Below are 57671 nucleotides of genomic sequence, written 5' to 3' on the forward strand. Positions count from 1 at the left end.
ACGGCGACTTTGCTGTTCCCAAAAAACTAAGCCTGTAACTCAAACAGGATGACTTGGCTTTTGAGCCGTTCGATGAGCATGTTCATCATGCGTTTGTTCAGTTTCGATGAATTCTGGATGTACTCATTGTACTCGGCGATGGTAAATAGGGCGATGACCATGCCTTTGAGCGAATTCCTGAATTTGATGTCTTTCTGCACCGCATTCTCGATGTACTGCATTTTCTTCTCGGTCGGGTAGGCGTAAAAATCATTCTTGTATTTGGCCACGTAGTTCCTGAACACATCCAAAAACAAATCGTTCTGGAGTTTCAAAATCGGGCGCATGACTTCATTTTGGAATCTTTCCTCGGCACAGGCGTGCTGGACGTTTCCTTCTGTGTTTCCGCGCAAGGCGACGATAAAAGTGTCCCGGGCTTCCATTTTTATTTTCAAGGTATAAAAAAAACCGCTGCGGGAACAGCGGTTTTTATATAGTTATCAATATTCTTAGTTGATGAGGAACGTCGCCCTGCGCACCAATTGGCGGGCACTTGCTGAATTTTTATCAACAGAGTTGTCTTCGCCTTCCGGTGTAATGGAAATCCTGCTGGCGTTGATGCCGGCCTTGATGAGCGTACTGCGTACTGCCTCGGCACGTTTCGCTGACAATTGGCTGTTGTATTCCGAAGCACCGATTTCGTCTGCATGGCCAGAAATCTGGATGGTCGCGTTCGGGTTGTTTTTCAGGTATGTCAACACGAAAGACATATTCTGGATAGACTGTGGTGTCGGTTTCGCGCTGTTGAAATCGAAGAACACAGATACGTAACCTTCGTTGATCAAGCGCTTGATGACTTCTGAATTGTTGTTTTTCTCGGTAGCGGTGGTAACCTGCGTATCGATGTATTTTTCGAGTTCATCGGCCACACCGTTTTTATTCAAGTCAACCATACGGCCTTTTGTATCTACGGCCACACCTGCAATCGAGTTGTTCTCTACGTCAAGATAATCCGGCACACCGTCTTTGTCGGTATCGTTCATCATGGTTTCGAGTTCACCTATGCGTTCGTCGAGCGCCTTGATGTCTTCGGCACGGGCATCAGGAATAACCGCCCAGTCGCCATGCAGGCCAACGCGCCCGAATGAATACGACAGACCGAGTGACATGGTGTACATGCTGCCCGAAAGGTTGTCTTCGGCCTTCGCATAAGAGCCATCCCAGTTAAAGTGTTGCCTTACGTTTGCGTTGTAGGTGAAGTCGGCCGTCACCGCCAAACTCCTTGTCAGCCTGAACTGCGGGGTGAAACCTACCAAGATGCCACCGTTATATTCTTCGACATCTTTATTCACGCCGATTTTAGGAGTCATTTGTGTCGCCTGAAAACCACCGTGGAAGAGCAAACCGAAACGGCCTGCTTGTTCCTCAAAACTGAAAAGACGCACGGCGTTCACGACACCTTGTACATTCACACCGAATACACGCATATCGAATTCTCCACTGTCTGAGCCGTCCTGGTTTCGCAAACGATCATAAGCAAGACCGAGTTTGATACCGAATTTTGGACTGATCATATAACGTGCGCCCAAATCGAAATGATTAAAATCGGGGTGAAGTGTCGTGTTCGGGTTGCTGTAGTAAAAACCGGGTGCATACGGTTTCACACCTTTACTTTGACCGACTGCGCCTTCAATCGTCCACCTATGATACGATTCCGGATCGCTGTCCATGACCCTGTCGCTCTTTATGGAGTCATTTTGCGCCGTGGCGGCGAAACATCCCAATAATAACGCAGGAATGTATAGTAAATGTTTTTTCATAAATGGTTAAGTTGCTTTAAAAGATGGAATAATCCTAAGTTAGTCAGCGCAAATATACGCCTTTATATTGATAAACCAATCCAGAAGCGTCAAATTAATGGTAATTTAGCATCGGAAAATGAGCCATTTAACCCAACGTCACCGCACTATGAGAACGTCCAACATATTTGTCACGGTAGATGCCGTGGTTTTCAAAAATACCACTCGTGCAAGAGAAATCTTATTGATCAAAAGAAGGAATGAACCGTTCAAGGACCGCTGGGCATTACCGGGCGGTTTCGTGGACGAAGGCGAAGACCTTGAGGCAGCGGCCATTCGGGAATTGGAAGAGGAAACTTCGGTGACAATCACACATGCCGACCAATTGAAAGCCTTCGGAAAGCCCGGACGCGACCCTCGGCACCATACGGTATCGGTGGCGTTTATGGCTTACGTACCCGAAAACACGGTTGCTGTTGCCGCCGACGATGCCAAGGAAATCGGGTGGTTTGCACTGGATGACTTGCCTGAACTTGCGTTCGATCACGCCGAAATCATTGCTTTCGCCCTGACGAAAGCATAGTCGAGTAAACAAGAGCTATTCGACGATTTAAGCGTTCCTGAAATATTTCCGGTCGATGTAAAACGTCCCGAATGGAATAACGGAAGCCGCACAGATTTCAATGAATTTGCGGTTGTCCCATTTTTCCTCGGATCGCAGCATAAAAGCCAAGATGATGTAGCCCATGAAAAGTACGCCGTGCGCCATGCCGATAGGGAAGAGCAACGTGTGATACAATTCGGGGTTATTGTGCTTGATAAACAACATGTTCGAAAACAACAACAAATAGGAAACGCCTTCGAGCAGGGCAACAATCTTGAATATTTTGGTCATGACGATTAATTTGCAGGCAAAAGTAGCAACAAAAGCGTGCAAAACATGTTAAACACGCACCGTAAATTTGTTATTTTTACGCATGAGTAAACGCGACCTGAAAAAATACCTCGATGGCCTTGACAAAGAACAGGTTGCCGAGCAATTACTGGAGTTGTACGACAAATTCCCGCCGGTAAAAACCTATTACGACTTCATCTTCAACCCAAAGGAAGACAAACTGGTAGGCGAGGCCAAAGCCAAAATCGCGAATGAATACTTTCCGGTAAAATCACGTCGGGCCAAACTCAGGCGTTCCACGGCGCAGAAATACATCAAACATTTTATGACACTCGGCGTCGATGCGCATGCACTGGCCGACCTCATGCTGTTCAACATTGAAACGGCACAGCGGTATGCTGCCAAGCGAAGCAACATTCCTGGAGCGTTCTATAAAAGCATGTTCAATTCCTTCGAGCAGGCCATACAGTTCATCGTTTTCAGCGGTTTCCTTCAAGATTTCGACAGTCGGCTGGGCGCTATTTCCTCGGAAGCGAACCGGCAGCGTTGGGAAAATTCACACGCGTTTTCAGACATCCTGGAAACCTTGCATTGGGCGTGATTACGGTAGTAAATGGAAACCTGCCGACACTTCGCCACGCCTGAATTCATTGACGAGATTGTGCGCATGCCGGGTCGGTTCTGGGATGCGGTATTTCCCGATGCAGTTTTTCATCACTTCCAACGCCTGATCGATGGTGATCAAATGCCCCGGCGAGACGTAAACAGGCTTGACTTGGTCTCGCGTCCTGAGTGCGTAGCCTAATTTTTCCCCTTTTGCGATGATGGGCGAGACGCTTCCTTTTTCGGGTGCCAGCGGCGCAAAATCGCCATACAGCATGGTCTTCGCACACCCAATGGCGGGTACATTCTCAACCAGACCGAAATGCGATGCGATGCCCATTTTCCGCGGGTGCGTGATGCCTTGCCCGTCCATGATGATCAAATCCGGTTTTTGCGGCAATTGTTCCCAAGCCATTTTTACCGCTGGAATTTCCCGAAACGCCAGATAACCGGAAACGTACGGGAATTTGACCTCGGTTTCCACGAGCGAATACGCAAACGGTTTCATGTCTTGGTACCGTATCAAAACAATTCCTGCGTAAACCGTCGTACTGAATTTGTTGTACGAAATGTCTGCGCCTGCAATGATTTCGATGGGTTTTTCCAGTGGTGTCAAACGGATTTGGGAAGCCAATTCCTTTTGTAATTGTGTGGCCTGGGTAATGGACAGATGGTCGTAGGTAAACATGGGTAGGTTTTGATACATCACAAAAGTAGGCTTTCGATACCAAAGAAATGTCCGGCGTATTCATAAACTTTTGGCTTCGGAAAAGTTAAATTTCGATGACCTACCGCCAAACAAGTGTTTTTTAAACGTACTTTTGCAAAATTGGCAAATTGGCATATGCGCGACAAGGATTTCGAACTCGAAATACAAGAAAAAAAGGAACTTTACGGTTACCAGCAGGGCGATATCGACGCGATATTCGAACGCCTTGACCACCAGCGCCCGAACTATCATTTGCTTTATCAATTGCCTACCGGCGGCGGCAAGACGGTTATTTTCTCGGAAATTGTCCGGCGTTACCTGGAAAAGCACGACAAGAAGGTGGTCGTGTTGACGCACCGCATCGAGCTTTGCAAACAGACTTCGCGCATGCTGGACGGTTTCGAGGTCAAGAATAAAATCATCAACAGCAAGGTCAAGGAATTGCCCGATCAGCACGAATACAGTTGTTTTGTGGCGATGGTGGAAACCCTGAAAAACCGCATCAACGACGCCAAGCTGCAGCTGGACAACATCGGGCTGGTCATCATCGACGAAGCGCATTACAATTCCTTCCGCAAGTTGCTCAATTCCTTCAAGAATTCTTTCATACTGGGCGTGACGGCCACGCCGCTTTCATCCAACATCAAGTTGCCGATGAACCACAATTACGACGAGTTGATCGTAGGCGACAACATCTCCACGCTCATCGAAAAAGGCTTTTTGGCGCGCGCCACGACCTACAGTTTCGATGTTGGGCTGCAGTCGCTTAAAGTAGGCATCAACGGCGATTACACGGTAAAGTCTTCGGAGGAATTGTACACACAACTCCTGATGCAGGAGAAATTGCTGCATGCCTATCAGGAAAAATCGGTAGGGAAGAAGACGCTGATTTTCAACAACGGCATCAACACGTCTTTGTATGTCTATGACACGTTTCGGGAAGCGGGCTATCCGATCAAACACCTCGACAACCGCACCGGCGCCGAAGAACGCAGGGAAATACTGGCCTGGTTCAAGAAAACGCCGGACGCGATATTGACTTCCGTGGGCATTTTGACCACCGGTTTCGACGAACCTACCGTGGAGAGCATCATCCTGAACCGCGCAACGAAATCCCTGACGCTGTATTTCCAGATGATTGGCCGCGGGTCGAGGAAATTGCCCGGAAAAGACGATTTCCTGATCATCGATTTGGGCAACAATGCCGCGCGTTTCGGGCTTTGGGACCAACCCGTGGATTGGCAGCACATCTTCAAGATGCCGGAATTATACCTGGAAAGCATCCGTGACGACGCCGAGATCGAACTCAACTTTAAATACGCGATGCCGCCTGAAGTGCGGGCCAAATTTGCCAAAACCGCAGATGTTTCGTTCGATGTCGAAGAACAGCACAAAATGGCCGTGGCGCAGAACCTGAAATCGAAGACCATATTCGACAAATCACTGGAACAACACGCCGCGATGTGTGTTGAAAACGCATCCGATCTTTTCAATGCGAAAATGCTCGCCCGGCTGCTGGAGGACGACATTTCCTGGCGGATGAAACGTTATGTGGCCTGCCTGAGCCATTGCAGCAAGAACTACCGCGAATGGCTGATTGAAGATTACAAGACGAAACTCACGTTACTCATCGGCAAAAAATTCCGCGAAGCCCACTTCTAATCTCGTGGAATTGTGCATTTTGTCGATAAAATTGTCAATAAAATCGGTTCAATAGCATTGTAATTTAAGAAATATGCATTTCATCGAGTTTATGGTGCGTTAAACTGAACTTTTTTTTCCTCATAAGGCAACTCTCTACATTTGCTTCGTAATCCGTCCAAACCCCAAATCGGCGGCTACAGGACAAATTTTCTGTGTATGAAGAAAAAGTACGAAGTTTTACTCATCCTCGAAGGAACGTATCCTTTCAACGGCGGCGGTGTTTCAACCTGGGCGCATATGTTGTGTAATAAAGTGAAGAATGTAGATTATTCGCTTTATTCGATCAACGCCGAGTTTGAACACAAGTCACGTTACGAGTTGAGCGAAAACGTCAAGAATGTCATTCAGGTGCCCATGTGGTCTCCGCTGGAGCCGCAGGAAATGATTGACTACGGAAAAAAGTTCTACAAAATCGTTGAAAGGAAACAGAAGGATGACAGCCAGGATGTTCTGGAGAAATTCCTCCCGATTTTCGAAAGGTTGCTTCGCAGTATTTATGCTGAATCAACCGATGTGGAAGACCTCGACGACACGGTTTATGAAATGTGGCGTTTCTTCCAAAAACACGACTACAAGAAAGTCATGACGAGTGAAGTGGTGTGGAAAGCCTTCTGCTACCACGTGACCGATATCATCTCGACCGAGAAACACAATACCGCAACCTTGCAAGACTTGACCGTTGGCATGCGTTGGCTGTACCGTTTCCTGTTGCCGATTTCAATCACGGCGCCAAAGGCCGACATTTGCCACCTGACCATTTCAGGTTTCCCGGTCATGCCGGCGCTGATCCAAAAATACAAATACGGCACACCGCTGATCGTGACCGAGCACGGCGTTTTCATCCGTGAAAGGCTGATTGCCATCAACACGTCGGAATTCTCGTTCTTCCTCAAGAAAATGCTGATCCGTTTGTCTGAAAGGATTACCGAATTGGTTTACTACAAAGCCGACAAAATCCTTTCGGTGAACAAGTTCAATATGACTTGGGAAAAAATGTACGGTGCCAATCCGAAGAAAATCGAAGTCATCTACAACGGCATCGACCACAACCAATTCATCCCGCAGCCGAAACCGGCGCATCTGGAAAATGTTCCAACCGTTGTAGCTGCCGCAAGGATTTTCGAATTGAAAGACATCTTGACGATGATCCGTTCTTGCGCCGTGGCCAAGAAGTCTATCCCGAATGTAAAATACCTCGTTTACGGTGACAACAATGCCGTGCCGGAATATACCGCGGAATGCCGTAAACTAATCACCGAACTGGGCTTGGAGGAAAACTTCATCCTGGCCGGTTACCATTCAAAGCCGGAAGCGTTGTTCTGCGAGGGCGACATTTCCATCCTGACGTCTATCTCCGAAGGTTTCCCTTACACGGTATTGGAGTCGATGAGTTGCGGAATTCCGGTTGTGGCTACCGACGTTGGCGGCGTAACCGAAGCGCTCGACGAGAATTGTGGCTTCATCTGCAAACCAAAAGATTACGTCGAAATCGGGAACCGCGTTGCCGAACTGCTCCAAAACAAAGAGCTGCGCCAGCAAATGGGCGTCAACGCACGCAAGAAAGTCGTCGATAACTTTACCATCGGGAAGTTCATCAGCGAATACGAAGACGTTTACGAAAGAGTGGCCAGAAAAGATACCAAAGAAATTGTCGAACCAATATTTATACAGCTTGACCAGCAAAGGCAAGCAGCCTCATAACGTTTGAACCAGAACAGCGACGCCCCAAAACCTACTGCAATGGAAATCCAAAACGAAAATATCAAAACCCTGATACTCGATATCAGGGACAGGATAGGACGGCCTGTCAGCAACCGAGTGGTCATGGCCACGATCGAGTCGCTGGGCATCCGCAACAAAGACACGGAGTCTGACTACGGCATTCCGTCGATCTACGAGTTGGCCGACCTGGTCTACTACGAACTCACTACCGCAGACGAACACGTCGGTGCCAAAAACCTCAAGGAAAAAGAGGCCGAAGCCAATGGCCCGAAAATGATCCAGTTGTCTGACTACATGTGGGTCAAAACCAAAATCTTTCTTGAATATTACCCGAAAGGCATCTTGCACCTGATCCCGATTTTGCTGCAGATTGCAGCCATTGTCGTGTTCGGATATTCACTCTGGACCTACGTTGGGTTCAACCAAGTGCAATCTACAGCGGTCGTTTTGGGCGTTATCGTCGGGCTCGTTTCCACGGGCGGATTCGTTCAGGTCATCGGCAAACAAGCCTCGTTCTATTGGAACCATCGCGACTATGTCATGGTGCGCGAGACGGTGAATTACCTATTGAAGGCAGGTTCGATTTCCATCGGGCTCGTGCTCGCGGCGATTTTTGTCTGCAATTTCTTTTTCCACATTTACCCGTACGAAGTATTGCTGATCGTGTTCGTGTACGCCTTTTTGATCGGGCTGCTGTTGTTGTTGCTCGCGCCGTTGCACACCATCCAACAGCGCTGGGTGATTTCACTCGCGATCATTTCCGGTACGGCAGTGGCCATCACACTCAAGACGCAAACCAACCTGATGACGTATTTTACGCACTGGTTCGGCATCGCTACGGCTGTGATCATCGCCAAGACATTCTTGGTCATCTTCTTTAAGGTGAAAATCGGCAAGAAGAAAGCCATCACGAACATGCGCGCGAAAACAGCCATTATCCTCTATCACAACTACAAGTATTTCCTTTACGGGTTGTTTACCTATATCTTTATCTTCACCGACCGTATCCTAGCGTGGTCTTGCCCACAAGGCGACGGCCCATTGCCATTCATCGTATTGTTCGAGAAGAACTACGAACTCGGGATGGACATGGCGATTTTGATGTTCCTTTTGTTGGCCGGTGTGCTCGAATTCAGCATTGCATCGTTCACCAAATTCCTTGACATTACCCAAAAAGTGACGGCCTATGACAATCCTGGTTTCTTTAACAAGAAGCTGAAGCAGATGTATTGGCAGCATATTTTCTTCCTGTTCCTGACGGCCGCCGCGATTTTCGTGCTGATCTATTTCATGATCTACGCGTCATGGGGTTATTCAGGCCAATTCAACGAAGAATTGCTGGGCATTAGCGTGAAAGTTTGCGTACTCGGTGCCATCGGATACCTGCTTCTGGCCTGGGGCATGCTCAATACCTTATATTTGTTTACGCTCGGCCAGCCCGCCAAACCACTGAAAGCCATCATGACGGCCGTATTGGTAAACATTGGCGTCGGTTTCGCGCTCAGCCGTTTCATCTCCTATGAATACGCGGTGCTGGGCATGGTATGCGGTGCGGCCGTATTCGTGGCGATGACGCTTCGGGCGAATATGAAATTCTTCAACAACCTTGACTATCATTACTATGCGGCTTATTAAAATGTTTCTTTTCGTGTTGCCGTCGGTATTGATCCCGAAGGTTTTCGCCGCCACCGGGAAGGCCAACGTATTGGTGTGCTACGGCAGGCTCAACCCGGAAACGGTCAAAGGTTACAATGTCGTGATCTTGGAGCAGGAACATTACAAGCCGTCCGAGATCAAGAAAATGAAAACCCAGAACGACAAAGTGCTCGCTTACATAAGCTTGGGCGAAGTGAACCGACATGCCAAACATTACCCGCTCTTGAAGGGTTCAACCCTCGGCAAGAACCAATTGTGGGACAGTTACTATCTGGATTTGACGGCCGAGAAAACCAAACAGGTCTTGATGAAGATCATCGGCGAAACCATTGCGATGGGCTACGATGGCTTCTTTCTGGACAATTTCGATAATTTCGGGCCGTGGGGAAAACAGACCGCACAAAAGGCAGAATTGGTTGCTTTGCTGAAAAGTATTTACGATAAGTATCCGCATTACACCTTTTTGCAGAACGCCGGCATTGACCTAATTGCGCAAACAGCGCCTTATGTTGATGGCGTTGTCGTAGAATCTGTCGCGACGGATTATTCCTTCACCGACAAAAAATACCAATTGCGCGCCGAGGACGATTTCCAGCAACGCGCCAACCGTTTGGCCGACATCAGTACGCAGTATAAATTGCCCGTTACTTTAATAGAATACGCCGGTACCGAAGCCATGCGCACGGCCGTCGAGAAAAAAATAAGTGCAACCGGTTTTGACTATTTCATCGGCCAGATCGATTTGCAGAAAATCCCTCAATTCACCAACTAAAATGATACTGACAAGCTCCATCATACTAGGATTCGTTCGCGTGTGCTTCATGTTGCTGGTGTTGTTTTACTTCAACCGGAAGCTGGTGAATCGCTCGGATTCCAACAATTTTTTGGAATTTCTTGTAAACCAATGGTTCAAGTACGGCAGCATGATTGGCATCATCATCTTGATCACCGTACAACTCAGTATTTATTCGCTCATCAATTGCGTCATGATCTTGTCGGTGGTGATTGTCATAGACTACATCGGGCTGCGCAACCTAAAGCGTTTCAAAGAATTCTCCGATGAATCATCGCGGAAGAACCTATACAACACCTTGAAATCCATTGAACTGAAACGTCCGTTGACTTCGTGGGTAGGCGTCAAGCGGCGCACTACGTCAGGCAGCAGCGGCTGGTTCCTTTTTGCGCTGGTCATGATTGTGGCCGCGGTCACCTTCGGAAGCCGGTATTATTTTTTCCGGTTTGACCAGTATTCGCTTTCCGGCGTTTGGATTGCCGATTTGCAGAAAGTCATCGATTTCGATTCTCAAATCTGGTTCTTGAACGATACAGCGGTGAACGGCGACCTGGCTTTCACGAACTTCTACGGAAAGATGGCCAACGTCAGCCCGGAAATCGCGTTGCAATCCATGGGGATTTTGGAATCGACGATGTTGAGTATCCTGCTTTTTTGGGTCATCCGGAAGATTTCGCCTTCACGTAGCATCGCACCGATTGTAGCGGCACTGTCGTTCGCGTTGGCCTACACCTTGACGCCGACCAACATTTATTTCCTGTTGCAGAACAAATCAATTTTCCTTGCGCTCGCTTTCGGGCTTCCGGTGATGGTTTTCCTGTTGCGCCCGAATTTGCTGAAATACCGAAAGATTAATTACTTGTTCAGCATCCTGGCGGCATTCATCACCATAGGGCTGATTGACCTCTTCACCTTATACATCCTGTTTCCGCCGTTTATCATGTTGGCGGCGCTGTTCACCAGACGCAAATCCATGCGATACTTTCTCGTGGGCGTCATTGCGTATTTGATGGCCTGCGCGATCGTCTTGACGGTGTATGCCATGATTTGCCTGTATTTTGGTGCCGATTTGGGCATGTTCCTGCACGCCAACCTGCTGTCGGTGAGTTCTTACACCTACATCCCGCAGTTGGTGATTCCGTACAACGAATTGATTACGTACTACCAGTTGAGTACGATCGTGGCGCTTGTGCTGCTCATGAAATTCGTGTTCTACAACAAGGAAAAAACCTGGGGCGCGGCCATCGCTTTCCTCTTGTATTTTAATTTCCTCGTGCTGCTTTCGCACATCAACAGCGAATGGATCGACGCCGATTTGATGAACCAAGCTTTATCGGTATTCGTAGCCGTGGTCATCGGAATCAACGCGGCCATCATCATCCGGTTGTTCCAGCCTTTGTTCAGGCCACTGGAAAAGCTCAACAAGATTGCGGTAGTGGCCACATTTGCCGGATTGGTATTCGTGGCGATGCATTACCAGAAAGAAACGATCGCCACCTTGGATCTGGCCGACACAACACCAAAGCAAGTGCTCGACGCCTACGATCAGATTTCAAAGACCTACTATCCGTACTCGTACGCAGTGGTGAATGACTATACGGCGCAGACCATTAGCACGAATAAGCATTTCTTTGTAAATTATGCCGATTTCATGGCTGATTACCCAAGAATGGATTCCATCTATTTCAAGAACATACACAACCCCAAATTTTTTAAGAAACATCCGGAGTACGTGCTTCCGAAAAGCGTGCTGTTGTTTGTTTTCCGCGGAACGCCCGATATGTACGGCGAGGAAAACGGCGACATCTCGAAAAAGTTGATGGCACAGTTGGAGATGCTCCGCAAGCGCGGCCGAAAAATAGGCGTGTTCTACACCAACCACAATGTGAAGGTGTACGAAATCGTCAACGAAGCCCGTGCGAGCAAGATTCCGGAACTAATATTTTAACCATGGAAAAGAGAATCAACAACAAACAGGTGTATCGCTGGCTTTGCGTTGTGGCGTTTGCCATGACTTTGGCGGGCTGTGGTAAATGGGACAACCTGGAAGCCGACGATTTTGATTTCTTTGGCGACGACAACAAACGCGACATCGCCTTGCGCAACTACAGTGTTCCGGGCATGTCATCTACACCGCTGGTGGAATTCCTGATCGACGAGAACAACCAATACAGCAAAGACTACGAAAAAGACATCCGCAAAATCTGCGACTATACCAAAATCCCTTATCTGGCAGTTTATCTCAAAGCGTTCGAGGCATCGCCTACGATTCCGTCATCGACAAGGGTTGTCTGCATTCTCGATACCAAGAAACTGAGCCAATCTTCGCTCAATAAACTCATGGATTTTGCGGCCGCCGGCGGTACGATTTTCATGCCTTTCGCCAACGAAGACAAGCGGGCCGCGTTCCTGATGGGTTTCAAGCCCGAAGCCGAATTCGCGACAGACGTCAAATCAAAAGGCTTTTTGTTCAAGACGCCGGTGTTGCCGAAAATGAAGAACAAAACTTACAGCGAAGAAAGCATCCACTACGGCTTTGCGAAAGAGAACTTCAGCAAGAACATCAAGGTTTTTGCCACTGCCGTAGACAATCCGAACTTTCCAGTCATTTTGGAAAACCCGGTAGGCAAGGGGAAAGTCATCCTCTATAATACCACTTTGGCTTTTACGAAAATTGACCGCGGGTTGCTGTTCAGCGCAGTGTTGAAAGGTCTCGAAGGCGTGCCGTACCCGATTGCGAACACCAGTACGATTTTCCTGGACGATTTTCCTTCGCCATTATACGATTCAAAGGAAGAACCGATCAAGGCCGAGATGGACATCACCATCCGCGATTACGTGAAAAAAGTATGGTGGCCGGACATGGATGCGCTTGCCAAGAAATACAGGCTTGACTATTCGGCCATGATCTGTTTCGATTACAAGAACAAGACGTCGCCGCCGTTCTTGTTTGACCAATGGAACAGCACCAAGATGAAAGACGGCCGCAAGACGTTGCCGGTTTCTGAGTGGCTTGTGAACGACGTCAAGGCAAAAGGACACGAGTTGGCGTTTCACGGCTACAACCACGTGGAATTCCTCAAAGGCGAATGGCCAAACCCGGAATTCATCCCAACCGCGCTCAAGGCTGCACAAAAAATGTGGCAGGTGAGCAACTTCGGCGACTTCCCGGTAACGTACGTTCCGCCATCCAACCACATCGACAAAGCCGGCGTGAATTACCTTCATGAAGGTATGCCATCCATCAAATACATATGCAGTCTGTATCTGGGCAGCATTGAAGACGGCGGCGGGCGTGAATTCGACTTCGATCCATACAACAAGGAATTGTTTGATTACCCGAGAATTTCCTCTGGTTTCTATATGAATTCGCAGACGCAATTCGCCCACGAATCGATGTATCTTTTTACAGGAATATGGACGCATTTCGTACACCCGGACGATGTGTATCAAATTGACCGTCCGGGCAACATCAGCCAGGGCGAAGACGAACTCCGTAACTTTAAGAATCTCGGCTGGCGCAAAACCAAAGGCAAAGACCATGGGATGCTGTCTGAATTCGACGATTATCTCAAGGAAATGGCCATGACTTATCCGCAAATCCGTTATGTGGACGGCGGCGAAGGCGGGCGTATCGTGAATGACTGGCGGGCATCTAAATTCCAGCACATTGCCGAAGACGGTAGCTATACCGTGCAGGAATCAAACCCTGAAGCGTCGTTGTCAGACAACCAATATTGGTTCCTTTACGGCAGTTTCGAGAATGCGCCGAAGATAGAATCGCAACTCAAAAGGGAAGCAGTCGTTTACTCGAGGTCATTATACCAAGACGGCTATCTGTTCACCGTATTCACCAGCAAACCTAAATTGACACTTCGCGACCTGAAATACAAAGGCCCGGACAACAAAGCCGCCGACGCCAAACTCATCAAAAAAACACGTGACGATTTCAAGCGTTATCAGGCGAGCGTGACGCGTTTCCTGAAAGGCGGCAGCTATGAAAATGCCGAAGATCCGGACGTGATCCGCGCCCGCCAAATGGACAAGCTCAAGGTCAAACTCATGGCCGAAGGCACGATCAACCAGGAAGAATGGAAGAAATACGCCGATTATTTGATCGAACAGGACAGGGCAGAGGAAATCTGGAAAATGCTCGCGGATTATTGTGTGAAGTTCCCGACCAAGGACAACATCATGTATTCAAAGGTCTTGAACACGATCATTGAATACCCGAATGAACTCACCAAGGAAAAATGGCTGAGCGCGCAATTGCTCGTTACACCCAACGACAAGGACTTGCTCAACAGTTACATCGCCGATTTCTACACGCCTGAAAATCAAGCAAAAATCCGGGAGGCGCTGGTGAATTTGCTGAAGGTTGATACGAGTTTCGCGACATACCTGCAGTACATCCAGCACTTGTTGGCGTACGACCAGCCGGAAGCGCTCAAGGAAATGCAGGACAAGAAACCAGCGGCGGACTTTAAACCCGTGGCAACAGACGTGGCTTGGCTTTTCGCCAATGACGGCCAGTATCAAAAAGCGTATGATTGGTCACTGCTGAGCGAAGAAATCGATTTCCCGACGAAGATGTCTTGGCTCATCGAACTCAAACAATTGAAGTTGCTCGAGCAAGAATACAAGCGGTACATCGTGAAGAATCCGAACGACGTGCAGGCCAAGGCAACCATGGCGCAAGTATACCATGACAACAACCGCTTCCGCGATTCCTGGATCATCGCCAACTCGTTGCCCGATATGGCCGAGAAGGAAGAGTTGCGGCGCATGCTCAACACCGATGTCGAGTTCGTGGACGAAGCGCTTCAGGAAGAATTGATGGCCGACCATTCGGAATTGTTCTACCCGGACGTCTTGGACAAACTCAACCGAAAGTTCAGGAAAGAACGCGGCGATTTCCTCGCATACGATACGTCGGCAGATACCAACCGCGAAGATCCGCAAGTGTTCCGCAACGTAGTATCGTATAACCATTACGACAGCAAAGGGAATCTGCACAGTTTTGCGGGAACCTACAGCACGATGTACAAAGTCGATCTCCCAATCAAGGATCCGGACAACATTACCCACGCCGTTGGCGGCCTGCAATACCAGTTCAATAGCCCTAAGGAAAACGAGAGTTTCCATTACTGGGGCAAGGCGAGGGCGGAGTATAGTGACTTCAAGAAAATTTACGGGCATTTTGGTGCGGGCGTGAATTACACAAGAAATAAGAATTTCAAGTCGGCGGAGTTCAACATTTTCCCGGCCGAGACAGGACCGGCATACAGCAAGAAAATATACACGCTGAGGCTGAACCTCTACGCAGATTATTATCTGTTCAATATGTTGAATGCCAGCATAGCATTGCAGGGCGAACATTACACAGACAGCCGGGGTTACCGATTGTTCTATGTGCAGAAATCTTATGAAGGTGCCGTCACCGTAAAAGTGGCGTATGACAAAGGGGAAGACGTCCGTTCGAAATTCTTGCCGTTCATTGAGGGCGCACGTACGCAAGCGTCTATCGGAGAAGCTTCGGTTGAGCCTTCATTGGGCTATCCGTACTGGATGATTGACGACCGCTTGTACGGCGGCGGCGGCATCGGGTGGAAGTTCGGGCAAGAAACCGACAACATCCAAACCAGGCTCGAAGCAGGTTTCTTCTTCGATGACTACACCAACCAATTCCAACGGGTAACTGGTGAGTTGGCTTGGCAGATTTTCGACTACACACAACTCACCGCTGGTTTCGAAGCATACCTTCAAGACCAATATTATTCCAACTCGGTTCGCTTCGGGATTAAATACAACCTGAAGAAACGTCGTAAAAAATAAATTGAGACCTTAATAAAAAAGCGAAAGGGCGACCGTCATTGGCCGCCCTTTCTGCAATAAAACAAACTAAACTTTCTTTATTAGTGGTTCACGATGATTTGTTTGGTGACTTTCGCCGTACCATTTTCGAGCGACACGAAGTAAATGCCGTTACTCAGGCTTTCGGTATTGACAATCATTTTGTTGGTGGATTCCGTCCTTGAGGAAACGCCGATGCGTTGGCCCAAAGTGTTGTAAACCGAAACGCTGTAGTCCGTAATGTTGTCCAACTCCATGATGAGTTCGTTATTTGCCGGTACCGGATAAACCACCAATTTGGTGCGGATATCGTTTTCACCCACACCGAGTGCCGTGCCGACTGTTACGGTGTGTTTCAAATCATTGTAGCCGGTTGTCGCTTCCCAAGTGGTTTGGTTGGCCATACGTACTGAATATTCCGGACGGATTGCCAATACCGCATCGGCATCGGGTAATTTGAGGAACAATTTATAGGAACCTGCGGTCATGGTCGTCGGAAGCACGATGTTATCATTGATGGTCGTAGTGGCGTTCGAACTCCAAAAACGTGGGTCGGAATTGATCGCTACTGAATATTCCGCATTGTTGGCTACATTCCTGAATACGAGGTATGCAGTACGGGGATTGTACAAAGAAGCAAATCCAACATTTGCGATTTTGAGTTCCACTGGCATGATGCCGCCAATAGAAGCACTATTTGGGAAGGTACCGGTTTTCATCTCAAAGCGATAGCCGAGTTTTTTTTCCACATCGGTAAAACAGCCGCCTTCCTGCCAGTCACCCAAAACGCCCGGATGGTAATCGATATTGGCATAACTCCAATGGAATTTCTGCAATTCGGCCAAAGCAGTAGGGCAGAGTGACCGTGGCGCATTTACCGCACAACTTTCTCCGCCCATCGGCGTATATTTCGTTTCTTGCTCGAGGTAAGCGTAGTCACTCGTGATGTTGTCGTACGTTCCTTCGTCGTCCTCGCTGGCCAGGAAACAGTCATTGTGGTGGCCCACACGGGCAATTGTAGCCGTTGTAAAGGCTTGTGTCAGAGACAATCCAGCCTGTGCATTGAACATCTGTTGTTTGAGTTTGGGCGTGCGCACCTGAACCATACGTCCGGCCGGCAAGGCGTTCACCAGCGCGGTTACCACTTCTTTGCGGTTGGCGTAATCGGTGGCGTTTGGCGGCAGACCAAAATGATCGGTGTAATACCATTCGCCCCACGTTCCTATGAAACCGGCTTGTACGGTCGCGATGACGTCTCCGTTGGCCAAAAGCACCGGCTTGAGTTGGGCAATGTGCGCCAAAACCTGCGCTTTGGTTGCGTCTTGTTGCGGATTATCGACGTCGTCTGAATATGCAAAACGGATGATGCATTTGATACCGGCGGCGCGCATCCTGGTAAAATCGGTTTGCATCGCGGTCAAAAAGGCACTCGAGATTTCTGAGTTGATGAAACTGTCAAGATAGAACAAACGAAGAATTAGCGTTTGTTTGTTATTTACGCGGTAGTTTGTCAATGAAGATTGGCTCAGCGGATCGTAATTGCTGGCAAAAGTTTCTTCATGCTGGTAAAATCCTCTTTCCGGGTTGGCGAAAGATTCGGTCGAAGCCGTGTACGTGACCGTTGTGTTCTGAGCGCTTGCCGCATAAGTGCAAAGCGCAGCCATAAAAACATAAATTTTCTTCATTTGTAGGTTAAGTTTTAATTCAAACAGGCTAAATCTGTTTTTACATATATTTAGTTCTCGGGGCATCAATTTTTGCATGTTCTGATCATGGTTTGGGGAAACATCGACGAACTGCACAAAACTATCGATGAAAGTAATATTTCAAAATTAATAAATGTTAAAAGTACCTTGATTATCGATGAACGGTAACATTTTCAAAAATATTTAAATATTTTCTTACAAAATGAAAATGGAATGTAGGATTACTTTTATCTATCAACTTCCAAAGTTTTCAACTATTCATTTATAGTATGTTGATAACTGCTGGCGTCAAGGAAGATTTTAAGGAATGTGGAAACGATTTCGGCACTAAACGGCCATTCCTGAAAATAAAGCAACCGGTTGGTATTTAGCCCCAAACCGGTTGCACCATAAATAAAACAAACTAATTTTTACCAAATCTTTAAGGCCTTGGTTTGGCCTAAGTCAATTGTTTGCGTTATTGTTTATTGAAAAGAAACCCTGTAGCTGCAAGGACATTAACCGATGCCAGCGAAAAGATTGCCGACAGGAGTGAAGTGTTTAGCAGATTGGGGCGCTATTCAAACCAAAACTACAATGTAATCAGAAAAACTTCTGCATCAAAAAGCGCGAAATCGATGAACGGAAACAATTCGAATAAAAATGTAGGTTTTATATTATAAAATGATAGCATAAAAAAAACCGGCCAGTAGCCGGTTGTGTTTGAAATCAATAGGATTTACTTGGGTTTACCGTTCACAAATATGGTCAATTGGTCTGACGACGAAACCTGGAAATTGTAATAATCATTTCCGATCTTGTAAATGTCGCCGTGCGTGCCCTTGGCTTTGCTGGAATAGTAAATGTGTTTGTTGTCCGGATAAATCCTGTAATAAATGTCGGTTTTTTCGAAGTCGCTGCCGATGAAATCATAGCCACCTTTGCCGTTGGCTTTCAATTGGATCTGGTAGTACGTCACGTGGCCGTCTTCAAAATGCGTCAAAGCGGTTTCGAACATGACAATATCCGGATACAATTTATTGACTTCCTTGATAAAGTCGTATTGCGCAAAAGTCAGTTTTTCATTCTTGACGGATTGTTTCTGCGCAAATCCGATCATGGGCAATAAAAATAAAATCAATGCAAATTTTCTCATAGTTGAAAGATTGGGTTTGTTTTGTAAAAATAGGAAATCAATTGACAATTGTCAATTGATAATGAATAATGAACCTAGACTTACGGACGCCTGATGGACTGGTATAAACAAACTATAATTTATATTATGTAAAATAGAATTTGACAAAGAACGGCTTGCAATCCTTAATTATAAGCCCTATTTTTACAAGCCACAGTTATAACGATTCCCATGAGTGCCATAGCCGGACGCGTTGCCGATTTCCTGAACCAGTATCCGCCATTCAACTATTTAGCGTACGAAGATCTGACCGCCATAGCCAAGGCCATCCGTGTGGTCAGCATTGAAAAAAACAAGACGCTTTTCCAGATCAACGATACGCTGCACGACAGCTTTTATGTCGTGGCTTCTGGCGTGGTGAATCTTATGGTTGTTTCAGATGCCGAAGAATCGCTCCTTAATAAATGTTATCCCGGCGATATTTTCGGATTGCGGCCTTTTTTTGCGAAGAACAACTACATGATGACGGCCAAAGCACGCGAGGAATCCATTGTGTACGCCATCCCCATCAATGCGTTCCGCCCATATCTGGCGAAGAATTCCGACGTATTGAACTTCTTCCTGGAGAGTTTCGCCTCCAACACAAAAAACCCCGAGGAAAGCCGGCGCAACCTCATGTCCGACAATGTTTCCTACAACGAATCGCCGGCGGAAATGCAGTATTTCCAGACGTTGTCCTACAACAAAGCGCCGCTTAAAGTCTCGCCTGCCGCCATCATCAAGGATTGCGCGCAGCAGATGACCGACAATATGATGGACAGCGTCATCGTCACGGCCCAAAATCACCCAATCGGCATCGTGACCGACATGGATTTGCGCACAAAAGTCGCCACTGGCCGCTACCCGATTACCGTTACCGTAGACAGGATCATGTCGTCGCCGGTCATTACCGTACCCGAAAACGTATCGTTGGCCGAAGCGCAATTGCTCCTGCTCAAGAACAACGTCAGCCATTTGTGCGTCACACAGGACGGCTCTGAAAAATCCGAAATAAAAGGTGTTATCTCACAGCGCGATCTTGTTGTGGCTCAAGCCAGTAACCCCGGTGTGCTCATCAAAGAAATCAAGAAGTCAAAAACCCCTGCCGACCTCCGATCGGTGCGCGGAAAGCTTACCGATTTAATCCAAGCATCGCTCCAGAAAAACATCCCACTGACGCATGTCAACAACATTTCCGGCGAAATCACGCTGGCCATTGTCCGGCGTTCCGTAGAACTCGCCATTTTGGACTTGGGTTCGCCACCGGCCCGATTCGCGTGGCTGTCCATAGGGTCGCAAGGCCGCAAGGAACAGTTGCTCCTCACCGACCAGGACAGTATTTTGGTATTTGAGGATGTGGCCGCCGAAAAATACCGTGACGTCAAGAATTATTTCCTGAATCTCGCCAAAAAAGTCACCGGAACGCTGGAGTATGTCGGTTATGCGCCTTGCCCGAACGGCCATATGGCATCCAACATGTTGTGGTGCAAGTCCGTGTCAGATTGGATCAAACAATACCAAGGCTGGATGATGCGCCCCGGAGACGGCAACGACATCGCCAGTATTTTCTTCGATTATGAAATCGCATTCGGCGAACAAAAAATAGAGGAAGCCATCACCGACGCCATTTTCACCGATGTCCTCAAACGCACGTCTTTCTTCGACTATCTGGGCAACGACGCGCTCCGAAAGCCGCCGCCACTCACCTTTTTCAAAAAGTTCTACGTCGAGGAAGAAGGCGAAAACCGCGACCGTTTCGACATCAAGACACGGGCGCTCATGCCGCTGATCGATGGTGCGCGGTTGCTCGTGCTCGGCCAGAACATCCGCGGGATCAACAATACCTACCAGCGCTACAAGCAGTTGGCCATGGAAGAACCACGCCGCGCCGAAGTGTATCTGAATTGCGCCGAAGCGTTCCTGACGTTGTCTAAATTCCGCGCATTAGAAGGGTTAAAGTATGATCATTCAGGCCAATTCATCAACCTGGAGGAATTATCAAAGACCGACCGCGAGAAACTCAAGAACGCCCTGGCTCCCCTCAAGGAACTGGAAGAACTCATCAAAGACAAGTTCAGGCTTACCCAATTTTCCTAATCATGCTGGACTGGATTAAAAATATCAACAAGGATTATCCTGAATTTTGGAAGCGTTATTTGGCGAAATTCGAGACCAAACCATCGCGTTTCGTCGTGTTGTGTTCACAGACTTCCGGCCACAGCCCGATCAAGGACGTGATTTTTTCCTTTGGCGGCGTGGCGGTCGTGGGCAATGAGATGATTGTCGGCGACAGTTTCGAGATTGTTTTGCTCCAGTATGTTTATTTACACGACAACGGTTTGTCTAATGAATTTCTGGTTGAAAGCAAATTACCTAAAGCCAATGAACCTCAAGCTATTGAAGAATTCATCAATTATATAGGCAATGCGGTTCTCGTTGGCTATCGCATCCATTACGACGTGGAACTCATCAACGCCGCGCTCGACAAAATGGGCTGCGGGCGCCTCAAGAACGAAGCGTTAGATCTGGAAATCATGTTCCGGAAATGGAAAGATGCAGACGGCGCGTTTGCCCTCAATGACATGTGCGCCGCCTTCAAATTGCCCAAGGTCGAGCAGGCTACCGCATCCGAAGAAGCCTACATCATGGCGCTTCTGTTCCTGAAACTCAAGGCCAGGCTCAATATCCAGTAAGCGTCACGAGGTTTTCGAAACGGCCGTGATGGCTAATCGAAATCGGCCTGAATTCATTCGCCATTTTATCGAAAAAGTCCGGTACGCCGTTGGTCTTCTTGATTTTTACGTCGTTGTCCAGCACTTTCACCTTGCGCAGGTCGCGTTCATCCACGACGGCAATCGTCCGGATAAACTCTTTGGACATCACGGTTTTAGAATAAAACACCAAATCGTCGCAAATCACTTTCCCGGTGGCAGAATTCGGCCTCACGGTCAATTCATAGCATTCGAAGAATTGCGGGATATAGGCGCGTCTGGCGGTCAGTCGGTTGTAAACCTTATACGCAGATTCCTTCATGCTCCACAGGATCCAAACCATGATTTCCGGCACTTCGTGATTAAAAATCATTTGTTGTTCGGACTCGGTGAAGATTTTCTCTATAAAACCTTTGCGTTGCCAGTTGCTTTCGCTCGCGGCAAGGTCCAGGTCAATAATGTCGTTGCCTATCATGATGCGCCCAGTTTGGATTCCACAATCTGTAAGGCTGCGCCCACGGTCAGCATATTTTGCATCGATTCATTGTCGATCGTGATGCCGAAAGCTTCTTCGATATCCAGTACAATATCGACCAAATTGGCAGAATTCACTTTTAAATCGCTAATGAAATCGGTAGATTCAGACAGATTGTCGAGCGCCTGCTGGTCTTTCACATAAGGCTTGACAATAGCCTTCAGTTGGTTAATAATCGTTTCTCTGTTCATGATTTGGGGGTTAGTTGTTGTCTAATTTTTTGGGCGTTGCGCTTCGCGCCGGGCTGTCCATTACAATTCCTCGCTTACGCTGCGGGATTTCCATTGCCATCCCTAACGCGGGGCCGCACCGTTCCACGCACCAAAGATAACACAGGCATTAACATCACCAAACCCGAAGCTTGCCTTGGCCGCAATTTTAACGGTATTCTCGATGAAATACATCGGAATTCGCGATTTATCAACAATACTAACAATTTCCGGGTGCAAATCTTCGCAGTTTATATTCGGGAAAACGAACCCATGGTGCAATTGCAGCACGGTGGCCACACTTTCAATACTGCCCGCGCCAGACAAACAGTGCCCAACCATCGATTTCAGCGAATTCACGTAAGGAAAGTCCGCGCCGCGCCGCCCCAATGCCTCGCTCCAGTTCTGTATTTCCAGGCCATCTTTCGCCGTGGCCGTCAAATGCCCATTGATGGTATCGATATCTGCTGGTGAAATCCCGGCATCAACAACCGCATCCGCAATGCATTTCTTCACCGCATCCGGGTTCGGTGCCGTCATCGAACCACCGGCGCGTTGCCCGCCCGAGTTGATGTTTCCGCCCAAAATCTCGCCGTAAATCTTCGCATCCCGTGCCAAGGCAGATTCCATTTCTTCCAGCAACAACGCGCCCGCACCACTTCCGGGCACAAACCCCGACGCACTTTCACTCATCGGCCGCGATCCTTTTTCGGGTTGGTCATTGTGTTTGAAGGTGCACACTTTCATGGCATCAAACCCCGCCCAGATGTATGGCCCAGAATCGCTCGTGCTGCCGGCCAACATGCGTTTCGCTTTCCCGGATCTGATGCGCTCAAAAGCCATCAATATGCTTTCGGTGCCGGTGGTGCACGCCGAAGAGTTCGTCGTCACCTGATTGCCCAGCCCAAGTTTCCCGCCCAGATAAGCACTTACGCCGCTGTTCATGGTTTGCGCCACGGCCGTGCTGCCCAATCTTCTCGCCTGCCCGTCGTCAATCTTATAAATGCTTTCCCTGAATTTGTCGATACCAGATGTGCCGCTCCCGAAAATGGTTCCGCTGTCGTAATCAACCGTGTCAGGAGTTAGTGGAAGCCCGGCATCTTGCCAAGCGTCCAGGCCGGCAATCACACCGTACAAAATGCCGTTGGCGTTGAAATTCCGAAGCTCGAGTTCCGAAAAGTACTGCAAAGCCAACGCTTCGCCTACATCAGGTTTGCCGGCGATCTGGCAGGAAAATCCCAAGTCGGCCAATTGCGGGTCAAACCGTATTCCAGACACGCCGCGCTTTATGGCATCGGCAAAAGCATCCAGACCTATGGCATTTGGCGCCACAACGCCCATTCCTGTAATCACTACTCTTTTCATTTTTTCAACCCGTGATCATCCCTGCGATGGAACCATTACACACTTCTTCCCCGTTTTCATTGTGCATGCTGACCGTGCACTTCAATTTGCCGAATCTGAAATAGATCTTTTTCCCGATCACGGTGACTTTTTCCCCTGGAAAAACCGGTTTCAGAAACTCGATTTCCATGGATGACAACGCAATCTTCGTCCTGTCGTTCAAAGCGCCGCCGACCAGATGGATCCCCAGACAAACCACGCCAATCTGCGCCATGGTTTCGGTTAGGATAACGCCTGGCGTCACCGGATTTCCCTTGAAATGACCTTCGTAGAACCATGCATCCCGCCGGAAGGTGAAATGTCCTTTCACGGCGTCTTCTGTGATATTCAAGATTTCGTCAACAAACAAGAACGGTTTGTCATACGGCAGTTTCGATATGAGCTCACGGCTTACCATTGCAGCAACACGCGTTGCGCCGAAAATCCGGGGCCGAAACTGAGCATCAGTCCTGTCTCCCCTTTTTTAGGCTGGTTATCCATAATTTTTTCCAGGACATACAACACCGTCGCGCTGGACATGTTGCCGTACAGCCGCAGGATTTCCTTGGTGGCATCGATGTCCTTTCCGGAATCGGCGAACAATTTCTCTACCGTCTGGACGATTTTCCGCCCGCCAGGATGGAAGACCAGATGTGAGACATCGTCAATCGTCAGTCCGTGGGCAGCGAGGAACGGATGCACAATCGTCCCGAAATGCGCCGCGATGGTGTCGGGTACTTCCACGTCCAGCACCATTTTCAGCCCATTATTGGTGAGTGCGAAACCCATCATGTGTTCGGCCTCGAAAAAGTGGTACATGCCGTCGCCGATGATTTCCGGACCGTGGTCGCTTTCATCGGAAGACAACAGCACGCAGGCCGCACCATCGCCGAAAATGGCCGCGCTCACGATGTTGGGCATCGAAAAATCGTCCAACTGAAATGTGGCCGTGGGCGACTCGATGGCGATGACTGCCGCCCGTTTGCCCGGATTCGCCTTCAGGAAATTTCGGGCGTAAATCATCCCGGAAATCCCGGCGGCGCAACCCATCTCGGTTACCGGAAGCCGCACGATGTCTTGCCGCAACGGCAGTCTGTTCACCAGGTAGGCATCCAACGACGGAATCATGATGCCCGTACAACTGACGGTGATGATGTAGTCCAGCGATTCGGGAAGCCATGACGCTTTTTCCAAGGCTTTCCGGAGCACTTTTTCCCCGAGAATGATGGCCTCGCGGCAATAAATGGCGTTCTTTTCCTCGAAAGACGTGGCGGTGAAAACTTCCGTCGGTTCCATAATGGAATACCGCCGGTCCACGGATGCGCCTTCGAAAATCTTTTTGACTTTCCGGATAAAACGCTCGTCTTGCCCTGAAAGCCAACCGTCCAGAAGCGGCAACACTTCCTCGGTCGACCGGGAATACTTCGGCAATTCATGCACGGCGGCGATGACTTTTGCACTCATAAGGTGATGATCCATTGGTATCGGAACGCCCATTTCCAGCGGATAACGGCATTCCGGAAACCAAGTTTGTTAGACAATTGTTCGAGTTCGCGTTTTTTGAAACCACGCAGGATAGACACCAGGCCGTCTTCCCGCGACATGTGATTCAGCCGGCAAACGAAGGCCAATCCCTGAAACAACCGGTACGCCAATGCGCTGCGCTGCAAGTCGTTGATGACTATTCCTATTTTTGCCCGTTGCTGGAACACGTCCATCAACGATAGGATTTCCGACTCATCAAAGTGATGCAATGTCAGCGTCGCCAGTGCGATATCGTATTCCAGATCGGCGAACCCAGTGGAGAAAACATCCATACAAATTAATTCAATGTTCGGATGGTCTTGTGACAGTTGACGTGCATAGTCCACGGTGAACGCATTGGCATCGACGCCGATCAGTCTAAAATTGCGGTTGTTTTTACGGCCATAGTCGGCCAGTGCACGCAGCATGTCGCCGTTGCCGCAACCCACGTCGAGTATGGTGATTTCTTTTTCAACAGGCATATTTCGGAGCAACTGCGCCACGCCTTGCAGCGTTACTTGATTTCCGCCCAGGAAACGGTTGATGGCCGCGATTTTATCGAGTGCGTCACGGAGCGTTTCGCCCGAAAGGCTGAAATCGTCCATGATTTCGGCGGTTTGTACGCGTGATGTGGTGTCGATGCTCATTTTGCCGAAGGTAAAGGTTTTCCGTGGGTTTTCCTGATGATGCCGGAAAGCAATCCAGGAAACCTCGTCAGGATTTGCATGGCGATGGCTGAAAGTTTTTCGCTCCTGAGTATTCGCGCAATCCAACGTCCTGTTCTCAGGCGGCTTCGGAACGCGGCATTCCATTGCAAGACGTAGGTGTTTTCCATGGTTTTTCGTGAGGTTATTTTTCCGTCCATGTAATCGATGATGAGTTCGGAGGCGATTTTTGCGCTGTGTACGGCCATGGCCATGCCGTTGCCGCAAAGCGGATGGATCAAGCCTGCGGTGTCCCCGATCATCAGGATGTGATTTTCCACCGGAGACTTTTTCTCAAAGGAAATCTGGCTGATGGAAATGGGTTTAAACAACGGTTTCGAGGCGTTCAAAATCTGCCGCAAATGTGGATTTCCGGCCACAACTTTCTGCTGGAAATCATCGATGTCCCGATATTTCCTGAATACGTTTACATCGGCCATATAACATAGGTTGATGGCGCCGCTTTCTACCTTCGATACGCCGCAGTAGCCGCCCTTGAAGTTGTGCAAGGCGACAACGCCATCCGGGAATTCTCCGTGATAATGCGCTTTCACGGCCAGCCAATGCGCCGGTTTGGAAAGGAAATACCGCTTGAATTTAAGGTCGAGGTTGCCGCGTTTCCCGAATGCACCGAGCACGATCTCTCCCTGATAACTTGCGACTTCGGTAGTCACGGTAAACAGATCTTCTTTGAAATTTACGTCGGTGACTTTGCCCTGTATAATTTCGCAACCGTTCTGTTTGGCATGCCGCATCAAGGCTTCGTCCAGGGTGTGGCGGCTGATGCTGAAACCGCCGAGCGGCAAATCGGCAGTGAGAAGTTTCCCGTTTGTGGTGGAAATCGCCGTTTTTGAAATGGCGACCGGATGAAACGACGACAGATCGATACCAAGTGATTCGAAATACGGCAAGACTTCGTTGGAGATGTACTCTCCGCAAACTTTGTGTTTCGGGAATCCGTTCTTTTCGATGAGCGTCACCACTACTTTCGCACGACACAAATGGATGGCCGCCGTCAAGCCTGCCAATCCGCCGCCAATGATGATGACCCGTTTTCCCATTCGCCTAAATTAGCGAACGCAACCCGATTGGCGTTTACATAATTTAAAGTTTATTCGATACCTCCGAGCGTTACCGACAAAACGGCTTTTGTCGTTGCGCCAAATGTTTTTTCCTCGGGCTTCAGATACACGCGCTGTCTGATTTTCCGGGCCGATGATTGTCCATCCTGCGTCCATTCCAATGTATAAGTATCGAACCAATAGTCTCTGAAATACAGTGGTTTCGGCGTTTCCGGCTTAAACAAAAAGGTGAAGTCCCTTGCAGCGATATTATCCAGCAGATAGGACAACGGCATCGGATCATTTTTTTCGGTCAGAAAGTTGTCTATGAGCGTATTCTTGTCGTCGAACAACGCATAGATATTTTCCTTGAGCTGGGCCTGCAATTGTTTGTCGTCGGTCGCAGAAAGCAAGTTGAGATAGTGGTAGAAGTCGCCTATTTTCGCCACGGAATTCTCCTGATGCGCCTCGAGCATGGCTGCAGGGAAACGCGCTGAAAGCGATTGATTCTTGATGGATGAGTCAATATCCTGCGCCATGGCAATACCGGAAAACAGTAACAACAACAGCCATTTACTGCTGCGCCATCCGGATGAATTGTATTTTTTGGTCTGCTCCATGTGTGATTTCAATGATTTTGTATTGCCGCAAAGACGGCGTCGGGATGATGAGTTTCTGGGCGAATTCTTGTTTGTTGAAATATTCGGCACCGAGGTTGTTCTTCAGCATGATGATGACTTCCAAATCGTTGGATAAAATCTTGTCGAGCTGCACCTTCCGGGTTTCCCAATCTTTGATGTCGGATTGCATAAACGCTTTGAGCATCATGGCCTGATCGTTGGGCGTCACCTTGATTTCAGTCGTATTCGATTTCGGATCCACAACTACTTTCTTCGTTTTGTAATACGGGCTTTTCACCACTAAAGTGGTTTTGGCCTCGCCCGGCACCACGACAGAACCTTCCTGCATTTGCAAGGGTTTCTCCCCCACCGGATCGGCTTCGAAAACCTTTACGTCTTCGGCGGGCAAAGGCTTTCCGGTATATTGGTCGGTCACTTTGATTTGTTTGGCCGGTTGCGCCCGATCCGAGAAAACCACCAGCAAAATGGTTGTCAACAATAGACCTATGCCGAGAATCAAAAACCAAATACGAAACTTTTTTTTGGGTTGTATGGCTGCAGGTTCGTGTGAAAATTCGTCCCAACCCGAATAACCGCAAAACCTGGAAAAAATATCAAGCATGTCTTTTCTGGGCAGCTTCTCGTTTTCGGCCGGTTTCAAATGTGTGTACACCCATTTTTCACTGACGGTTTCACGCAGGTTGTCTTCAATGAGCGCAATCAAGTTCTGGATGTCCTGCGACGAGAATGACTTCCAGTCGGCGCCCGAATACGGATAATGCTTCCGGTACTCCGAAAGCACTTGCTGTTTCAATCGCGCGAAATGTTCCAATCCTGTCATCGGCTAGCCAAATGTAACGAACAGACGAAAATCCGTTGCTGTAAATGTACTGTAAAACGTTGAAAATTCTTTACAGTGCATCGTCAGGGGTTTTGCCATGCGGCTTTTTGCCATCGGGCGTAATCTTGCCCCATCAACTTTAAATTTTTACATCATGAAAAAAATGATTTTTACAGCCTTGCTATTGGCTTCGTTTATCGCTTCGGCACAAGATTCAGGGAACGCCAACTACGGCAACAACCGCTACGTATCGCCACAACAAGGCACCTATCCGGTAACGTCGTCCACGATGGACGAAATGACCATCACGATCCGCGGGTTGTACAACGAAAAAGCGACGGCGAAAATCGCTACGTTCAGCATCCTGCAAGTCGGGAAAACCGCCGAGGAAACCACCAGTCTCATGGATGAACGCATCGCCAAAGTCGTGGCCGACCTGCAAAGTTTCGACAAGACGATCGAGGTCGTGACCGACATGATTTCCTTCGTCCCGACTTATGCCTATGAAGTCGAGAAGAAAATCTTCAACCCAAAGACCTACAATGAAAAGCCGACGGGTTTCGAACTGAAGAAGAATCTCATCATTAAATTCGGACGCACCAACGACATGGAAAAAGTACTGGCCGCCTGCGCCAAACAAGAGATTTACGACCTGGCGAAAGTGGATTACGCCACGGTGAACTACGACCATATCCATGACTTCATGCAGAACAAGGCCATCGAGGAATTCAAGCAGAAACTCAGCAACTATTCGATGATCATGAATACCGACCTCACCAAGAAAGAAAAAATTTTACAGGAAGCCTACAATGTGACCTACCCAATGGAAAGCTACCGCAGTTACCAAGCGTTTGCGGCAGCCAGCGTAAATGCGGGTGCTAAGGATGTGGTGAATTCGGTGGTGAAGAACACCACGCAGTTCTATGACCGTGTGCCGCTCAAACAACACACGTTCGTAGTAGGCGCCGATATCACTGAACCGACCATCCAAGTGCATTACGAAATGACGGTGCGCATCAAACTTCGCGAAGATCAATTGCCGAAGAATACCATCATCAAGAACAATAAGTACTTTGTCATCACGGCCGCCGGCGACATCAAGCCACTGAATATTTAAGAATTGGTGCGGAATTCCCGTAACGGCCTAATCGTTACCGATCGTAGGTTAGCACCGGGAAGGGGAAAGCTGCGGGTTCCCTTAATGAAAAGAAGGCAAGATGTGTTACGGGAAACCCGTAAATTTTGTTAAACGTTTTTAGAGAGCCCAATTCAAAATAGGCGCGAAGACTACATAGTCGCCTTGTGTGCTGAAGGATTTCCGCCACGATCGTCACACTTCGCAAAAACACATCACCAAAACCGCTGCCCTAGAAATCTATAGGCAGCGGTTTTTCATATTGTTTCAAATTAGTAGAATTCCCCGAAATGCCACAAGATACCGCTTGGGTCGTGCAGGAAACACTCCCTGCCCCATTCCATCTCGTGGACCGGAAGTACGCGGACACCAGGAAACTTTTCCGGTAAGTTTAACGCCTTTAGTTGTTGGTAAAAAGCCGGAACGTTTTCGATTTCCATGAACACCATCGTGTTGTCTATCCAGTCCTTGACGTACGCATCTTGCAGGTAAAACGCAAAGTTGCCCGTCTTGAATACCGAAAATCCGTTGGCGAGCTCAATTTCCTTGAACCCCAGTTCGCGGTAAAACCGTTGGGACGTTTCAAAGTCTGCCGCACCGATGAACGGCCTAATCGATTTCACGTTATCCATCATAAGCGTCCGTTCTTGATTTCTTCGACGATTTCCGGGTTCAACAAAGTCGATATGTCGCCGAAGTTAGAGAAATCGCCCTCGGCCACTTTGCGTAAGATCCGGCGCATGATTTTCCCAGAGCGGGTTTTCGGCAAGCCTGATACGAACTGGATTTTATCGAGTTTCGCGATTGGCCCGATCTGGTCGGCGATCAATTGGTTGATTTCTTTCGACAAGTTGTTGCGGTCGCGGCCTTCGCCGATGTCTTTCAGGATGATGTAGCCGTACAAGGCATTGCCCTTGATGTCATGCGGGAAACCTACGATGGCACTTTCCGCGACGGCCGGATGTTCGTTGATGGCGTCCTCGATTGGCGCCGTGCCGAGGTTGTGGCCCGAGACGATAATGACGTCGTCCACGCGGCCGGTGATGCGATAGTATCCGACTTCATCACGCAACGCGCCGTCGCCCGTAAAATATTTACCGGGAAACGTAGAAAAATACGTGTCTTTGAAACGCTGGTGGTCGCCCCAGATGGTACGCGCCATCGATGGCCACGGATATTTGATACACAAGCTGCCTACCACTTGGTTGCCCTCGATTTCATTGCGCTTTTCATCCATAAGCACCGGTTGGATGCCCGGAAGCGGCAAGGTCGCATACGTTGGCTTGGTTGGCGTAACGAACGGCAACGGCGAAATCATGATGCCACCGGTTTCAGTCTGCCACCAAGTATCCACGAGTGGGCAACGCTTCCCGCCGACATGGTCGTTGTACCAATGCCATGCTTCTTCGTTGATGGGTTCGCCCACGGAACCGATGACTTTAAGCGAACTCAGCGGATACTTCTGCACGTATTCCAAACTTTCCTTGGCCAGGGCGCGGATCGCGGTTGGTGCAGTGTAGAATTGGTTGACGTTGTGTTTTTCGATGACTTCCCAGAATCGGCTGAAATTCGGGTATGACGGCACGCCCTCGAAAATCACGGTCGTGGCACCATTGAGCAGTGGCCCATAAACGATGTAGGAATGTCCGGTAATCCAGCCGATGTCGGCCGTGCACCAAAACACGTCATTGTCCTGATAGTTGAAGATATTTTTGAAGGTGTAAGCCGTGTAAACCATATAACCGGCCGTGGTGTGCAACATGCCTTTAGGCTTACCGGTTGAGCCCGATGTGTACAAAATAAACAACGGATCCTCAGCGTCCATGATTTCGGCCACGTTATTTGTGGAGGCTTTATCCAAGAGCGGTTGCAGCCATTGGTCGCGGCCGTCTTGCATCGGTACGGCTTCATTGGTGCGTTTGGCTACCAGCACTGTGGTTACGGTCGGGCATTGTTGCAGCGCTTCGTCCACGATACCTTTCAGGTCAACGGTTTTGTTGCCGCGGTAACTGCCGTCTGAGGTGATCACCATTTTACATTCGCAATCATTGATGCGTGAGGCCAATGCCGATGATGAAAATCCGGCAAAAACGACCGAATGAACTGCACCGATTCTCGCGCAAGCCAAGACAGATACCGCCAATTCTGGAATCATCGGCAGGTAAATGCAAACGCGGTCGCCTTTTTTGATGCCTTGGTCCCGCAGGACGTTTGCCATTTTACAAACGCGTTCGTGGAGTTCGTTGTAGGAAATGTGCAACGCTGGCTCGTCGGGGTTGTTCGGTTCGAAGATGATGGCGGTTTTATCGCCGCGTTTGGCCAAATGCCGGTCGATGCAATTCTTGACGATGTTGACCTTGGCTCCCTTGAACCATTCCACGCGTGCATCGGCCATGTCGTATTCCACGACCTTTTCCCATTGTTGGTACCAGACGAAGTTTTCACTGGCCACGCGGCCCCAGAATTTCTGCGGTTCGCGGATGGATTTTTTATAATGTTTGAAGTATTGTTCGAGGTTTTTTATTTTGTAATAACTCATCTCCGGTAGGGTTTAAAATGTAAATATACTAAAGCTTGCGGCTCGTTTCGGTGTATTCTTGCTGATTTGGTATAGCTCACGACACTTGTTCGCGGCGGTATTTGGCCAAAGCATGCTGGATTTCGCCGATGATGGCTTCGTCGTCTATCGTCGATGGCAAGGCGAAGGTTTCGCCATCTACAATGGCACGGAGCAATTTGCGCAGGATTTTACCCGAACGCGTCTTCGGAAGCCGCTGCACGACGACAATGCTACGCAGCGAAGCCACGGCACCAATCTGTTCACGCACCAATTGCACGATTTCGTGTTCGATTTTAAATGGCGGGCTGTCATCGCCTGCCTTAAGTACGACAAACCCGAACGGCACTTGCCCTTTCAATTCGTCGTTGATGCCTACTACGGCACATTCTGCCACGTGATGGTGTGTGGAAACCGCTTCTTCCATGTCGGCGGTAGAAAGCCTGTGCCCGGCTACGTTGATCACATCGTCCACACGTCCGGTGATGTAGCAATAGCCGTCGGTGTCTTTGTAACCGCCGTCGCCGGCCAGATAATAACCTTCGAATTTACTGAAATAACCGGCCTTGAATCTGGCCTCATTCTCCCAAAGCCCGAGCATATTCCCAGGCGGCAACGGCAATTTGATCACGACCAAACCTTCTTCGCCCGCCGGTAACTCCTGCCCTGCTTCGTTAAAAATCCTGATGTCGTAACCGCACACGGGTTTGGTCGCAGAACCGGGCTTGATCGGCAACGGTTCCAAGCCCATCTGGTTGGCGAGCATCGGCCAGCCGGATTCTGTTTGCCACCAATGGTCGATGACCGGAACCGGAATATGGCTTCGGTACCATTCCAGCGTTGGGACGTCGCAACGTTCACCGGCGAGGAATTGGTATTTCAGACAAGTCAAGTCGTAATTCTTGATGAGCAGTCCGTCTGGATCTTCTTTCTTGATAGCGCGGATGGCCGTGGGCGCGGTGAACATGACCCGGACTTTATGGTCTGCGATGACGCGCCAGAACGTACTCGCATCCGGCGTACGCACCGGTTTTCCTTCAAAAATGACCGTGCTGTTCCGGTTCAACAATGGCCCGTACAAAATGTAGCTGTGGCCTACCGCCCAGCCCATATCCGAAGCCGCCCAGAACGTCTCGCCCGGTGCCGAATCGTAAATGTATTTCATCGAGAACAACAACGCCGTGGCATACCCGCCGGTGTCGCGAACGATACCTTTGGGTTTCCCGGTCGTGCCTGATGTGTATAAAATGTACAACGGATGATGGCTTTCCACCGGCACACAGTCTGCCTCTTCGGAGCCATATACCAATGCACCATAATCCACATCGTATTTCTTGAACGGCACACGCGCGCCCAGTTTTCGGTTCAGGACGATGACTTTCTCCGGTTTATATTCCGCGACTTCGATAGCTTCATCCACCAGCGGTTTGTACGCGATTAACCTGTCGATCTCTATTCCGGACGACGCCGTAATGATCACTTTTGGCTTGCAATCGTCGATGCGTACGGCCAGTTCGTGCGGCGCAAATCCGCCAAAAACCACCGAATGGATCACGCCGATCCGCGCACAGGCCAGCATCGCAAACGCCGTCTGCGGAATCATCGGCATATAGATAATCGCCGTGTCGCCTTTCCCGAAACCGAGCGCCTGCAAGCCACCGGCGAGTTTGGCCACTTCGGTCTTGACTTCATTAAAGGTATATTTCTTTACGGTTTGTGTCACCGGCGAGTCGTAAATCAGGGCGATGTCGTTGCCATGGCCGTCGGCGATGTGTTTGTCTATGGTCAGGTAGCACATATTGAGCGTACCGTCCGGGAACCAAAGCGGATAGCCGTTTTCGTCTTTTCCCAATACGACCTGTGGCTTTTCGTACCAATCGATGCGCGATGCCTGCTCACGCCAGAAATCTTCCGGCTGCTCGAGACTGTATTTGTAAAATGATTCGTAATTCATGATGTTGTCGTTAAGGTTCGAGCAAAGCATCGGCCTGCTCCAGTAGTTTTTTGATGGAAAATGGTTTGGTCATATAGGCGTCGGCGCCGAGCTGTAGTCCTTTCTCGATTTCGGCTTCCTTGCTCTTGGCCGACAGGAATAAAATCTTGCACCGCCCCAGCTTCGGGTTTTGCTTGATTTGCGTTACCGTGGCGTAACCGTCCACGTGTGGCATCATGATGTCCAGGATGATCAAATCGGGTGTTTGTTGCTCCAGGATGTCGAGCGCTTCCTGTCCGTCACGGGCAATGAAAACCTCGAAATTGTTCTTGCGGAAGGTGTATTCCAGCGCCATGACAATGTTCGGTTCGTCGTCAACAATCAAAATCTTTTTCATATCGTATGGTTTGGTAAACTGAACAGGAACGACACGCCGTTGTCCGGATGGTTTTCTACCCAGATACGGCCTTGGTGCGCCTCGATGATTTGGCGCGAAATGGCCAGTCCAAGCCCGCTTCCCACCGGTTTGCGGATGTTTTGCTGTCCAGATTGGTAAAATTTATCGAATATCGCCTCGGTGTCTTCCTCATTGATGTTGCGCCCGTTGTTGTACACGCGCACCAGTACCGATTCATCGTTTCCGGTTACCGTAACCTTGATCTCGCCGTCTTTTTCCTTGCAGAACTTGATGGCGTTCGAGAACAGATTCGTCAGGACTTGGATGATGCGTTCCTGGTCATAATAGCAATCGACCCCGGTATTTTTGCCCTCGAATGTAAAACGGATGTCTTTGTTGGCCATCAATTGTTGCAGCGGCTGCGCGGCTTTGTTGATGGTTTCGCAAAGATTCGCTTCTTCCAGATGCAGGGTTTGCCGCCCGCTTTCGAATTTTTCCAGATCGAGGATTTTGTCGATGAGCCGTCCGAGCCGATCTGATTCCGAAATGATATTGTCCAGGAACTGTTTGCGCAGCGCTTCCGGGATTTCGTCGTCGTCCTGCAGGATTTCGGTGGCCGCGCGGATGGCCGTAATCGGGGTGCGCAATTCGTGGGTCACCGTGTCGAGGAATTCGTCTTTTTGCTTGTCTTTATGGACCAGCGCCGCATTCGCGTCCTGCAGTTGCTGTGAGATTTCACGCAATTCCCTGGAGGTTTCCTCGAGCTTTTTGTTGGTCATGATCGTGCCCTGCGATTCTTCGAGCATGCGCAATACTTCCGGCAGGCTGATTTTGTCTTCCTTGGTGACGCCCTCGATCAGGATTTTGGCCGATGCCGTCCCGATGGAACCCGTGAGCAGGTTTTCGGCAAACTTGATCAGCCTGGCATCGGCGTTGGTCACGTCTTTCCCGATGTTGTATTTGCGTTTGAAGATGTCCATGGCGCGCGCGGTTTTTTCCTCGCCCAAAAAGCGGCGCAGCACCTTCTCGATGTCGGCGATGTAAGCCGTGCCTTTCCAGACGAACGCATTCTCGTGGTTGTTGATGTAACGGTCGATATCGACATACATCTCGGCATAATTGCGCTCGCGATAATTGCCCTTGAAACTGACCGAAACCACCAGAAAAACCAGTGTATTCACCAACAAACTCCAGAACAGCGCGTGCGGTACCGGTTCAAGGTAGTTTAACCCGAACAACTGGAAAGGTCTCAATAGTTCAACCCCGAACGGCCCATTTTCCACAAAAGTGCTTTTCGGGTCAAACCCTTCGAGGAAAGTCGGCAATAACAAGGTATAGATGCAGACGGCCAGACCCGACAGAATACCCCAAAGCGCGCCTTTGAATGAGCCGCGTTTGTAAAACATCGCCCCGAAGAACGACGGCCCGAGTTGCGCCACGACGGCAAAGGAAATCATCCCGACTGATACGAGCGAGAAGTCAGCGATGAAGTATCGGTAATATACATAAGCCAAGATAATCATGGAGAAAATCCCGATGCGTCTGATGCGTACGATGCGGCGGTTGTTGCGTTCACGGGAATCGGCCTGTAACGACCCCAGCAACCCGTACGGAATAAGCAAGTTATTCCCGAGCATGATGGACAACGCAATCGACGAGACGACGATCATGGAAATCGCAGCCGAGAATCCGCCCAAAAACACGAGCACGGTCATGAACTTGTTGCCGAGACTCTGGGGAATGAGCAGCGAATATAAATCGGCATTCGTGTTTTGCCCGTCGAACATGATGTTGCCGCCCCAAGCAATTGGGTAAACAAACAAGTTAAACAAGAGCAAATACAGCGGAAACAACCAAATGGCGGTGCGTACATGGCGTTCGCGGCTGTTCTCGACGATGGACATGTGGAATTGCCGCGGCAAGACGAATATCGCGAGGAACGACAACACGCATAGCATGAACCAATTCATGCCGCCTTCCAGGCCGTTGATGGTATTTTTCTCCACGAAACCAGGAAGTTTTGACGCTTGCCGGTAAATGTCATCGAAACCATTGAAGACAAAGAACGTGATATAAATGCCCACGATCAGGAAAAACACCAGCTTGATGACGGATTCCAGCGCCACGGCGGTGACGATGCCTTTTCGTTTTTCGGATGCATCCACGTAACGTGTGCCGTAATAAGAAGCGAATAACGCCAAGATGAATGCCACATAAGAAGACGAATCAAGCAGGATGTTGTCTGAATTCTCGGTGCCGGTCACCACGTGGAATGTCTCGGAAATTGCCTTGAGCTGCAACCCGATGTAGGGCAAAATCGCCAAGAGTGCGATCACCGTCACCAAAGCGCCGAGCAAACGGCTGTTGCCATAACGGAGCGAAATGAAATCGGCAATACTCGCCATTTTATTGACCCGCGAAATCCGGATGATTTTTTTCATCACGTAAATCCAGGCCGGGAAAATGATCACCGGACCCAAATAAATCGGGATGTAATTCAATCCTGATCGAGCCGCCAGCCCGATGCTTCCGTAGTACGTCCAGGCCGTGCAATACACCGCCAAAGACAACGAATACACGTACGGGTTGTTCGTCCACTTGGAGTTGCGCTTGCGCTCCGCCCATTGCGCCACGAAGAACTGCAAGGCCAGATACACCAGCAAAATCGACAATAAACCCAGATTACTCACCGTATCGCTTGATTATGATCAATGAAACAATGGCCGACATTCCCCAAACTGAAAACACGTAAAACAATATGGCCGGAATACCGAGGACGCTACCGGCCGAATTGAATAGCAATATCAATGGCATGTTGAGCGCCATCACTAAGATCACGCTGATGAGCATCAGTTTTTGGATATGTCGCTTCTTCATGGCAAAAAGGCTCCGCCGTAGCGGAGCTTTCTTTACAGGTTATACGTTTGTCAATCTTTGTATTCGTCGCGCAGGGCGTAAAACCCGAACACGGCCAGGCCAAGGCATACCAGCGGCATTAACACGAAAAAGATGATGATACCGAACACCAAGTCGTCTTGTTTGCCCGAAGTCAGTTTCGGGCCGAAAATATCGATGCAATAGTACGCCGTGAGCACCGCCATTACGATCCAGACGCTTCCTAAAATTCTTTTGAGTGCATTCATGATAATGAGATTAGTCGTGAATAGTATTGATTTTCTTGTCGATGTAAATCATCCCGATAACGAAACAGACACCCGCGATGATGATCGGGTACCACAAGCCTTCGAGATAGAATTCCGGGTCGCCGGCGTCTTTGGCCGTGGTCACGAAATAAGTTGAAATGGCCGGCAGCAAACCGCCGAAGATGCCGTTGCCCACGTGGTACGGCAATGACATCGATGTGTATCGGATTTTGACCGGGAACATTTCCACCAGGAATGCCGCAATCGGTCCGTACACCATCGTCACGAAAATCACTTGGACGAACACCAGGAAAATCAGCATCCATTTGTCTGAGCTGTTGATGGTCTTGGTGACTTTGGTGTCGACTTTATCCTTTCCGTCGTCGGCCTTGAGGCGTACTCCGTTTTCCATATGGACGGTTTTCACTTCCTCGAAAGCGGTACCATCGGCGTACATCTTCGTGGTGGTATAGATGGAGTCTTTTTTCGTCGCATCGATGTCCTTCACAGAGGCAACGAGTTTGGTCTGATCCACCAATTCGGTTTTTACAGAGACGTCTGTGGCATTGTACATCGCTTTATAAATCGGTCTGTACAGGACGATGGCCAACAGCATGCCCGCCATCATGATGCTTTTTCGGCCCATTTTATCGCTCAACCAGCCGAAGACTACGAAGAATGGCGTGCCGCACAACAGCGCGATACCCAAAAGTGTATCGACCTGCGACGATTCAACATTCATGACGGTTTTCATGAAGTTCATCGCGTAGAACTGGCCGGTATACCAAACCACGCCCTGGCCCATGGTGGCGCCGAACAGCGCGAGCAGGACGAATTTGAGGTTGTATTTGTTGCCGAAACTTTCCTTGAGCGGGTTGACCGAGGTTTTTCCTTCGGCCTTGGCCTTGGCGAACACCGGCGATTCGTGCATGTTCTTGCGGATGATGTAAGACACCATGACCATCAGGATCGATACCCAGAACGGTACGCGCCAACCCCATTCATCAAATGCTTCTTTTGACAACAAGGTTTTGGTAGCCAAGATGACCATCAGCGACACGAACAGACCGGCCGTGGCTGTGGTCTGGATCCAGGATGTCCAATACCCTTTCTCGCCTTTCGGGGCATGTTCGGCCACATAGGTTGCCGCGCCGCCATATTCGCCGCCCAGGGCCAAACCTTGCAGCAAGCGCAGGATCAAGACCAGTAACGGCGCCATAAAGCCAATCGTTTCATAACTCGGGATACAACCAATCAGGAACGTCGCGCCGCCCATCAATAACAGCGTGACCATGAAGGTGTATTTGCGGCCGATCAAGTCGCCCAAACGTCCGAAGAACAATGCGCCGAACGGACGGACCACGAAGCCTGCCGCGAAAGTGGCCAAAGTCGAGAGGAATGCGGCCGTTGGGTTGTCAGCCGGAAAAAATTTGGTTGAAATCACGACGGCCAAACTGCCGAAGATATAGAAATCATACCATTCGATAAGTGTCCCGACCGACGAGGCCGAAATCACTTTCCAGATCCCTTTAGTTGATTTTTTGCTCATAATATTTTGTTTTGGTTTATAGGTAAATCTGCAATTGCAGGATAATATCTCCTTTCATGCCGCCTATCTCATCGGCTGCCGTATAAACTGGACGTGCCGAATACTGTGCGGTGATCTTGGCGTGATGTCCTTCGAGCAGGAAATTCGCACCGAGGTCATACTGTGTCGAAGCCTTGTCCAGCGCCTCGAAATTCTTGTACGTGAACGCCCCGAATGGCTGCACGCGAACCTTTGGCTTTTCGGCTTTGCACGGCAAGAGGAAACCGGCCTGCGTGTACCAGATGGTTCCGGTCCCGATGGCGGCCTGCGTATTTCCGGCACCGGCCAATGCGCGGTCTCCGGTGAAACTTGCGTCGGCCACGCCAGGATTCATGATTCCAATATTACGCAAATAATTTGGGCCGAAGTCATAGTGGTAAAAAACGCTGTACGCCGTCACGGCCATCTTGTTTTCCTTCTTGCCTACCGGAAGGTCGGCGAACACATCGGCAGCCAGTAAATTGATGTCGTGCTTCCTGACATTGCCGTTGACCGACGAGCGCGTGGCATCGGCATTCGTGTAAAAACCCGCGCCAATGTTGAATACTTTCTTCGAGCCGAGATACGTTCCGACTTTGTACGGCAGTAAATTGGATTCGCTATCTAGGAACTGGTATTCAAAATAACCTGCCTTAGACCATTTCGTATTGCCGTTGTTGTCTACGGCTACGGCCGCGTCTTCCGAAGTAACGTCCGTTGGTGTCAAGTTGGTGGCGAAAGGTTTGTTGAAACTCAAGCGGTATTCGAATTTGCCGTACTTGCCTTTGGCGAAGATACCCATTTGACGGCCGAATTGATCTGAGTTATCAATCAGCGGCCAGTTGAAGATGGGCGCGTCGATGGTGAGGAAGTTCAGTGTGGAAGCCATCGTCTCGCGCGACAAGCCCATGTAATAATGCAAGCCGCCGCCCAAAGACAAACTAAACTTCTGCTTTTCCGTGGGCAGGATTACGGCATATTCATTCCAGGCATCATGAAAGAACAGTCCCGGCTTCTTGCCCACGCCGTATCCGCCGGTGTTGGCCGAGCCAGATGCGCCGCCGGTGTCGAACACCTGGTTGTTTATCCCGAAATGCGTCACGATCATAAAGCGTTTTGAAAGTTGGAAATACGTCAGCATCCTGAGCCTGCGGTTGCCGATGTCGGTCGTGGTCGAAGCGCTCTCGTCGCCTACCATCGTGCCCGGATTGAGCTGCGTGGACCGCATCCAGATTTGGTTCCAGGCCAAGATGCGCATGTACTTGCTGCCGTCTTCATTAAGGTTAAATTTCATGCCCGGACCGTAGTCGGTCGAGCCCTGCCCCATGCCATACCAACAGGACAGCAGAAGCAGCAAGGTGATTTTCATTTTTTTCATAGGGATTCAGTGTTTGGTTTCTACGGCCAAATTCCTGTTTCATCGCCCTGAAAAAAATTTCCATCTATATTTTTGTAAAATGGTATAGTTATCTACTGACGGAAACGCTCCCACTTGATGAGCATGAACTTGTCTCCCAACTCTGTGATAATCATGCCTGTGCCCGTCATGTGGCTTTTGTCGGCCAGGTATTCTACGAGCTCGGCATGGTTATAAATTTTATACGTCGGGTGATAATCGGCGTTCTCCGGACGCTTCACTTTGTAGGTCTTTACCCAGCTGCTCACCGTAACGTGCGATACCCCGAGAATACGCTCGATCTCGCGTAAGCTCATTCCTTCCAAATAGAGCTGCAAGGCTTTGGTCACGTAATAATTATCGATTTTCTTTCCGAGCTTGTTGACCGAGAAATGATACTGGCAACGCTTGCACAAATACCGCTGACGGCCTTTAACCACGCCGCTTTTTACAATATTTTCATTGCGGCATTTAGGACATGTAGGGATCATGTATATTAATTTTGCGTAAATATCTCAACTTAGCAACTTCCGTCTTGTGACATTCGTCACTATTTCAGCATTTTAATAGGGATTTCTTTGGATAATCCGTGAAATACTGCGTAAACACCAGTATTTTTTGATTTCTACGTACAATGGTGATTTTTGAGAATGGTCTGCAATTTCTTCCACCGTCGCAATGGCATTTTTTGAGAATTTCACTTTATTTGTAGAAACAACAGACCAATGCAATTTAACCCTACCGAACTGGAGCAATCGGCTATCTATAAATTGCTTTCGGGTGCCGTGATTCCGCGTCCCATCGGATGGATTTCCTCGGTCTCGGCCAGCGGCCTGGTCAATCTCGCGCCTTTTTCTTTCTTTAACGCGATAGGAGACGATCCGCCGCACGTGATGTTTTCGACCGTGCGTACGGGCAACCAAAACAAGGATACGCTCAACAACGTCTTGGAAACGAAGCAGTTCGTGGTCAATATGGTCACCGAGGAAACCGTTGTCCAGATGAATGAAACAGCCAATGTCGTGGCGCCGGAAGTCAACGAATTTGACATCGCAGGGTTAACGCAAGTGCCGTCGGTACTGGTCAAACCGCCGCGCGTCAAGGAAAGCCCGATACAATTTGAATGTGAACTCGTGCACCATTATGCGCTGGAAGGGCATCAGTTTGGCGGTGCCGTGCTGATGGTCGGGCGCATTGTGATGTTCCATTTCGACGAGTCGGTTTTGCTGGATAATTACAAGATTAATATGGACACGTATCGACCGGTAGCGCGTATGGCGGGCTCCAACTATACCAAGATCGGCGAGGTGTTCTCAATAAAAAGGAACGTTTAATTTTTTATGGCAACTGCCGTTTTCGCAAACGGCACCGGGCTATCCGCTTCAATCTTTCGGCTTGCGCCAGTAATCGCACTGAACCTAGAGGCATTTCGCTTCGCGCAACCCAAAAGGATTTCCGCTGCTATCCCTGTTGCACCCCAACCTGATGAAAATTACTGTTATTGGCGGCGGTCCGGGTGGCCTTTACTTTTCCATCCTGACCAAGAAAGCGATCCCAGATTGCCAGATCGATGTGTACGAACGCAACAAACCCGACGACGCGTTCGGGTTCGGCGTCGTGTTTTCGGACGAAACCCTGAGCGAATTCCTCAACCGTGACCCACGTTCTTACGAACTTATCCGGAGCCGTTTCGCCTATTGGGATGACCTGGATGTCGTGCGCAACGGCGAATCGGTACGCATCACCGGCAACGGCTTTTGCGGCTGCTCCCGGAAAACGCTGTTGCAATTGCTCCAGCAGCGCTGCCGCGAAGAAGGCGTCAACCTGCATTTCGAGCACAATGCCGACGACCTTTCGCAATTCACGGATTCAGACATCATCGTGGCCTGCGACGGCATCAACAGCGGCATCCGCGAACAATTCGCCACTGAATTCGGGACGCATATCGAGATGAAACGCAACAAGTTCGTCTGGCTCGGCTCGACAAGGCCGCTCGATGCCTTTGCGTATTTCTTCCGCACCACGCCGTACGGAACATTTGTCGCGCACACCTACCAATACGAAGAAGGCATGAGCACCTGGATTTTCGAATGCGCACCCGAGACTTGGGAACGCGCCGGTTTCGAAACCCAGAATGAGGAAGACACGATCGCGAAACTCTCGGAACTTTTCGCCGCGGAACTCGCCGGACATCCGCTCATTTCCAACCGTTCGCACTGGCGGCAATTTCCTTATATCACTAATGACAAATGGCACCACGGCAACATCGTCCTGCTGGGCGACGCCAAGGCTTCGGCGCACTACTCCATCGGCTCCGGCACCAAACTCGCCATGGATTGCGCCATCGGCTTGTCTGATGCGGTTATCGCCAATCAGGATAACGTGGAAGCGGCTTTCGAACAGTACAACCAAACCCGTCGTGGCCGCGTGGAAACCATCCAGCATGCCGCAAACGTATCGCTCGACTGGTTCGAACACATGGACCGGCACGTACAGCATCCGTTCATGCAGTTCGCTTTCGGGGTAATGACACGCGCCAAAAAAGTCACGTTTGAAAATTTATCGATACGAGACAAGTCTTTTACAGACAAGGTTCTAGCTGGATTCAATTTAACCATCAATGCGAATTCTAAAACACCGGCGGCCTTTACATCGCTCAGGCTTCGCGGCGTGACTTTGCACAACCGGATCGCGATGGCACCCATGGAACAGCAATCGGCAAAAAATGGGATTGTCAACGATTGGCATCTCGTGCATTACGGCAGCCGCGCGTTGGGCGGTGTTGGGCTCATCATCACCGAACCGGCCGCGGTATCAGAAACCGGCAAAATAACGGATGGTTGCCCCATGATCGCGACGCCCGAACAAATCGCGGCATGGAAACGCGTCACCGATTTTACCCACCAGAACAGCAGCAGCAAAATCTGCGTACAACTTGGCCATGCCGGACGCAAAAGCGAGGTCAGGACGCCGCTCTCGCCTATTGCGGCTTCAGCCATCCCGTTCAGCGACAAACACCAAATGCCCGAGATGATGACCGACCAAGACATGGACAAAGTCGTCTCGCAATTCGTGGCTGCCGCCAAAAACGCCGATGAAGCCGGTTTTGACATGCTCGAATTGCAGGCGCATCACGGATTCCTGCTGGCGTCGTTCCTTTCGCCGCTCACCAACAGACGCAACGACGGTTACGGTGGCAGCATCCAGAACCGACTGAAATTTCCGATTCGTGTATTTTCAGAAGTACGAAAGATATTCCCTGCGTTGAAACCGATTTCGGTGCGCATTTCCGCATCAGACTGGGCCGAGGGCGGCATTACCGAGAACGAAGTGTTCTTCATCGCCGATGCCTTTAAGAAAGCAGGTGCCGACATCATTAGCGTTTCCACTGGTTACACTGTCGCGCATGAGCAGCCTCAGTATGGCCGTATGTGGCAGACGCCTTTTGCCGATGCCGTTCGCAACACCGTGCACATCCCGACGATGACCGCGGGTTCAATTACCGACATCGATCAGATCAACACCATCATATTGAACGGCCGCGCGGATATCGTGGCGTTGGGCCGACCGCTACTGCTCGATCCGGCTTTTGTTCGCCATGCCCAGGCCTATGAGCAATTCCCGGTATCGGATGTCGCACCACAATACCAATCGGGCGTAACGCCATTCTATCAAATGAAAGGCGCCGAACGTCGCGAAAAGGAACACATGAAGAAAGCGTTGAAACCGGAAAGCCACAAGAAATCTTGAAAAAATTGCTGTTCATATTGCTGTTGTCCCCATTGGTTTTTGCGCAAACCGAAGGCACGATTGACAGTGACGGCGCGAAACTTCACTACCGCATCTTCGGGAGCGGCCAGCCCGTTTTGATCATTAACGGCGGCCCGGGGCTAGATTCAGATGGTTTCGTTGGCTTGGCGCAGGCGCTTTCCAAGAACAACCAAACCATCATTTATGACCAGCGTGGCACTGGGAAATCGACCGTCAAGCCTATCAATCACTCGGCGATTTCGATGGACTTGATGGTAAATGACATTGAAAATCTCAGGAAACATCTCGGCATCGGACAATGGGTTGTGCTGGGGCATTCGTTCGGTGGTATGCTCGCGGCGTATTATGCCACCAAACACCCGGAACAAATTGCCGGCTTGATTTTTTCGTCCTCGGGCGGCATCGACCTCGGCCTTCGCGACTATGTAAATACCCGGATGAATAGCCTGCTGACCGCAGCCCAGCGCGATTCGCTGCAATACTGGAACAGGAAACTGTCCGCCGGAGACCATAGTCATACCGTAAGGATCGGGCGTGGCCGTGCCATGGCGCCTGCATATGTATACCGTAAAGAATTTGCCGAAAACATTGCACAGCGACTTGCCCAGACCAACCTGGACATCAACCGCATCGTCTGGGAAAACCTCGAAGCCATTCATTTTGACTGCGCCGGTGGCCTTGCATATTTCAATAAACCGGTACTCGTGCTACAAGGAAAAAATGATGTGCTCGAGGTGAAAACCGCCGAAAAAATCCATCGGGCTTTCAAAAAATCTAAATTGGTGCTGCTCGACGATTGCGGCCACTACGGCTGGCTCGATGCACCGACTGCTTATTTTTCCGCCATCGACCAATTCTTAAAATCTGTTTGACATGGTTCAATATCCAGACAATTTTGCCCACGACAACCTGCCGCCGAAACACCTGCAGCCCGATTATATTTTCGGACATACGGGTTTTGAATTTCCCGACGACCTGAATTGCGTGTACCGTCTGCTCGACCAACACATCGCCCAAGGAAACGGCCAACGCATCGCCATCAGGACGTTTGACCAAAACTGGACATTCCGCGATTTGTTTGAGAAAGCCAACCAGATTGCCCATGTATTGGTTGACAATATGGGTTTGGTTCCGGGTAATCGAGTGTTGATTAGATCAGCCAATAACCCGATGATGGTGGCGTGCTGGTTTGCCGTCATAAAGGCAGGCGGCGTGGTTGTGGCCACGATGCCGCTGCTGCGGGAAAAAGAATTGACGACGATGTGTGACTGCGCGGAAATCTCACATGCTTTGTGCGACTATCGTTTGGAAGATGAAATGCGTCAAGTCAAATCACCTTTCCTGAAACAAGTCATGACATTTGACGGCGAAGCCAAAAGCACGCAATCATTGGAAGCCGCGATGGCATCGAAACCTAAAAGCTTCGACAATTTTGGCTCGACGGCCGAAACCATCTGCCTGATCGGGTTTACGTCCGGCACGACCGGTTTGCCGAAAATGACCTCGCATTTCCATCGCGATATTTTACTGATATGCGAAGCGTTCCCGAAATATTCGCTGCAACCCATGCCAGATGATGTATTCACAGGCAGCCCGCCGCTCGGATTCACCTTTGGCCTCGGCGGTTTGGTGTTGTTTCCTTTTTATTATGGCGCATCGACGTTTCTCATCGAAAAGCCAACGCCCGAATTGCTGTTGCAAGCCATTCAGGATTTCAAGATTACGATTTGTTTTACGGCGCCTACCGCATGGCGTGTCATCACGACCAAAGTCAAGGATTACGACATTTCATCTTTGCGCAAATGCGTGTCGGCCGGCGAAACATTGCCGCTCAAAGTGTGGCAGGATTGGTATGATGCCACGGGTCTTAAAATAATCGACGGCATCGGCTCCACCGAAATCCTGCACATTTTCATTTCCTCGCACGAAGGCAACATGAAACCTGGCGCTACCGGATTGCCCGTCTATGGCTATGAAGCGAAAATCATCGGCCCCGACGGAAACGAATTGCCCGCAAACGAACCCGGAAGATTGGCGGTGCGCGGTATCACGGGGTGTAAATATTTGGCGCGTCCCGAAAAACAACAGGAATACGTCGAAAACGGCTGGAACATCACCGGCGACATTTTCAGGAAAGATGAAGACGGCTACTTTTGGTTCGTGGCCCGCGGCGACGACATGATCATTTCCTCGGGTTACAACATCGGCGCGACTGAAGTGGAAAGCGTACTCCTACTCCATCCTGATGTAGCCGAATGTGCGGTAGTTGGAATGCCGGACGAGGAACGCGGGATGTTGGTTTGCGCGCACATTGTGCTAAAGGATATGGCCAAAGCCAGTGATGATTTTTCAAAGGAAATCCAGGATTGGTTCAAGGAAAACGCGGCACCGTATAAATACCCGAGAATCATTAAATTTACCGAGACGCTTCCTAAAACGGAAACGGGAAAAATTCAGCGGTTTAAGTTAAAACAATCCCAGTCATGAGAAAAGCCTTCATCTGGTTCATCATCGGGCTGTTGCTGCTCACGGCAATCTTGACGTACATCAATTGGAAGTTCGTGTTTTTGCTGGTGTTCTTTCTGCCGCTGATCGTCATGGGTTTATACGACATGTTCCAGTCCAAACAAGCCATCAAACGCAATTTTCCGCTATTGGGCCGCATGCGATACTTGCTGGAAGGTTTTGGCCCGGAAATCAGGCAGTATTTCATCGAGAACAACACCGAGGGGAAACCCTTCAGCCGGTTGCAGCGAAGCCTAGTTTACCAGCGCAGCAAGAAAGAAAATGAAATGTTACCCTTCGGGACGCAGCTCGACGTGTATGACGAAGGCTACCAATGGGTCAACCACAGCATCAAGGCCGTGCCGTTCGGCGAAATCGATCAGAATCCCAAAGTGCGCATCGGGTCGTCGCAATGCACAAAACCGTATATGGCGAGTTTGCTGAACATCAGTGCGATGAGCTACGGATCGCTGAGCAAGAATGCCGTTTTGGCCTTGAACGCCGGCGCGAAACAAGGCGGCTTTTACCACAACACGGGTGAAGGCGGATTGTCTCCGTACCATTTGCAGGAAGGCGGCGACGTGGTCTGGAACATCGGTACGGGCTACTTCAGCTGTCGCGATGAATACGGGAATTTCTCCCGTGAGCATTATGAAAAACGCGCGCAACTCGACAACGTAAAGATGATCGAGATTAAATTCTCTCAAGGCGCGAAACCGGGGCACGGCGGTATTCTTCCGAAAGAAAAAGTCACCGACGAAATCGCGGCCATCCGCTTGGTCACAAAAGGACACGACATTATTTCACCACCAAGGCATTCGGCCTTCAAGACGCCGTTGGAACTGATGGATTTCGTAAAGATATTGCGCGAAGGTTCAGGCGGAAAACCTGTCGGGATGAAACTCTGCGTAGGCAACAAATCTGAATTCCTGTCGATTTGTAAAGCAATGGTGGAAACCAACACTTACCTTGATTTTATTACCGTCGATGGCGGCGAAGGCGGAACCGGCGCGGCGCCACAGGAGTATTCAGACCATGTGGGCATGCCTTTGCGCGATGCATTGGCTTTTGTATACGACGCGCTGGTCGGGTTTGGGTTGAAGGACGAAATCAAGATCATCGCCAGCGGGAAAGTCGTGTCTGGTTTCGATATCGTACGCGCGCTGTCTATGGGCGCCGATTTGTGCAACTCCGCACGCGGGATGATGTTCGCACTGGGTTGCATCCAAGCGCTGGAATGCCATGCCAATACGTGCCCGACCGGTGTGGCTACGCAAGATCCGCATTTGGTGAAAGGCTTGGTGCCCGAGCAGAAAAGCATCCGCGTGGCACGTTTCCAGCACCAAACCGTACACGCGGCCATGGAACTCATGGCTTCGGCAGGGATTGACCACCCGGACAAAGTGGGCCGTGATGTCGTATCGATGCGCATCGACAAAACCCGCATCAGGACTTTTGCGGAACTGTTCCCGGAACCCAAAACGGGTTGTTTGCTGCAGCCTGAAACCGTTCCGGATTACCTATATTACGATTGGAAAAAGGCTTCGGCCGAAAGTTTTTAATATGCAGACATTCAACAAACCAGAACTGATACGCTTCAAACACGTCGATTTTGCGGGCATTGTCTTTTACCCGCGTTTCCTGGAAATGCTCAATGATTTGGTGGAAGACTGGTTCGCGCAGGCGCTCGACCGTCCGTTTTCAAAAATGCACCAGACCGGGCAAGGCATCCCGACGGTAGACCTGAAAGTGCAATTCAAAAAGGCGGCGCGTATCGGCGACGTGCTGGACAAATCCCTTTGGGTAATAGGCGTCGGTGGCGCATCGGTGACCTGCGGGTTCCGGTTTTCGCATGCCGATGGCACGACTTGTCTTGAAGGCGAAGTCACGCTGGTGAACGTCGCGATAGACAAAGCCACCGATGGCATCAAGGCCGATCCATTTTCGGACGAAATGCGAGACAGGATTTCCCAGTTCACCATTCACAACTCATAATCCACAACTCACTAACTATGGAGTTTAAGAAATTCAAAGCCGCCACCGTACAAACCGCGCCCGTATTCCTCGACATCGATAAAACCATCGATAAAGCGATTTCGTTTGTCGCGGAAGCCGCTGGAAATGGTGCGAAACTCATCGCCTTCCCGGAAGTTTTCGTGGCCGGTTACCCGTATTGGAACTGGATCATGACACCCGTACAAGGCAGCGCGTGGTATGAGAAGTTGTACAAAGCGTCCGTGGCCGTGCCGTCGCCCGAAATCGACAGGTTGCTGCAGGCTGCCAAAAAGCACGACATCCACATCGTCATCGGGATCAATGAACGCGGCAGCAGTTATGGGGAGATTTACAACACGAACCTGATTATTGACAACAACGGAACGCTCATCGGGAAACACCGCAAACTCGTGCCGACCTGGGCCGAAAAACTTACCTGGACGTCAGGCGACGGTTCGTCTTTAAAAGTCTATGACACCGAAATCGGGCCGATTGGAACACTTGCTTGTGGCGAAAACACGAATACTTTGGCGCGATTCACCTTGTTGTCACAGGGTGAACTCATCCACATCGCGAATTACATTTCGCTCCCGGTGGCACCTCCCGATTACAATATGGCCGAAGCGATAAAAATCCGCGCGGCGGCCCATTCCTTTGAGGGAAAGCTCTTTACGATCGTATCTTGTTCTACCGTTTCACCCGAAATCATGGACGCGATGAAAACAGACGTCCCGAATGCCGAGGAATTGCTGACCCGGAAAAGCGCGGCGTTCTCAGGCTTCATCGGGCCGAACGGTGCCGTTATCGGCGAACCGCTGATCGATGTGGAAGGCATCGCGTACGCCGATATCGATTTGGAGAAATGCATCCAGCCCAAGCAAATGCACGACATCTTGGGTCATTACAACCGGTTCGACATTTTCGATTTGCGTGTGAATACAGCGCCGACGCGGAAGATTACGTTTATCGACAATCACGACGAATTCAATAAAAAATAACACCGCGAATCCAGAAGTGTCTTTACCTTCCTCCGGGCGCAAAAATAAATAGTCATGAAAAATAGCCTTGTTTCGGTTTTTGCCGGGTTTTGGGCGATCACCGGTTTTTCGCAAACCTACATCACCGACGTCACGTTGGCCGACGTAGAAAAACACCGGATGCTGCCCGGTAAAACAGTTGTTATCAACGGAACTGTAATCACCGACGTGAAATCAGGTAAAGTGCCCATTCCGGTCGGCGCTACCGTCATTGACGGAAGTGGCAAATTCCTGATGCCGGGCATGACCGACGCGCACGTCCACTTTTTCCAGAACGGCGGGCTGTACGCGCGGCCGGATGCCATCGATTTGCGCTACCTAATGCCATATGACAAGGAAATCAAGTCGTCCCACGACAATTTTACTCCGGCGTTGCGGCGGTATCTGGCCAACGGCATCACCACCGTAATCGATCCGGGCGCAACCTATCATTTCCTCAAACACAAACAGGAACTGGCCGGACAAACCCAAGCGGCAACCGTCCTCATGTCTGGCCCTTTGCTGACGACTTATTTGCCGGAAGTGTACAAAGATTTGGGCGACGATGCACCGTTCCATCTTGTACAAACACCCGACGACGCCAGAAAGATGGTTCGGGAGCAACTTGCCCACAAGCCAGACTTCATCAAGATCTGGTACATCGCCAACGGTGAAGGAAAAGACATGGAAGCCACGGCACGGAAATACCTTCCGGTGGTGCAGGCCATCATCGACGAATCGCACAAGAACAACATTAAAGTAGCGGTGCATGCCACCGAACTTTTCACCGCGACGCTGTCGGCCGAAAGCGGTTGCGACTATCTGGTGCACAGCGTAGAAGACCAACTGATACCGGATAGTTTCGTGCAACTCCTTAAAAAGAAGAAGGTTGTCCTTTGTCCTACACTCGTGGTTTCGGACGGTTACGAAGACACGTTCGGGCAGAAACTCAACATCTCCAACCATGATTTACGCATGGCCGACCCGCACCAAATGGGTTCGTTGCTTGACCTAAAACACTTGGCCGACACAGCATTGGTCAACGCGTACCGGAAGTACACCGTAAGCGACAAACAGTTGAAACGCGTGCTGGAGGCCAACAGCATATGCATGAAAAACCTGAAAAAGCTGGCCGACGGCGGCGTGACCATCGCCACCGGAACCGATGCCGGCAATATCGGGACACTGCATGCCTCATCTTATCTGGACGAAATCCTGAGGATGCGCGAAGCCGGACTGTCGAATTGGCAAATCTTGGAAGCATCGACACTTGGCGGCGCGAAAGTACTCGGCAAACAGCAATCCTTGGGCAGCATTGCAAAAGGAAAAAAGGCTGATCTGGTTTTACTCGATGCCGATCCTTCGGCGAATATTGAAAACGTGACGAAAATCAACAAGGTCATCCATAACGGCGTTGTCCTTCAGCCTGAAAAATTGCTTGTAGAGACACCCGAACAGTTGGTGCAAAGACAGCTCAACGCTTACAATTTCAGGAACATTGAGGCTTTTCTGGATACCTATGCCGACGATGTGGAAGTATACACTTTTCCGGAAAAGCTCGACTTTAAGGGGAAAGAAACGATGCGGAAAATCTATGCGGACATGTTCCTCAAAACACCCAACCTGCATTGCGAGCTTAAAGGAAGGATTGTGCGGGGGAATATTGTCATCGACAATGAACACGTGACTTTTGGCAGCGGCAGTATTGACGGTGTGGCCATCTATCACGTCGAGAACGGTAAAATCAAGAAAGTGTATTTTTTGCCCTGAGGGAAATCTCCCACCGGATAAAATCGTAAATTTGAATTTCGCCGCTAAAACCGGAAAGTCATGAGAAAACTATTCTTTTTGTTCGCATTTGCTTTGTTGTCGGCTGCCGCCGCCGGGCAAACCATCCAAATCACCGAGTCGAGCGCGACGGCCGTTACCGGAGGCGTGAACGTAAATGTCAAGACCATTTCATTCAACGGTGCGGGTTACTTGAGCCACACCTATACGATCAACGGGAACACTATTGACCTTTCTGTATGCTATTATTTCAATATGCTGCTGCCTGTATTGACCTTTGACAACGACTTTTTCATTCCGGTCACACAATCCGGCGATTATACAGTCAACATCACGGTATACAATTCATCGTCCACCGAAGTATGTGACTATTTTTCTTCGGGCGGATCGGCTACCCACAACGTTTTGGCCACGAAAGACCTTGATTTAACAAAATCGTTGGGCTTGTATCCGAACCCAACCACTGGAGCGCTTTTTCTCGATACCGTTACCGACGGACCGCTGTATGTCTATGACCAGCTGGGGCGATTGGTCATGCAAACAAACGCATCGTCAGCCATTGATTTAAGCCCGCTCACCAGCGGCGTGTACATCGTCTCGGGAAAAATCGATGAACAGACACTCAACCAAAAAATCATCAAAAACTAAATGGAAGCGAAATATTCAGACGACGTGATGGGTCGTGCACGCGTAACGGATACACCGGAATTGGAGGCTTACTACAAAGAACTCGAAGCGCTTGGAGCCGGCGCGCTCTGGACCGTTGCCAATGATATCGAACCTTGGGAACCGCGGGCAAGTTCGGTCCCGATGCTGTGGCGGTATGACGACTTGCGTGAACTAGTGATAAAGTCGTCTGAACTGGTGACACCGGAGCAAGCCGGCCGGCGCGTGGTATATCTCGTGAACGACAAACGCCGAGACGTATCGGCAGCCGTGGGCTGGTTGTATACCGGAATACAAGTAACACGGCCTGGCGAAAGCACCTCGGCGCACCGCCACAAGGCTTCTGCCCTACGCTTCATCATGGAAGGCGACCGCGGCTATACCGTAGTGGACGGCAACAAGATCATGCTGGAAGTGAATGATTTCGTGATTACCCCGAATTCTACCTGGCATGAGCACGGCGTAGAAGAAGGCGGCCAAACCTGCATCTGGCAAGATGGACTGGACATTCCGTTGGTGAATGCGCTGGAAGCCAATGATTATGCGGTATACGACGGCAAGCAGCCGTTGGTGAAACCACTGAACTTCTCCCCGATGTCATTTCACGGCTCGGGTGTGATTCCGGCTGATCTGGTCTGGGACAAACCCTATTCGCCGTTGTTCAAATACTCTTGGAAGTTGGTTTATCCGGCGCTCTTGGAAGCGGCAAAAGTGAATGAAGTATCGCCTTTTGACGGCATATTGATGCGTTATTCTAACCCGCTTACCGGCGGCCACGTCATGCAGACCATGGGCGCCGCCATGCAGTTGCTCCCGGCCGGATTCAAAGGGAAAGCCCACAGACATACCGGTTCATTCGTGTATCAATGCGCCAAAGGAAATGGCTACTCGATCATCAACGGGCAGCGTTTCGACTGGAAAGAGCGTGATATTTTCTGCGTGCCGTCTTGGGCATGGCATGAACACCACAACGCTTCGGAGACCGAAGATGCATGCTTATTCAATTTCAACGATTTGCCGGTGATCGAAGGATTGGGATTGTACCAGTCCAGGGAATATACTGAAAACAATGGCCATCAATAATCTCCAAATGAACAACCTTAAACCGCTGACGGGCATTGCCATCGCCATACTTTTTATATTTCTGGGCGCATCGTTGGTCAACAAACCCGATATGTTCCGTGTAATCATAGGTTACGCTTGCATCGTTTTCTTCTCGGGCGTGGTCGGGATTGCTGTCATCAAATTATTGTCAAAGAAAAATAAATGAAATTACTCACTTACCAATACCAATCAAGCGCACAAAAATTGGGCGTGTTGAACAACGATACCATTATAGATCTGGAGCGATTCGGCCAAAAGAACAATATTGATTTTCCGGATACGATGCTGGAATTGATCGATGCCGGACCGTACGAAGTAGCGCGGATACAGAAAGCACTGGCCGATGCAAACGAAAACACCATCGCGGATTGCTCGATCCCGATGAAGGAAGCCGTGATTCTGGCACCTATCCCGAAACCACGTAAGAATATCATCGGCATCGGTTTGAATTATACCGAGCACGTGGCCGAAAGCGCGCGCACGCTGGACACGTCGAAGGAATTGCCGCAACAGCCGGTGATTTTCTCGAAGCCGCCAACAGCCGTTACGGGCACGCACACCGACATCGTCCTGAACCCCAAACTTACCCAGCAACTGGATTGGGAGTGTGAGCTGGCCGTGGTCATCGGTAAAAAAGGAAAGTACGTCAAGAAAGAAGACGCGCTCGACTATGTTTTCGGATATACGGTCATCAACGACATTTCTGCCCGCGATTGCCGGCGGGCCGGACAATGGATTGTGTCTAAAGGACAAGACACTTTTGCACCGATGGGTCCGGTTTTGGTGACCAAGGATGAAATTGAAGACCCGCACAACCTCAATTTGTGGCTTACGCTCAATGGCGTGGAAAAGCAACGTTCGAATACGAAATTCATGTTATTTAACATCAATGACCTGATTGAAGATTTGAGCACGGTATTTACCCTGGAGCCGGGCGATATCATTGCTACCGGAACACCTGCCGGCGTGGGCGCGGGACGCAATCCGCAAGAATGGATGTGGGACGGCGATGTCGTGGAAGCTACGGTGGAAGGCATCGGGACGCTCATAAATACCGTTCGGGAACTGAAGTAGCGGCTGGAATGCGTGAGCGATGGAGGCATTTGTCTGAGCTCTTTGCAAGACCTTTGAATTTTACTCCGCTACGCTCCATATAGTTCGGCTGCGCCTCGGGTATAAAACCCCAAAGGTCTGCAAAAGCGAGTGCCGAGAGCGCGACGGCGCAAACATAACCTTAATTGAAAACCCTGTGCTGGTGCGCCGGCACGCCCAAAAAAATATAAAAAACAACGATGAAGAAAAAAATAATCCTCGGCCTTGCGGTCTTGACTTGCAGCCTGACGCAGGCGCAATATGACAAAGTGTACAAATACGGCGACTACCAAAAAGACTGGGCGCTGGTAAAATCAATCGCGGGAACGTACGGTTTCATAGATAAAAGCGGAAAAACCGTGGTGCAGCCGGTCTATGAAAAAATCGAAAAATTCACGTTGGCTTCGGGCGAATTTGCCCGGGTGAAATCGGTAGCCGACATGTATGGCCTGATTGATCGCTCGGGGAAGGAAGTCGTTGCGCCCGTGTATGAAAAGATCGAAGATTTCGGCGCCTATGGGAAAGACGTGGCACTGGTGAAGAACGTGGCTGGTTACTTTGGGTTCATCAACAAACAAGGCAAGGAAATCGTGAAGGCGCAATATTCCCGCGAAGAAGCGCAACAGAAATTGAAATACGCCACCATTGAATAACATGAAAAAATTCCGCATCGGGCAAATCGTGCCCTCGTCTAATGTGACCATGGAAACCGAAATCCCGGCGGTTTTCCGCGCCCGGGAAACCATTTTGCCCGAACGCTTTACGTTTCATTCCAGCCGTATGCGGATGAAAAAAGTGACCAAGGAAGAACTCGAGGCCATGGATGCCATGAGCCTGAAATGCGCCACGGAACTGTCCGACGCACATGTGGACGTCATGGGTTACGCCTGTTTGGTGGCCATCATGAGCATGGGCCGCGGTTACCATTGCGTGTCCGAAGTGAACCTGCATCAGGAAACGGTGGCCAATGGTTTCCCTACGCCTATCGTTACGAGTGCGGGCGCGCTGATCAACGGGCTGAAAGTGCTCGGCGCGAAGAGAATTTCGATCATCACGCCGTACATGCGGCCGCTTACCGACATGGTCGTGGATTATATTGAGCACCAAGGTTTTGAAGTGATTGATTCCATCGCGTTGGAAATCCCGGACAACCTGGAAGTGGCGGCACAAAACCCCATGAACTTACTCGAAATCGTGAAGCGGTTGAATACCGAAGGCGCAGATCTGGTCGTGGCGTCGGCTTGCGTGCAAATGCCATCACTGGAAGCGATCGACCTCATGGAAAAGCAAATCGGGTTACCGGTGACTTCGGCGGCGGTTTGTACGACGTACGAGATGATGAAGAAGCTGGGCATCGAAGCCAAGTCGCCCATTGGCGGTACGTTGCTCAATGGAAATTACTGATTTCAGCGCGTCACGACATAATTATATAATTTTTTACGAAAACGATGTAAAACGCCGTCGGATTGGTTTCTGCAATTTTGTGACATCAACTAAAAAAACCAACACCATGAGACAAGATGATTTCACCCCGGAAACCATTGGCGACAATCTTGACAACATCGTAAGCATCAACTCCGACAGTTCCGACCACGAAGAGTTCGACTACGACTTTGATTACGACCCGAACCAGATGTACTACGAATTGCACGGGATCCAGCCTTGATGGGCCATCGTTCGTTCCTCGCCTGTTTTGTTAAACTTAACTTATAATGGCGGGTGCGCGTTAGCAGATTTTTAAATTTTTCTAATTTTGTTTCCTTACTGTTAAGGACTGCTTTCGCGGCGGGAACACGAACGAAACTTTTGTACTGTCTATGGGCTTACAGCTGAGCGAAATCGAGCGCGTTAAAACCATTTCCAAAGAAGATTTTTTGAACCACTATGTGAGGAAGCAAAGGCCTGTAGTTATTGAACGACTAACGGCCGACTGGCCTGCTTACGAAAAATGGAAACTGGCCTACATCAAGGCGGTGGCGGGCGACAAGACCGTACCGTTGTATGATGATCGGCCGGTGTCGCACAAGGACAAGTTCAACGAGGCGCACGCCGAGATGAAAATGACCGATTACATCGACCTGCTGGAACGTGAGCCTACCAATTACCGCATTTTCCTGTACAACCTGATGAAGGAAGTACCGGTATTGAAGAACGATTTCAAATGGCCGGACATTGGCCTCAAACTCGTGAAGCAGTTGCCGATGTTGTTTTTCGGTGGCGAGAATTCAAAAGTGTTCATGCACTTTGACATCGATTATTCGAATATTTTGCATTTTCATTTCCATGGCGTGAAACGGTGCGTCATTTTTGCGCCCGACCAGACACCGTATATGTATAAGATTCCGCACGCACTGATTTCGCGCGAGGATATCGATTTTGACAACCCTGATTTTGACCGATGGCCGGCGTTAAAACAAGCGAAAGGTTTTGTAACCACGCTGAACCACGGGGAAATGCTTTACATGCCGGAAGGTTACTGGCACTACATGAAATATGTAACACCGGGATTTTCCATGAGTTTGAGGGCGTTCCCGCGTAAAATCGGCAATCTGGCCAAAGCTGCGTACAATGTGGCCATCATGCGGCATTTCGACACCTGGATGCGCCGCCGCAAAGGTCAGGCATGGATTGATTATAAAAACAGACGTGCCATCGAGGACACGCACCGAAACCTGGGCATACCAATCCCACAAAACTAAAAGACATGAATTCATTCTTTAAAACCCTGATAGCCGGTTACAGCGCCAAGAAGCTGGGCGGCGGCTGTCTAGGGATGATTATCGTATTTGTAATCGTTTACTGGTTGCTGGGGATGTTCTGACAATCTTGTAAGGTTTACCAAGAGTTACGTAAGGCTTGCGGATCTTGTATCGCCGACCTTTGTAAGACAACCAAAATCTTGACATTATGGGAACCGTACACAACAACCAACAGCGCCATGACGGCCAACAAAATTACCAACACTCCAACCAGCGCAACCGCGACCATGCCCGAAGCGACACCGCGAAGCACCACTACGCCGAGCATGAGCAGGAAACGGACGACGCCAACTTCGCTGAGGGGCAAGACCTGACCGGAGCGATGGATTTCAGGGATAAGAAAGATAACTTGGAATCACAAACCGAGTAACAATTTGATTGATGATGAAGGCCTGTTTTCGAACAGGCTTTTTTATTTTAACCGCTTGTTGGCCTTCATTCGTTCCAGTAGCAGGTTCAAGTTTACCGTAGCGAAAGTAGAACTGTGATCCGACAATCCGTATGGAAGAATCAGTTCCCCATTGTGGATGATGGATCCGCAGGAGTACACGACATTGGGCACATAGCCTTCCCGCTCGTCTGGGTTCGGCAACACCAACGGTTCGTCCAGTCGGCCGATTTCGATTTCGGGGTTGTGCAAATCCAGCAATGATGCGCCAATGCTGTATCTTCTCATCGGCCCGACAG

55 protein-coding genes (2 of these 55 cut by a window edge) are annotated in these 57671 nt (G+C 49.7%); 29 read left to right on the forward strand and 26 right to left on the reverse strand.

Translation table 11 applies throughout. From position 1 onward, the window contains the following. Positions 1-30: the 3' portion of a sensor histidine kinase gene (locus tag ACM9J1_RS02180; RefSeq protein WP_415580246.1), read on the forward strand. Its footprint begins 1353 nt before the window's first position; the window shows 30 of its 1383 coding nt (coding positions 1354-1383); the start codon falls outside the window, past its left edge; its stop codon occupies positions 28-30. Here ACM9J1_RS02180 and ACM9J1_RS02185 read toward each other — a convergent pair. Together ACM9J1_RS02185 and ACM9J1_RS02190 are read right to left on the reverse strand one after the other, a co-directional pair. Continuing rightward, on the reverse strand, positions 27-422 hold the full coding sequence (locus ACM9J1_RS02185; RefSeq protein ID WP_415580247.1) for a glyoxalase: 396 nt from the start codon (positions 420-422) through the stop codon (positions 27-29). The two genes, ACM9J1_RS02180 and ACM9J1_RS02185, sit on opposite strands and share 4 nt — an antisense overlap. Positions 423-488: 66 nt before the next feature. Beyond that, complete coding sequence (locus ACM9J1_RS02190; RefSeq protein WP_415580248.1) at positions 489-1799, reverse strand: OmpA family protein; 1311 nt, start codon at positions 1797-1799, stop codon at positions 489-491. A 148-nt stretch (positions 1800-1947) separates the two neighbouring features. Between ACM9J1_RS02190 and ACM9J1_RS02195 the strand changes: the two genes are divergently transcribed. Further along, positions 1948-2361, forward strand: a complete 414-nt coding sequence (locus ACM9J1_RS02195) for an NUDIX domain-containing protein (RefSeq protein WP_415580249.1) — start codon at positions 1948-1950, stop codon at positions 2359-2361. Between the two features lie 27 nt (positions 2362-2388). Here the strand turns inward: ACM9J1_RS02195 and ACM9J1_RS02200 are convergent, their stop codons facing one another. Further along, a complete protein-coding gene (locus ACM9J1_RS02200) occupies positions 2389-2673 on the reverse strand; it encodes a DUF3817 domain-containing protein (protein ID WP_415580250.1) in 285 nt (94 codons plus the stop codon). An 82-nt stretch (positions 2674-2755) separates the two neighbouring features. On the opposite strand from ACM9J1_RS02200, the gene ACM9J1_RS02205 reads away from it, so the two are divergent. After that, positions 2756-3274: a DUF6155 family protein gene (locus ACM9J1_RS02205; RefSeq protein ID WP_415580252.1), complete on the forward strand. Its 519-nt coding sequence runs from the start codon at positions 2756-2758 to the stop codon at positions 3272-3274. Here the strand turns inward: ACM9J1_RS02205 and nfi are convergent, their stop codons facing one another. After that, positions 3275-3964, reverse strand: coding sequence for a deoxyribonuclease V (nfi, locus tag ACM9J1_RS02210; RefSeq protein ID WP_415580254.1), 690 nt, complete (start codon positions 3962-3964; stop codon positions 3275-3277). Between the two features lie 156 nt (positions 3965-4120). Between nfi and ACM9J1_RS02215 the strand changes: the two genes are divergently transcribed. The 6 genes from ACM9J1_RS02215 (at position 4121) to ACM9J1_RS02240 (ending at position 15695) form a co-directional block, all read left to right on the forward strand. Beyond that, positions 4121-5647 carry a DEAD/DEAH box helicase gene (locus ACM9J1_RS02215; RefSeq protein WP_415580256.1) on the forward strand — a complete coding sequence of 509 codons (1527 nt, stop codon included), beginning with the start codon at positions 4121-4123 and terminating at the stop codon, positions 5645-5647. A 198-nt stretch (positions 5648-5845) separates the two neighbouring features. Beyond that, a complete protein-coding gene (gene pelF / locus ACM9J1_RS02220) occupies positions 5846-7390 on the forward strand; it encodes a GT4 family glycosyltransferase PelF (RefSeq protein WP_415580257.1) in 1545 nt (514 codons plus the stop codon). Between the two features lie 39 nt (positions 7391-7429). Further along, the gene (locus tag ACM9J1_RS02225) at positions 7430-9046 is read left to right on the forward strand and encodes a hypothetical protein (protein WP_415580258.1); all 1617 of its coding nucleotides are present in this window, start codon (positions 7430-7432) and stop codon (positions 9044-9046) included. Then, the gene (locus ACM9J1_RS02230; RefSeq protein WP_415580259.1) at positions 9018-9839 is read left to right on the forward strand and encodes an endo alpha-1,4 polygalactosaminidase; all 822 of its coding nucleotides are present in this window, start codon (positions 9018-9020) and stop codon (positions 9837-9839) included. The genes ACM9J1_RS02225 and ACM9J1_RS02230 overlap by 29 nt, the downstream gene beginning before the upstream one ends. Position 9840: 1 nt before the next feature. Then, positions 9841-11808, forward strand: a complete 1968-nt coding sequence (locus tag ACM9J1_RS02235; RefSeq protein WP_415580261.1) for a hypothetical protein — start codon at positions 9841-9843, stop codon at positions 11806-11808. A gap of 2 nt (positions 11809-11810) precedes the next feature. Further along, positions 11811-15695: a DUF2194 domain-containing protein gene (locus ACM9J1_RS02240; RefSeq protein WP_415580263.1), complete on the forward strand. Its 3885-nt coding sequence runs from the start codon at positions 11811-11813 to the stop codon at positions 15693-15695. Positions 15696-15775: 80 nt separating this feature from the next. Here the strand turns inward: ACM9J1_RS02240 and ACM9J1_RS02245 are convergent, their stop codons facing one another. Both ACM9J1_RS02245 and ACM9J1_RS02250 read right to left on the reverse strand, forming a co-directional pair. After that, the gene (locus ACM9J1_RS02245; protein ID WP_415580264.1) at positions 15776-17398 is read right to left on the reverse strand and encodes a T9SS type A sorting domain-containing protein; all 1623 of its coding nucleotides are present in this window, start codon (positions 17396-17398) and stop codon (positions 15776-15778) included. 739 nt (positions 17399-18137) lie between these two features. After that, positions 18138-18554, reverse strand: coding sequence for a hypothetical protein (locus ACM9J1_RS02250; protein ID WP_415580265.1), 417 nt, complete (start codon positions 18552-18554; stop codon positions 18138-18140). A gap of 210 nt (positions 18555-18764) precedes the next feature. Here ACM9J1_RS02250 and ACM9J1_RS02255 point away from each other — a divergent pair, with 210 nt between their 5' ends. Together ACM9J1_RS02255 and ACM9J1_RS02260 are read left to right on the forward strand one after the other, a co-directional pair. Continuing rightward, complete coding sequence (locus tag ACM9J1_RS02255; protein ID WP_415580266.1) at positions 18765-20669, forward strand: DUF294 nucleotidyltransferase-like domain-containing protein; 1905 nt, start codon at positions 18765-18767, stop codon at positions 20667-20669. A gap of 2 nt (positions 20670-20671) precedes the next feature. Further along, positions 20672-21265 (forward strand): 3'-5' exonuclease family protein, encoded by a 594-nt coding sequence (locus tag ACM9J1_RS02260; protein WP_415580267.1) that lies wholly within the window; start codon positions 20672-20674, stop codon positions 21263-21265. On the opposite strand, the gene ACM9J1_RS02265 is transcribed toward ACM9J1_RS02260, so the two are convergent. The 9 genes from ACM9J1_RS02265 to ACM9J1_RS02305 all read right to left on the reverse strand — a co-directional run bounded on the left by ACM9J1_RS02265 (position 21252) and on the right by ACM9J1_RS02305 (position 28160). After that, the gene (locus tag ACM9J1_RS02265) at positions 21252-21758 is read right to left on the reverse strand and encodes a 4'-phosphopantetheinyl transferase family protein (protein ID WP_415580268.1); all 507 of its coding nucleotides are present in this window, start codon (positions 21756-21758) and stop codon (positions 21252-21254) included. The two genes, ACM9J1_RS02260 and ACM9J1_RS02265, sit on opposite strands and share 14 nt — an antisense overlap. Then, on the reverse strand, positions 21755-22009 hold the full coding sequence (locus ACM9J1_RS02270) for an acyl carrier protein (protein ID WP_415580269.1): 255 nt from the start codon (positions 22007-22009) through the stop codon (positions 21755-21757). The genes ACM9J1_RS02265 and ACM9J1_RS02270 overlap by 4 nt, the downstream gene beginning before the upstream one ends. A gap of 102 nt (positions 22010-22111) precedes the next feature. Then, a complete protein-coding gene (locus ACM9J1_RS02275; RefSeq protein WP_415580270.1) occupies positions 22112-23392 on the reverse strand; it encodes a beta-ketoacyl-[acyl-carrier-protein] synthase family protein in 1281 nt (426 codons plus the stop codon). Positions 23393-23396: 4 nt separating this feature from the next. Further along, positions 23397-23828 carry a 3-hydroxyacyl-ACP dehydratase FabZ family protein gene (locus ACM9J1_RS02280; protein WP_415580272.1) on the reverse strand — a complete coding sequence of 144 codons (432 nt, stop codon included), beginning with the start codon at positions 23826-23828 and terminating at the stop codon, positions 23397-23399. Then, positions 23822-24874, reverse strand: a complete 1053-nt coding sequence (locus tag ACM9J1_RS02285; RefSeq protein ID WP_415580449.1) for a type III polyketide synthase — start codon at positions 24872-24874, stop codon at positions 23822-23824. The genes ACM9J1_RS02280 and ACM9J1_RS02285 overlap by 7 nt, the downstream gene beginning before the upstream one ends. Then, positions 24871-25581: a methyltransferase domain-containing protein gene (locus ACM9J1_RS02290; protein ID WP_415580273.1), complete on the reverse strand. Its 711-nt coding sequence runs from the start codon at positions 25579-25581 to the stop codon at positions 24871-24873. Before ACM9J1_RS02290 ends, ACM9J1_RS02285 begins: the two co-directional genes overlap by 4 nt. Further along, positions 25578-26699, reverse strand: coding sequence for an NAD(P)/FAD-dependent oxidoreductase (locus ACM9J1_RS02295; protein WP_415580274.1), 1122 nt, complete (start codon positions 26697-26699; stop codon positions 25578-25580). Before ACM9J1_RS02295 ends, ACM9J1_RS02290 begins: the two co-directional genes overlap by 4 nt. A gap of 50 nt (positions 26700-26749) precedes the next feature. Further along, positions 26750-27319: a hypothetical protein gene (locus ACM9J1_RS02300; protein ID WP_415580275.1), complete on the reverse strand. Its 570-nt coding sequence runs from the start codon at positions 27317-27319 to the stop codon at positions 26750-26752. Then, entirely contained in the window at positions 27273-28160 is an 888-nt protein-coding gene (locus ACM9J1_RS02305; RefSeq protein ID WP_415580276.1) for a hypothetical protein, read from the reverse strand. Before ACM9J1_RS02305 ends, ACM9J1_RS02300 begins: the two co-directional genes overlap by 47 nt. A gap of 154 nt (positions 28161-28314) precedes the next feature. Between ACM9J1_RS02305 and ACM9J1_RS02310 the strand changes: the two genes are divergently transcribed. Then, positions 28315-29277, forward strand: a complete 963-nt coding sequence (locus tag ACM9J1_RS02310) for an SIMPL domain-containing protein (RefSeq protein ID WP_415580277.1) — start codon at positions 28315-28317, stop codon at positions 29275-29277. Positions 29278-29567: 290 nt separating this feature from the next. Here ACM9J1_RS02310 and ACM9J1_RS02315 read toward each other — a convergent pair whose 3' ends face one another. The 10 genes from ACM9J1_RS02315 to ACM9J1_RS02360 form a co-directional block, all read right to left on the reverse strand. Continuing rightward, positions 29568-29927: a VOC family protein gene (locus ACM9J1_RS02315; RefSeq protein ID WP_415580450.1), complete on the reverse strand. Its 360-nt coding sequence runs from the start codon at positions 29925-29927 to the stop codon at positions 29568-29570. Next, the gene (gene acs / locus ACM9J1_RS02320; protein ID WP_415580279.1) at positions 29927-31834 is read right to left on the reverse strand and encodes an acetate--CoA ligase; all 1908 of its coding nucleotides are present in this window, start codon (positions 31832-31834) and stop codon (positions 29927-29929) included. The genes ACM9J1_RS02315 and acs overlap by 1 nt, the downstream gene beginning before the upstream one ends. Before the next feature lie 76 nt (positions 31835-31910). Next, positions 31911-33806 carry an AMP-binding protein gene (locus ACM9J1_RS02325; protein WP_415580280.1) on the reverse strand — a complete coding sequence of 632 codons (1896 nt, stop codon included), beginning with the start codon at positions 33804-33806 and terminating at the stop codon, positions 31911-31913. A 10-nt stretch (positions 33807-33816) separates the two neighbouring features. Next, positions 33817-34182 carry a response regulator transcription factor gene (locus tag ACM9J1_RS02330; protein ID WP_415580281.1) on the reverse strand — a complete coding sequence of 122 codons (366 nt, stop codon included), beginning with the start codon at positions 34180-34182 and terminating at the stop codon, positions 33817-33819. After that, a complete protein-coding gene (locus tag ACM9J1_RS02335; protein WP_415580282.1) occupies positions 34179-36872 on the reverse strand; it encodes an ATP-binding protein in 2694 nt (897 codons plus the stop codon). The genes ACM9J1_RS02330 and ACM9J1_RS02335 overlap by 4 nt, the downstream gene beginning before the upstream one ends. Then, a complete protein-coding gene (locus ACM9J1_RS02340) occupies positions 36865-37059 on the reverse strand; it encodes a hypothetical protein (protein ID WP_415580283.1) in 195 nt (64 codons plus the stop codon). The genes ACM9J1_RS02335 and ACM9J1_RS02340 overlap by 8 nt, the downstream gene beginning before the upstream one ends. Before the next feature lie 50 nt (positions 37060-37109). Next, on the reverse strand, positions 37110-37325 hold the full coding sequence (locus ACM9J1_RS02345) for a DUF6814 family protein (protein WP_415580284.1): 216 nt from the start codon (positions 37323-37325) through the stop codon (positions 37110-37112). Positions 37326-37335: 10 nt separating this feature from the next. Then, on the reverse strand, positions 37336-38874 hold the full coding sequence (locus ACM9J1_RS02350; protein WP_415580285.1) for an MFS transporter: 1539 nt from the start codon (positions 38872-38874) through the stop codon (positions 37336-37338). Between the two features lie 16 nt (positions 38875-38890). Then, entirely contained in the window at positions 38891-40270 is a 1380-nt protein-coding gene (locus tag ACM9J1_RS02355; RefSeq protein WP_415580286.1) for a porin, read from the reverse strand. Between the two features lie 92 nt (positions 40271-40362). Next, positions 40363-40779, reverse strand: a complete 417-nt coding sequence (locus ACM9J1_RS02360) for an IS1/IS1595 family N-terminal zinc-binding domain-containing protein (protein ID WP_415580287.1) — start codon at positions 40777-40779, stop codon at positions 40363-40365. A gap of 234 nt (positions 40780-41013) precedes the next feature. Between ACM9J1_RS02360 and ACM9J1_RS02365 the strand changes: the two genes are divergently transcribed. The 17 genes from ACM9J1_RS02365 (at position 41014) to ACM9J1_RS02445 (ending at position 57354) form a co-directional block, all read left to right on the forward strand. Next, the gene (locus ACM9J1_RS02365; RefSeq protein WP_415580289.1) at positions 41014-41622 is read left to right on the forward strand and encodes a flavin reductase family protein; all 609 of its coding nucleotides are present in this window, start codon (positions 41014-41016) and stop codon (positions 41620-41622) included. A gap of 151 nt (positions 41623-41773) precedes the next feature. Further along, complete coding sequence (locus ACM9J1_RS02370) at positions 41774-44038, forward strand: oxidoreductase (RefSeq protein WP_415580291.1); 2265 nt, start codon at positions 41774-41776, stop codon at positions 44036-44038. After that, a complete protein-coding gene (locus ACM9J1_RS02375) occupies positions 44035-44931 on the forward strand; it encodes an alpha/beta fold hydrolase (RefSeq protein ID WP_415580292.1) in 897 nt (298 codons plus the stop codon). Before ACM9J1_RS02370 ends, ACM9J1_RS02375 begins: the two co-directional genes overlap by 4 nt. Before the next feature lies 1 nt (position 44932). Further along, on the forward strand, positions 44933-46546 hold the full coding sequence (locus ACM9J1_RS02380) for an AMP-binding protein (protein WP_415580293.1): 1614 nt from the start codon (positions 44933-44935) through the stop codon (positions 46544-46546). Next, positions 46543-48126, forward strand: a complete 1584-nt coding sequence (locus tag ACM9J1_RS02385) for an FMN-binding glutamate synthase family protein (protein WP_415580294.1) — start codon at positions 46543-46545, stop codon at positions 48124-48126. Before ACM9J1_RS02380 ends, ACM9J1_RS02385 begins: the two co-directional genes overlap by 4 nt. A gap of 1 nt (position 48127) precedes the next feature. Next, complete coding sequence (locus tag ACM9J1_RS02390) at positions 48128-48559, forward strand: acyl-CoA thioesterase (RefSeq protein WP_415580295.1); 432 nt, start codon at positions 48128-48130, stop codon at positions 48557-48559. A 17-nt stretch (positions 48560-48576) separates the two neighbouring features. Then, positions 48577-49557, forward strand: a complete 981-nt coding sequence (locus tag ACM9J1_RS02395) for a carbon-nitrogen hydrolase family protein (protein ID WP_415580296.1) — start codon at positions 48577-48579, stop codon at positions 49555-49557. Between the two features lie 54 nt (positions 49558-49611). After that, entirely contained in the window at positions 49612-51345 is a 1734-nt protein-coding gene (locus ACM9J1_RS02400) for an amidohydrolase family protein (protein ID WP_415580298.1), read from the forward strand. Positions 51346-51405: 60 nt separating this feature from the next. Then, positions 51406-52011, forward strand: a complete 606-nt coding sequence (locus ACM9J1_RS02405; protein WP_415580299.1) for a T9SS type A sorting domain-containing protein — start codon at positions 51406-51408, stop codon at positions 52009-52011. Further along, positions 52012-53112 (forward strand): cupin domain-containing protein, encoded by a 1101-nt coding sequence (locus tag ACM9J1_RS02410; protein WP_415580300.1) that lies wholly within the window; start codon positions 52012-52014, stop codon positions 53110-53112. 7 nt (positions 53113-53119) lie between these two features. Then, positions 53120-53299: a hypothetical protein gene (locus ACM9J1_RS02415; RefSeq protein ID WP_415580301.1), complete on the forward strand. Its 180-nt coding sequence runs from the start codon at positions 53120-53122 to the stop codon at positions 53297-53299. Further along, positions 53296-54207 carry a fumarylacetoacetate hydrolase family protein gene (locus tag ACM9J1_RS02420; RefSeq protein ID WP_415580302.1) on the forward strand — a complete coding sequence of 304 codons (912 nt, stop codon included), beginning with the start codon at positions 53296-53298 and terminating at the stop codon, positions 54205-54207. The genes ACM9J1_RS02415 and ACM9J1_RS02420 overlap by 4 nt, the downstream gene beginning before the upstream one ends. A 218-nt stretch (positions 54208-54425) precedes the next feature. After that, positions 54426-54878 carry a WG repeat-containing protein gene (locus ACM9J1_RS02425; protein WP_415580303.1) on the forward strand — a complete coding sequence of 151 codons (453 nt, stop codon included), beginning with the start codon at positions 54426-54428 and terminating at the stop codon, positions 54876-54878. A 1-nt stretch (position 54879) separates the two neighbouring features. Then, positions 54880-55629, forward strand: coding sequence for a maleate cis-trans isomerase family protein (locus tag ACM9J1_RS02430; protein WP_415580304.1), 750 nt, complete (start codon positions 54880-54882; stop codon positions 55627-55629). A 106-nt stretch (positions 55630-55735) separates the two neighbouring features. Further along, positions 55736-55891, forward strand: coding sequence for a hypothetical protein (locus tag ACM9J1_RS02435; protein WP_415580306.1), 156 nt, complete (start codon positions 55736-55738; stop codon positions 55889-55891). Between the two features lie 151 nt (positions 55892-56042). Then, the gene (locus ACM9J1_RS02440) at positions 56043-56924 is read left to right on the forward strand and encodes a cupin-like domain-containing protein (protein ID WP_415580307.1); all 882 of its coding nucleotides are present in this window, start codon (positions 56043-56045) and stop codon (positions 56922-56924) included. A 208-nt stretch (positions 56925-57132) separates the two neighbouring features. Then, positions 57133-57354, forward strand: coding sequence for a hypothetical protein (locus ACM9J1_RS02445; protein ID WP_415580308.1), 222 nt, complete (start codon positions 57133-57135; stop codon positions 57352-57354). Positions 57355-57396: 42 nt separating this feature from the next. Here ACM9J1_RS02445 and ACM9J1_RS02450 read toward each other — a convergent pair whose 3' ends face one another. Continuing rightward, positions 57397-57671 carry the 3' end of a glycoside hydrolase family 130 protein gene (locus ACM9J1_RS02450; protein ID WP_415580309.1) on the reverse strand. It continues 1198 nt past the right edge of the window, so 275 of the gene's 1473 nt are visible here — the last part of the coding sequence; its start codon lies beyond the right edge, outside the window — the gene reads right to left on this strand; it ends in the stop codon at positions 57397-57399.

This window comes from Flavobacterium longum (genome assembly GCF_965137575.1).
Classification (GTDB): Bacteria; Bacteroidota; Bacteroidia; order Flavobacteriales; family Flavobacteriaceae; genus Flavobacterium; species Flavobacterium longum.

Bases quoted from the DNA above. Each gene is read 5' to 3' on its own strand.
- ACM9J1_RS02405 (WP_415580299.1), top strand. From the start codon at position 51,406: ATGAGAAAACTATTCTTTTTGTTCGCATTTGCTTTGTTGTCGGCTGCC.
- pelF (WP_415580257.1), top strand. From the start codon at position 5,846: ATGAAGAAAAAGTACGAAGTTTTACTCATCCTCGAAGGAACGTATCCT.
- ACM9J1_RS02235 (WP_415580261.1), top strand. From the start codon at position 9,841: ATGATACTGACAAGCTCCATCATACTAGGATTCGTTCGCGTGTGCTTC.
- acs (WP_415580279.1), bottom strand. From the start codon at position 31,834: ATGAGTTATTACAAAATAAAAAACCTCGAACAATACTTCAAACATTAT.
- ACM9J1_RS02260 (WP_415580267.1), top strand. From the start codon at position 20,672: ATGCTGGACTGGATTAAAAATATCAACAAGGATTATCCTGAATTTTGG.
- ACM9J1_RS02355 (WP_415580286.1), bottom strand. From the start codon at position 40,270: ATGAAAAAAATGAAAATCACCTTGCTGCTTCTGCTGTCCTGTTGGTAT.
- ACM9J1_RS02310 (WP_415580277.1), top strand. From the start codon at position 28,315: ATGAAAAAAATGATTTTTACAGCCTTGCTATTGGCTTCGTTTATCGCT.
- nfi (WP_415580254.1), bottom strand. From the start codon at position 3,964: ATGTTTACCTACGACCATCTGTCCATTACCCAGGCCACACAATTACAA.
- ACM9J1_RS02275 (WP_415580270.1), bottom strand. From the start codon at position 23,392: ATGAAAAGAGTAGTGATTACAGGAATGGGCGTTGTGGCGCCAAATGCC.
- ACM9J1_RS02325 (WP_415580280.1), bottom strand. From the start codon at position 33,806: ATGAATTACGAATCATTTTACAAATACAGTCTCGAGCAGCCGGAAGAT.
- ACM9J1_RS02315 (WP_415580450.1), bottom strand. From the start codon at position 29,927: ATGGATAACGTGAAATCGATTAGGCCGTTCATCGGTGCGGCAGACTTT.
- ACM9J1_RS02380 (WP_415580293.1), top strand. From the start codon at position 44,933: ATGGTTCAATATCCAGACAATTTTGCCCACGACAACCTGCCGCCGAAA.
- ACM9J1_RS02350 (WP_415580285.1), bottom strand. From the start codon at position 38,874: ATGAGCAAAAAATCAACTAAAGGGATCTGGAAAGTGATTTCGGCCTCG.
- ACM9J1_RS02345 (WP_415580284.1), bottom strand. From the start codon at position 37,325: ATGAATGCACTCAAAAGAATTTTAGGAAGCGTCTGGATCGTAATGGCG.
- ACM9J1_RS02195 (WP_415580249.1), top strand. From the start codon at position 1,948: ATGAGAACGTCCAACATATTTGTCACGGTAGATGCCGTGGTTTTCAAA.
- ACM9J1_RS02395 (WP_415580296.1), top strand. From the start codon at position 48,577: ATGGAGTTTAAGAAATTCAAAGCCGCCACCGTACAAACCGCGCCCGTA.
- ACM9J1_RS02215 (WP_415580256.1), top strand. From the start codon at position 4,121: ATGCGCGACAAGGATTTCGAACTCGAAATACAAGAAAAAAAGGAACTT.
- ACM9J1_RS02435 (WP_415580306.1), top strand. From the start codon at position 55,736: ATGAGACAAGATGATTTCACCCCGGAAACCATTGGCGACAATCTTGAC.
- ACM9J1_RS02270 (WP_415580269.1), bottom strand. From the start codon at position 22,009: ATGAACAGAGAAACGATTATTAACCAACTGAAGGCTATTGTCAAGCCT.
- ACM9J1_RS02305 (WP_415580276.1), bottom strand. From the start codon at position 28,160: ATGACAGGATTGGAACATTTCGCGCGATTGAAACAGCAAGTGCTTTCG.
- ACM9J1_RS02340 (WP_415580283.1), bottom strand. From the start codon at position 37,059: ATGAAGAAGCGACATATCCAAAAACTGATGCTCATCAGCGTGATCTTA.
- ACM9J1_RS02295 (WP_415580274.1), bottom strand. From the start codon at position 26,699: ATGGGAAAACGGGTCATCATCATTGGCGGCGGATTGGCAGGCTTGACG.
- ACM9J1_RS02410 (WP_415580300.1), top strand. From the start codon at position 52,012: ATGGAAGCGAAATATTCAGACGACGTGATGGGTCGTGCACGCGTAACG.
- ACM9J1_RS02400 (WP_415580298.1), top strand. From the start codon at position 49,612: ATGAAAAATAGCCTTGTTTCGGTTTTTGCCGGGTTTTGGGCGATCACC.
- ACM9J1_RS02185 (WP_415580247.1), bottom strand. From the start codon at position 422: ATGGAAGCCCGGGACACTTTTATCGTCGCCTTGCGCGGAAACACAGAA.
- ACM9J1_RS02360 (WP_415580287.1), bottom strand. From the start codon at position 40,779: ATGATCCCTACATGTCCTAAATGCCGCAATGAAAATATTGTAAAAAGC.
- ACM9J1_RS02390 (WP_415580295.1), top strand. From the start codon at position 48,128: ATGCAGACATTCAACAAACCAGAACTGATACGCTTCAAACACGTCGAT.
- ACM9J1_RS02250 (WP_415580265.1), bottom strand. From the start codon at position 18,554: ATGAGAAAATTTGCATTGATTTTATTTTTATTGCCCATGATCGGATTT.
- ACM9J1_RS02240 (WP_415580263.1), top strand. From the start codon at position 11,811: ATGGAAAAGAGAATCAACAACAAACAGGTGTATCGCTGGCTTTGCGTT.
- ACM9J1_RS02365 (WP_415580289.1), top strand. From the start codon at position 41,014: ATGCAATTTAACCCTACCGAACTGGAGCAATCGGCTATCTATAAATTG.
- ACM9J1_RS02290 (WP_415580273.1), bottom strand. From the start codon at position 25,581: ATGAGCATCGACACCACATCACGCGTACAAACCGCCGAAATCATGGAC.
- ACM9J1_RS02265 (WP_415580268.1), bottom strand. From the start codon at position 21,758: ATGATAGGCAACGACATTATTGACCTGGACCTTGCCGCGAGCGAAAGC.
- ACM9J1_RS02385 (WP_415580294.1), top strand. From the start codon at position 46,543: ATGAGAAAAGCCTTCATCTGGTTCATCATCGGGCTGTTGCTGCTCACG.
- ACM9J1_RS02430 (WP_415580304.1), top strand. From the start codon at position 54,880: ATGAAAAAATTCCGCATCGGGCAAATCGTGCCCTCGTCTAATGTGACC.
- ACM9J1_RS02285 (WP_415580449.1), bottom strand. From the start codon at position 24,874: ATGAGTGCAAAAGTCATCGCCGCCGTGCATGAATTGCCGAAGTATTCC.
- ACM9J1_RS02415 (WP_415580301.1), top strand. From the start codon at position 53,120: ATGAACAACCTTAAACCGCTGACGGGCATTGCCATCGCCATACTTTTT.
- ACM9J1_RS02190 (WP_415580248.1), bottom strand. From the start codon at position 1,799: ATGAAAAAACATTTACTATACATTCCTGCGTTATTATTGGGATGTTTC.
- ACM9J1_RS02245 (WP_415580264.1), bottom strand. From the start codon at position 17,398: ATGAAGAAAATTTATGTTTTTATGGCTGCGCTTTGCACTTATGCGGCA.
- ACM9J1_RS02425 (WP_415580303.1), top strand. From the start codon at position 54,426: ATGAAGAAAAAAATAATCCTCGGCCTTGCGGTCTTGACTTGCAGCCTG.
- ACM9J1_RS02255 (WP_415580266.1), top strand. From the start codon at position 18,765: ATGAGTGCCATAGCCGGACGCGTTGCCGATTTCCTGAACCAGTATCCG.
- ACM9J1_RS02420 (WP_415580302.1), top strand. From the start codon at position 53,296: ATGAAATTACTCACTTACCAATACCAATCAAGCGCACAAAAATTGGGC.
- ACM9J1_RS02440 (WP_415580307.1), top strand. From the start codon at position 56,043: ATGGGCTTACAGCTGAGCGAAATCGAGCGCGTTAAAACCATTTCCAAA.
- ACM9J1_RS02225 (WP_415580258.1), top strand. From the start codon at position 7,430: ATGGAAATCCAAAACGAAAATATCAAAACCCTGATACTCGATATCAGG.
- ACM9J1_RS02280 (WP_415580272.1), bottom strand. From the start codon at position 23,828: ATGGTAAGCCGTGAGCTCATATCGAAACTGCCGTATGACAAACCGTTC.
- ACM9J1_RS02370 (WP_415580291.1), top strand. From the start codon at position 41,774: ATGAAAATTACTGTTATTGGCGGCGGTCCGGGTGGCCTTTACTTTTCC.
- ACM9J1_RS02205 (WP_415580252.1), top strand. From the start codon at position 2,756: ATGAGTAAACGCGACCTGAAAAAATACCTCGATGGCCTTGACAAAGAA.
- ACM9J1_RS02330 (WP_415580281.1), bottom strand. From the start codon at position 34,182: ATGAAAAAGATTTTGATTGTTGACGACGAACCGAACATTGTCATGGCG.
- ACM9J1_RS02300 (WP_415580275.1), bottom strand. From the start codon at position 27,319: ATGGAGCAGACCAAAAAATACAATTCATCCGGATGGCGCAGCAGTAAA.
- ACM9J1_RS02200 (WP_415580250.1), bottom strand. From the start codon at position 2,673: ATGACCAAAATATTCAAGATTGTTGCCCTGCTCGAAGGCGTTTCCTAT.
- ACM9J1_RS02445 (WP_415580308.1), top strand. From the start codon at position 57,133: ATGGGAACCGTACACAACAACCAACAGCGCCATGACGGCCAACAAAAT.